A 57,671-nucleotide genomic window follows, 5' to 3' on the forward strand; every position below is an offset into this window, starting at 1 on the left:
CATCACCGCAGTCATCACCGCAGTCATCACCGCAGTCATCACCGCAGTCATCACCGCAGTCATCACCGCAGTCATCACCGCAGTCATCACCGCAGTCATCACCGCAGCCGTCGCCTCCGTCTTCACTGTCCCGCATCCGGATCGGTTCGGCTCCCGACTCCTGGGGCGTCTGGTTCCCCGACGACTCCCGGCAAGTCCCCTGGCAGCGCTTCCTCGACGAGGTCTCCGCGTCGGGATACGAGTGGATCGAACTGGGCCCGTACGGCTATCTGCCCACCGATCCCGCCGTCCTCAAGGCGGAGACCGCGCGGCGCGGGCTCACCGTCTCGGCCGGCACGGTCTTCACGGGCCTGCACCGGGGGCCGGAGGTGTGGGAGTCCACCTGGGCGCACGTCTCGGACATCGCGGCGCTCACCCAGGCGATGGGCGCCGAACACCTCGTCGTCATCCCGGCCTTCTGGCGCGACGACAAGACGGGCGCGGTGCTCGAGGACAGCACACTGACGCCGACGCAGTGGCGCAATCTCACCGCCCAGACCGAGCGGCTCGCCCATGAGGTGCGCGAGCGCTACGGGCTGCGCATCGTCGTCCACCCGCACGCCGACACGCACATCGACAGCGAGGAGAACGTCACGCGTTTCCTCGACGCGACCGACTCGTCGCTGGTGTCGCTCTGCCTCGACACCGGCCACTACGCGTACTGCGGCGGCGACAGCGTCAAGCTCATCGAGACGTACGGCGAGCGCATCGGCTACCTCCACCTCAAGCAGGTGGACCCGCTGATCCTCGCCGAGGTCCGCGCCGACGAACTCCCGTTCGGGCCCGCCGTGGCCCGTGGCGTGATGTGCGAACCGCCCTCCGGCGTACCGGCCCTCGAACCCGTCCTCGCCGCCGCCCAACACCTCGACGTCGACCTCTTCGCCATTGTCGAGCAGGACATGTACCCGTGCCCACCGGACAAGCCACTGCCGATCGCCCAGCGAACTCGGGCATTCCTGAGGTCCTGCGGGGCCTAGCCACCGTGCGGGCCCGCCGGGAGCCCGGGTACGGCGGGCCTTTCGGCGCCGGTGTGGCGCGTTGCACCATGGGGGGTTTCCCAGGTGTGGGCGGCGGCGGGAGGGGCGGATGGCGACGGGAATCGTCTCGCGGGCGGGGCATGGGCCCGGCGGCTCCTGGGAGACCGCCCTCGCGCTGCCCCATCCGCGGCTGCGGCCTGTGGTGATCAGCTACCGCGGGATCCGGCTCGCCCTCGACGGGCCCCGGCGCCGTCTTGAGACACCGATCGGCGCGGCGACGCTGCTCCTCGGCTTCGAACAGCCCGTACGCATCTCCCGCCTCGGCCGACCTCCCGTCACCCTCGTGTCGGTGTTCTCCGGGCCGACGACCACCGCGGCCGTCGGCGAGCACGCCGGACGGCTGTCGGGCATCGAGGTGCTGCTCGCGCCCTGGGCCGCGTTCACGCTCTTCAGCACACCGCAGTACGAACTCGCCGACCGGACCGTGGACCCCGACGAGTTGCCGCATCTCCCGTGCCGACCGCGACGGCTGGAAAAGCATCGGCGAACTCTCCGCCGCGCTGGCCGCGTTGCCGGCCTGGCCGGAGCGGTTCGGGCTGCTCGACGACGTGCTCACGCGCTGGGCCGGGGAGGGAACGCCGAGTTCGGGGCGGGTGGTGCGGGCCTGGGCCCACCTCCAGCGGACCTGGGGTGCGATACCGGTGCCGCGGCTCGCCGCCGAAGTGGGGTGGAGCGTACGGCAGTTGGAGGTTTCCGGGAGCAGATCGGGCTCGGGCCGAAGGCCGCGGCGCGGGTGCTGCGGTTGCAGCGGGCGCGGCGGCTGCTCGCGGCGGGGCGGTCGCAGGCCGAGACGGCGGCGGTCTGCGGGTACTACGACCAGGCGCATCTCAGCGGGGAGTTCAAGGCGATGACGGGATGCACGCCGCGAGAGTTCACGGCGGCGCGGGGGACCGAGTCGGTATCGCCGCCCGGCCCTCCGGGGGACAGCCGTTTGGCGGGTGAAGCCACGAGTCTGGTGCTCTTGGGCGACCGGAGTGGGCGGAGTGCGATTTTTTCCAAGACCGGCGGGACGCGCTGACGACACGCTGTGCCTCCGGCCACTGATCCGGGGGGATGCGGGGAGCCGGTGGGCCGGGCCCGGCGCAGCGGGTCCGGCCCACCCTTGGCTGGCGGGGGCGCCTTGGGCGGACCTGACTTGACCCCAATTGCAGTGCACCCGGAGTGCAGGCTTCTTGCCGGAACCGGGGGCTGGAGCGTCCTGGGCGGCACCCGGCACTGTCGGCTGTGCCCGCCCTCCCCCACTCTCGGCTTCGCTCGAGGGGGGACCCCCATCGCCCTGCGGGACGATTGCCCACAGCGGTAGCGGCGACAGCGCGCCCGCGTCGGGCGGTCGCCAGCGGTTACGGCCTCTTGTCGCCAGCGGTTACGGCCTCTTATTGCGTCACTCGTGTCACAAAAAACACATCCCTGTCACGCATGTCCCATGTATGCGGGTCTTGGGTCACACCTGGTCTACAGGGGCTTGCCTGCGCTCACGCGATGTCGTTCACGGGGCACAGGCTTTGTGATCGCCAGCGCAGCGCCCGGCTCCCCCGACGGCCGCCCCCGGCCGCCGCCGCGGTGCGCGCAGGGAGGTGCACTCATGACCGACCGTCGGCTTTGGTCGTACAAGGAGATCGCGGCGCACATCAAGGTGCAGCCGGACACCGTGCGGTCCTATCGCAAGCACGGGCTGCTGCCTCCTCCTGACCATGTGGAGGGCGGAAAGCCCTACTGGTACGCGGATACCGTCCGCGCCTGGGTCGCCTCCCGCCCAGGAAACCGCGGCCGCAGATACGACTGACCCGCCCCGCCCCTGTGCCCCACTTGCGGGTGGGGCACAGACTTTCGGCCGTCCATGATCATGAGTGGGCCGGACATCGCGGGCACCCCGTCAGCTCCACGGCTCGATGACGGTCACGCCCGCCCCCGGTGCCGTGCCCATTTCCGCCAGCGCCACGGGCGCCGCGGCGAGCGGGATCGTCGACGTCACCAGGAGGTCGGGGCGGAGCGCGCCCGCGCGGACCAGTTGCAGCAGTGCCGGGTAGGCGTGTGCCGGCATGCCGTGGCTGCCGAGGATTTCGAGTTCGAGGCCGATGACGCGGGACATCGGGACCGGGGTGGCGCCGGTGGGTGAGGGGAGGAGGCCGACCTGGACATGGCGGCCCCGGCGGCGCAGGCCGTTCACCGAGGCAGCGCAGGTGACCGGGGAGCCCAGCGCGTCCAGCGACACGTGCGCGCCGCCGCCGGTCAGTTCGCGGACCGCCTCCGCCGTGTCCTGGACCCCGGACGCGTCCACGCACTCCGCCGCCCCGAACTTCCGCGCCAGGTCCAGCGCCGCCGGTGACACGTCGACGGCCACGACCCGCGCTCCCGACGCCGCCGCGATCATCACCGCCGACAGGCCCACACCTCCGCACCCGTGCACGGCCACCCATTCCCCCGCGGCCGCCCTCCCCTGCGCGACCACCGCACGGAACGCCGTGGCGAACCGGCACCCCAGCGAGGCCGCCGTCGCGAAGGACAACTCGTCCGGCACCGCGACCAGGTTCACGTCGGCGTGGTCGAGTGCCACGTACTGCGCGAAGGAGCCCCAGTGGGTGAACCCCGGCTGGGTCTGCCGTTCGCACACCTGCTGGTCGCCCGCCGCGCACGCGGGACAGCTTCCGCAGGCGCAGACGAACGGGACGGTGACACGGTCGCCGGGGTGCCAGCCCGTCACCCGGGCCCCCACCGCCTCGACCGTCCCCGCGAGTTCGTGCCCCGGCACATGCGGCAGCGTGATGTCCGGGTCGTGCCCCATCCACCCGTGCCAGTCGCTCCGGCACAGCCCCGTGGCCTCGACCCGCACCACGACTCCGTGCTCCGCGGGCGCCGGGTCCGCCACCTCGCGTACCTCGGCCGGCTCGCCGTACCGCTCGAACACCACTGCCCTCATCCGTCTCGCCCTCCGCCCGGAGATCACCTTCCGGGGTGCACGCTAGGGCCTGTCCGGCGGATCAGGTCGCAGGGAGGCAACGGTCCTTCGGATCGGCGCCGGTGAGCGGGGTCTGGTGCGTCCAGCCGCAAGGCCGAGGAGGGCGGCGACGCGGAGCGTCGACAACCGACGACCACGCCGATGGGGCCGCTCGCGAGCGAAGCCGAGCGTGGGGGAGGGCGCGCCAGACCCGGAGGGCGTGCCAGACCCCGCGTCCGCGGCATGATCCTCCGGCCACGCCCTAGCCGCGCGCCTCGACCTTGTCCCGGTCCCGATCACCCTCCGCCGATGCCTCCGGGGCATCGGCGGCCCGCGCCTCCCCTTCGCTGAGCCCGAACCGGTCGTGGAATCGCCGCAGCGGCCCGGGCGCCCACCAGGTGGCGCGGCCCGAGAGGCGCATGACCGCCGGAACCAGCAGGCCCCGGACGATCATGGCGTCCATCAGCACGGCGAGCGCGATGCCCAGGCCGAGCATCTTGGTGTTGGCCACGCGTGAGGTGCCTATGGCGACCATCACCACCGCGAGGATGACCGCGGCCGCGGTGATCAGTCCGCCGGTGCGCTGGAGACCGAAGCGGACCGCCTCCCGGTGGTCGCCGGTGTGGTCGTACTCCTCCTTTATTCGGGACAGCAGGAAGACTCCGTAGTCCATGGAGAGGCCGAAGGCCACGCAGAACATCAGGACCGGGAGGGTCGTCTCGATCGAGCCCGAGCTGGTGAAGTCGAGCGGCCCCGAGAGATGACCGTCCTGGAAGACCCAGACCACCGCCCCGAACATCGCCGTCAGGCTGAGCGCGTTGAGCAGCACCGCCTGGATCGGGATCAGCACACTGCCGGTGAGGAGGAAGACGAGGAGCAGGGTGACGATCGCGATGAACGCCGCCGCCCAGGGGAGCCGGTCGGCTATGGCGTGCTTGGAGTCGACGAGGACCGCCGCCGTGCCGGTCACCGCCGTGTCGAACGGCGCGTGCGTCGCGCGCAGTTCACCCACCAGGCGCTGGGCGTCCGCGTCCACGGCCTCGCCCTTCGGCAGCACCGTGAAGTACGCCGAGTCGCCCTTCACCAGCGGCCCGTCCACCCGCAGCACCTCGGGCAGCGCGGCGACCCGGTCCTTGTACCGCGCGTACTGCGTCTCGGTGGCCGGCCCCTCGGCGAGTACCTCCAGGCCGCCGCCGGGGCTTCCCGGGAAGCCGTCCCGTATGTGCTGCTGAACGACGTGGGACTCGGCGCCCGAGGGCAGCTGGCGGTCGTCCGCCGTGCCGAACTTCACGCCCAGGAAGGGCAGTCCGAGGACGATGAGCCCGACCGTGGTGGCCACCGCGAAGAGCGGTGCTCTGCGCATGACGAGGGAGGCCAGACGCCCCCAGGCGGCTCCGCCGCCCGTCGCCCGCGGCTCTCCGCGCCGGAACAGGCGCCGCACGTCGAGGGAGTTCACCCGGTCCCCGAGCAGCACCAGCGCCGCCGGGAGCAGGATCAGCGCGGCGCCCGCGGCCAGCAGCACCACGGCGATGCCCGAGTAAGCGAAGGACCGCAGGAAGTACTGCGGGAAGAGCAGCATCGCCGCCAGGGACACGGCGACCGTGAGGGAGGAGAAGAGGACCGTGCGGCCCGCGGTGCGCAAGGTCGTGCCGACGGCGGTGAGCGGCTCGGCGCCGGTGGCCAGCTCCTCGCGGAACCTGCGGACGATGAACAGGGCGTAGTCGATGGCCAGGCCGAGTCCCAGGGCCGTGGTGAGGTTCATCGCGAAGACCGAGACGTCCGTGAACTCGGTGAGGCCCCTCAGCACCGCGTTGGTGCCGAGGATCGCGATGATGCCGACGCCGAGCGGCAGCAGGGCCGCGACCGCGCTGCCGAAGACCATCACCAGCAGCACCAGGGTGACCGGCAGGGCGATCAGCTCGGCCCGGGTCAGGTCCTCACGGATCGTCGTCTGCATCTCGTGCCGTACGGCCACGGGGCCGCCGACCTTGACCTCGACCGGGCCGTGCTTGCCCCGGTAGGAGGGCGCGAGTCGGTCCAGGGTCTCGGCCGCGGTCTTCTCATCGCCCGTTATCCGCGCGGCGAGCAGCGCTTCGTGCCCGTCCTTCGCCTTCAGCGCCGGTGAGCCGGACTGCCAGTAGGAACCGACGCCCGTCACGCCCCGCTCGGTGGCCAGCCGGGCCGCGAGCCGCTTCGCCTCGGCGGCGACCGAGGGATCGTCGACCGAGGCTCCGCCCGAGTCGAGGAGGAGCAGCAGATTGGGCTGCGAGGCGGGGAACTCCCGCTCCAGCGCCTTGGTCGCGTACGTCGACTGGGCGGTCGGATCCTCCCAGCCGCCGCTGCCCAGCCGGTCGGCCACCCCGCTGCCGGCGACCACGGCGAGCGCGGTGAGCACCAGGGCGACGAGCAGCGAAAGCCGTGGCCGCGCGGTCACGAAACGCGTCCACCCGCCAATCCGCATCCCGCCGCCCCCACCGGCTCTCCGGCGATCGCCCGCGCCCGCCCCCCGGCCCGTGCCCCCACCGGCTCCCCGGCCGCCACCCTTATTCATCCCCCGGCCGTCACCCGTATTCATCCCACGGCCCTCGCTCCCACCGGCTCCCCGGCCGTCACCCGCACCCATGCCCCGCCCGTCTCCTTCATCCATTTCATCCGTCCCCCGACCCTCGCCCGTCCCCGTCCCCGTCCCAGTCCCCGTCCCGCGACCGCCGCCCGCGCCCGTCCCCGGGCCCTCGCCGCCGCCCCTCCCTGGGCCCCCGCCGCCCCTCCCCGGGCTGTGACCTGCGCTATTGACTTCGGTCATCGTGCGGTGTCCCCTTCACCGTGATCCCCGCCCGCGTGTGAACGGGCGGCATGGATCGACCATTGCCATAGACTGGCAAACACGAGAGATCGCTCGCGTTTCACCAGAATGCGAGCGACCGCTCGTGTTTGTCAATCGCGTTCGGAGAGCTGGGGATAACTCGTGCCCGAGATGCCCGAGAAGCAGCGGGCCGCCGACGAACGGCCCCGCCGTCGGCAGGCCCGCGGCGAGCGCCGTATCGCCCAACTTCTGGAGGCCGCCGCCTCCGTCTTCTGCACGACCGGCTACACCGCCGCCAGCACCAACGCCATCGCCCGTGAGGCGGGCGTCTCGCCGGGCACGCTGTACCAGTTCTTCCCGAACAAGGAAGCGATCGCGATAGAGCTGGGCGACCGGCTCATGCACGAGATGCGCGAGACCTACGGCGAGGCGCTCGCGCCGGTCGACCCCGCGACCCCGCTGGAGCAGGCCATCGGCGCCGCCGTCGACCGCTTCATCGACTTCAACTGCGAACACCCGGTGTTCTTCGCGCTGATGCACGGTCCGGACATCCCTGGCCGCATCGCGGAGCAGCACGACGTCCTGCACATGACCCTGGTCTCCCGGGTCGAAGCACTGCTCTCCTCGTTCCTGCCCGACGCGCCCGCCGCCGACGTCACGCGCACCGCGCACGTGTGCCTGGGTATCTACAAGGCCGGCCTGGAGCTGGTCCTCGCCCACGAGGGAGCCGAGCAGGAGGCGTACGTCCAGGAGCTGAAGAACGTCCTCATCCGCTACCTCCAGCCCCTGGTCGGCGACCGGACGCTCACCTAGGAGAACCTCACGACGACTCCGACACCCTGACCGGCTCCCCTGCCCCCACCCCCTCGCCCCGCGACCTGGCCGACATGGGGCGGCGGCGCTGGCGGGGGCCGCCGGTGTCCGTACTCGTGTTTCCGCTGCCGGCGCCGAGTCGTCGCGGATCTTGTCGCACTCGATCTCATGTCCGGCCAGGACGATGAGCGTCGTGAGGCCGAGGTTCGAGAGCGTGTCGATGACCTGGCCCTCACCGACCCAGCCCAACGCGTCTGGGCCGACCAGGATGCCGAGCGGGTTCTCGAAGAGGACCAGCGGCACCGGCGGTCAGCGGCTGATCCCGTACCCCGGCAGCGGGACGAGCACCACGATGGACATGATCAGGATGAGCGCCCCGGCCTGCGACATAGGGGGTATTTACCATAAGGTTCGGGCAAATCGATCCACGATTCGTCTACGTCGCCCGTCCATCGGTTCGTCTTCGGCGGTCCATCAAATACGCCTGCGTCGATCCATCGATAGGTCGATATGTCGGATCAGCCCGTCCGAGCCCGAGGGATAAAGGGACAAGCCGTGACCCAGAATCAGCCGCCCGGCGCACCCCGGGCTCGCATTCCCGGACCCCAGCAGCCCCCGCCCTCCTACCCCCGGGTCCGCGTCGGACTGTGGAGGCGCTGTTTCGGGATCGGGCTCGCGCTCTGGGTGCTGACCGCGATGATCACGTACGCGACGAAGAACACCACGCTGCTGCCGACCCTGATCATGCTCGGCAGCTTCCTGGTCCCCGTCACCTTCGCGCTCTGGGCGTACGAGCGGCACGGCCGTGACCTGGGCGTGCATCTGATCCTCGGCTGTTTCCTGACCGGCGGCGCCCTCGGCGTGCTCGGCGCGTCGGCGACGAAGGGCCACCTGCTCCACCCCTCGCTGGGGATGTACGTCGGTGTCGGGCTGATCGGGGAAGCGGCGAAGCTCGCCGCGCTGGTGTTCGTGCTGCGCCGGCACACCCGCGTCCGCGGACTGCGAGCCGGCCTCGTGCTCGGTGCGAGTGTCGGACTCGGCTTCGCAGCCCTGGAGAGCGCGGGCTACGCGTTCAACGCCGCCGTCTCGCTCCATGGCGTCGATCTGCGCGCGCTCCTGGAGACCGAGATCCTTCGCGGGGTGCTCGCCGCCTTCGGACACGGCCTGTGGACCGCGATCGCGGGTGCGGTCCTGCTGTCGTACCGCCACCCGAACGGGCGCTACGAGCTCGTCTCCCCGGTGCTCGGCACCTACCTCGGCGTCTCCCTGCTGCACACCCTGTGGGACTCGACGCACGGCATCGCGCTCTGGCTGGTGGCCCGGTTGAGCGGCACGGGGCTCGACCGGACGCTGTTCGGGCAGGGCTATATGCCGCGGCCCTCCGGGGAGCAGGAACATCTCTTCACGCTGTTCTCGGTCGGCGGACTGATCATGGTCTCGCTCATCGGCATCGCCTGGATGCGTTCACTGGCGCGCCGCGACTCCGCTTGGAGAAATACCCCCTAGGGGTATAGTGTGGGTCTCCCAAGCCCCACACGCCTCGACGAGGAGTAACGTCATGACCGCGCAGACCGACACCTCGGGTTCCGTCACCACCGTCTACCAGGTGAGCGGGATGAGCTGCGGGCACTGTGAAGGCTCCGTGTCCGGTGAGATCTCCCGGCTCGCCGGTGTCACCTCGGTGAAGGCCGTCGCCTCGACGGGTGAGGTCACCGTCGTCTCCGACGCCCCGCTCGACGAGGACGCGGTCCGCGCCGCCGTGGACGAGGCGGGCTTCGAGCTCGTCGGCAAGGCCTGAAACGTATCTCTCCCCCACCGGGCTGTACCGACCAGCTGATACTGGCTCCGTACGGCCCGGTCTGCTCCCTGGAGTACGGACGTGACCACCACCATCGCTGAGACAGCCATAGGCACGACCTCCGAGGTCGAACTCACCATCGGCGGAATGACCTGCGCCTCCTGCGCGGCCCGCGTCGAGAAGAAGCTCAACCGCATGGACGGCGTCAGCGCCACCGTCAATTTCGCGACGGAGAAGGCGAAGGTCTCCTACCCGGAGGGGGTAGGGATCGCCGATCTGATCGCCACCGTGGTGAGGACGGGATACACGGCCGAGGAGCCCCCTCCGCCGCGGAGCGAGACGCCGGAACCCGGTGTCGAGGAAGACCCCGAACTGGCCTCTCTGCGCAGGCGGCTGACCGTCTCCGCCCTGCTGGCCCTTCCCGTCGTCCTGCTGGCGATGATCCCGGCCCTCCAGTTCGACAACTGGCAGTGGCTCTCGCTGACGCTCACCGCGCCCGTCGTCGTCTGGGGCGGACTGCCCTTCCACCAGGCCGCGTGGACGAACGCCCGACACGGCGCCGCCACCATGGACACGCTGGTCTCGGTCGGCACGCTCGCCGCGTTCGGCTGGTCCCTGTGGGCGCTGTTTCTCGGCGACGCCGGGATGCCGGGCATGCGGCACGGCTTCGATTTCACCGTCTCGCGCACGGACGGGGCGTCGACGCTGTATCTCGAGGTCGCCGCCGGTGTCGTCGCGTTCATCCTGCTCGGCCGTTATCTGGAGGCCCGCTCCAAGCGGCGCGCGGGGGCGGCGCTGCGGGCGCTGATGGAGCTGGGCGCGAAGGACGTCGCGGTGCTACGGGACGGTCGTGAGGTCCGTATCCCCGTCTCGCAACTCACCACGGGCGACCGTTTCGTCGTACGGCCCGGCGAGAAGATCGCCACCGACGGCACGGTGGTGGAGGGATCGTCGGCCGTCGACGCCGCGCTGCTGACGGGCGAGTCCGTACCGGTGGACGTGACGGTCGGATCCTCCGTCACCGGCGCGACCGTGAACGCCGGCGGCCGGCTCGTCGTCGAGGCGACCCGGATCGGCGCGGACACCCAACTCGCCCGGATGGCACGGCTCGTCGAGGACGCGCAGAACGGCAAGGCCGAGGTGCAGCGCCTCGCCGACCGGATCTCCGGGGTCTTCGTGCCGGTGGTGCTGCTGATCGCGCTCGGCACCTTCGGGGTGTGGCTCACGGTCACGGGTGACACGGTCGCCGCCTTCACCGCGGCCGTCGCGGTGCTGATCATCGCCTGCCCGTGCGCGTTGGGCCTGGCCACCCCGACCGCCCTGATGGTCGGCACCGGGCGCGGCGCCCAGCTCGGCATCCTCATCAAGGGTCCCGAAGTCCTGGAGTCCACCCGCCGCGTCGACACCGTCGTCCTGGACAAGACCGGGACGGTCACGACGGGACGCATGAAACTTCAAGAGGTGTACGTCGCCGGTGACACCGCCGAGAAAGAGGTTCTACGCCTCGCCGGAGCCCTGGAACACGCCTCCGAGCATCCGATTGCCCAGGCCATCGCGGCAGGCGCTCAGGAGCGCGCTGGGGACTTTCCGCCGCTGGAGCACTTCGAGAACGTGCCCGGGCGGGGCGTCCGCGGGCTCGTGGGCGGTCACGAGGTCACGGTGGGGCGGTTCCTGGAGGTGCTCCCGGACGAGCTGGCCCGCGCCAAGAGCGCGGCGGAGGCCGAGGGACGTACGGCCGTCGTGGTCACCCGGGACGGCGCGGCACTCGGTGTCCTGACCGTCGCCGACGCGATCAAGGAGACCAGCGCCGAGGCCGTACGCGCGCTGCGCGCCCTGGGGCTCACGCCGGTCCTGCTCACCGGTGACAACCGGGCGGTCGCCGAGGCCGTGGCGCGTGCCGTCGGCATCGACTCCGGGCAGGTGATCGCCGAGGTGCTGCCCGAGGACAAGGTCGACGTGGTCAAGCGGCTGCAGAGCGAGGGCCGGACCGTGGCGATGGTCGGCGACGGCGTCAACGACGCGGCGGCACTCGCCACCGCCGACCTGGGGCTCGCGATGGGCACGGGCACGGACGCGGCGATCGAGGCGAGCGATCTGACGCTCGTGCGCGGCGATCTGCGGGTGGCCGCGGACGCGATCCGGCTGGCGCGCAGGACGCTGTCCACGATCAAGGGAAATCTGATCTGGGCCTTCGGATACAACGTGGCGGCGCTGCCCCTGGCCGCCGCCGGGCTGCTGAACCCCATGATTGCCGGGGCGGCGATGGCCTTCTCGTCGGTGTTCGTGGTCACGAACAGCCTTCGGCTCAGGGCATTCTCATGACGACGGAGTAAGAGTCCCCCTAGAGTCCAACGGCAGGCTCACATAAGCTCTTCACAAGGCTCGCGCATCTTCCTTACGCTTGGGCTCCGATTCCCGTATCGGGCCTCTTGCGTATCTTCAGGACATATGCAAGAGACGCAGATCACAGTGATGTGAACGTAACCATCGAAGGGGTTCGTGAGTCTAAGTTGGCGATGTCAGAAGCGTCTTGGGGGGCGTGACTGACATCTGGGGATGTCTTGGGGGACGTTCCCGGAAATTGCGTCGCCGGGGCACGTACACCGGGGAGCTTTGAGCGGCCCTCCCGACCCGTACGCGTCCCGGCAGATCGCACCGCAGTGCAGAGAGTTTTGCTCGTTTTGCTCACCGTCGGCCCCGTGCCGGCTCACAGCGATTCAGGCGCTGTCCCACAGACGCCCGGCCGGATCCCGTGGGGGGAATCCGCACCGGGACAAGGAAAGCGCCCTGACTCCGGCCCGTGGGGGGACCGGCAGCAGGGCGCTTTCCGTTTTTTTGTGGCTCGGTTCGCCTCCGGGGCGCAGAAGCCCCTTCGGCTCACTCGCCGCAGGGCACCATGGGTGACCCGGGCCTAGCGGGCCTCGACCGGCACGAAGTCGCGCTCCACGACGCCCGTGTAGATCTGGCGCGGGCGGCCGATGCGGGAGCCGGGCTCCTTGATCATCTCGTGCCACTGGGCGATCCAGCCCGGGAGGCGGCCGAGGGCGAACAGGACCGTGAACATCTCGGTCGGGAAGCCCATGGCGCGGTAGATCAGGCCGGTGTAGAAGTCCACGTTCGGGTAGAGGCTGCGCGAGACGAAGTAGTCGTCGGAGAGCGCGTGCTCCTCCAGCTTGAGCGCGATGTCCAGCAGCTCGTCGGACTTGCCGAGCGCCGAGAGAACGTCGTGCGCCGCCGCCTTGATGATCTTCGCCCGGGGGTCGAAGTTCTTGTAGACGCGGTGGCCGAAGCCCATCAGACGGACGCCGTCCTCCTTGTTCTTCACCTTGCGGATGAAGGAGTCGACGTCGCCGCCGGAGGCCTGGATGCCCTCGAGCATCTCCAGGACGGACTGGTTGGCGCCACCGTGCAGCGGACCCCAGAGCGCGGAGATACCGGCGGAGATCGAGGCGAACATATTCGCCTGCGACGAGCCCACCAGACGCACGGTGGAGGTCGAACAGTTCTGCTCGTGGTCCGCGTGCAGGATCAGCAGCTTGTCGAGCGCGGAGACGACGACCGGGTCAAGGTCGTACTCCTGCGCGGGGACCGAGAAGGTCATGCGCAGGAAGTTCTCGACGTACCCGAGGTCGTTGCGCGGGTAGACGAAGGGGTGACCGATCGACTTCTTGTACGCGTACGCGGCGATCGTCGGAAGCTTGGCGAGCAGGCGGATCGTGGAGAGGTTGCGCTGCTTCTCGTCGAACGGGTTGTGGCTGTCCTGGTAGAACGTGGACAGCGCGGAGACCACCGAGGACAGCATGGCCATCGGGTGGGCGTCGCGCGGGAAGCCCTTGTAGAAGTTCTTGACGTCCTCGTGCAGCAGGGTGTGCTGCGTGATCTCGTTCCTGAAGGTGGAGAGCTCGTCGATGTTCGGCAGCTCACCGTTGATCAGCAGGTAGGCCACCTCCAGGAACGTGGAGCGCTCGGCCAGCTGCTCGATCGGGTAGCCGCGGTACCGGAGGATGCCCTGCTCACCGTCGAGATAGGTGATCGCGGATTTATAGGCGGCGGTGTTGCCATATCCGCTGTCCAGAGTCACCAGCCCGGTCTGGGCGCGGAGCTTCCCGATGTCGAAGCCCTTGTCGCCGACGGTGCTGTCGATCACCGGGTAGGTGTACTCGCCATCGCCGTACCGCAGTACTACAGAGTTGTCGCTCACGTCATCCCTCACCGACGTTGTGCCTCTTCTTCGAGGTGCCCTGACTGTCTCTACCATCCCCCATTTGGCCCTGGAGAGTGCACTCGGGGTCGACCATTGGGCCTATTGGCGGCACTCAGTGCCGCCAACCTGCTCATCCTGCCCCGTTGGTTCCGCATCTGGAAGTGCTCTGTGACCTTCGCGACTCATTTGATCGATCATTTTTTGCGATGCCTGCCCCGGCAGGCCTCCGAGCCGTCGAGTCAGCCCTCCAGGGGGCGAGGTGAGAGCCGGAAATCCAGGGCCGTGCAGCGGCGTCCCGCGGACACCGTGCGGACCGCCTGGCCTATCGCCTTGCGGGAGCCGACGAGGACGACAAGCTTCTTGGCCCGGGTGACCGCCGTGTAGAGCAGATTGCGCTGGAGCATCATCCACGCGCCCGTGGTGACCGGGATGACCACGGCCGGGTACTCACTGCCCTGGGAGCGGTGGATGGTCACCGCGTACGCGTGGGCCAGCTCGTCGAGTTCGTCGAAGTCGTACGGCACCTCCTCGTCCTCGTCGGTCAGCACCGTCAGACGCTGTTCGACCGGATCGAGCGAGGTGACGACGCCCACGGTGCCGTTGAAGACACCGTTCTTTCCCTTGTCGTAATTGTTGCGGATCTGGGTGACCTTGTCGCCGACACGGAAGAGCCTGCCGCCGAACCGCTTCTCGGCGAGGTCGGGGCGGCCGGGCGTGATGGCCTGCTGGAGCAGGCCGTTCAGGTTGCCCGCGCCCGCCGGGCCCCGGTGCATGGGCGCGAGGACCTGCACATCCCGGCGCGGGTCAAGCCCGAACTTGGCCGGAATCCGCCGCGCCGCCACGTCCACCGTGAGCCGTCCCACCTCCTCCGTGTCGTCCTCGACGAAGAGGAAGAAGTCCTTCATGCCGTCGGTGACCGGGTGCTGCCCGGAGTTGATCCGGTGCGCGTTGGTCACCACCCCGGACTGCTGGGCCTGCCGGAAGACCCGGGTGAGGCGGACTGCGGGAACCGGGCTGCCCTCGGCGAGCAGATCGCGCAGCACCTCGCCGGCGCCGACGCTGGGCAGCTGGTCGACATCCCCCACGAAGAGCAGGTGAGCGCCCGGAGGCACCGCCTTGACGAGCTTGTTGGCGAGGAGGAGGTCGAGCATGGAGGCCTCGTCGACGACCACCAGGTCGGCGTCCAGCGGGCGGTCCTTGTCGTACGCCGCGTCACCGCCCGGCTTGAGCTCCAGGAGCCGGTGCACCGTGGAGGCCTCGGCTTCGGTGAGCTCGGCGAGGCGCTTGGCGGCGCGGCCCGTCGGGGCGGCCAGCACGACCTTCGCCCGCTTGGCGCGCGCCAGTTCGACGATCGAGCGGACCGTGAACGACTTGCCGCAGCCGGGCCCTCCGGTGAGCACGGCGACCTTCTTGGTGAGCGCGAGCCGGACGGCCGCCTCCTGCTCGGGGGCCAGCTCCGCGCCCGTGCGCCCTTTCAGCCAGGCCAGCGCCTTGTCCCACGCCACGTCGTGGAAGCCGGGCATCCGGTCCTGGTCGGTGCGCAGGAGGCGCGACAGCTGGGCGGAGAGGGAGAGTTCGGCACGGTGGAAGGGGACGAGATAGATGGCGGTGACGGGCGCACCGCCGTCCGGGCCGGGCACCTTCTCCCGTACGACACCTGGGTCCTCGCCCTCCTCGGGCGGCGCGGCCAGCTCGGCCAGGCACTCGATGACCAGCCCCGTGTCCACCTGGAGCAACTTCACCGCGTCGGCGATCAGTTGTTCCTCGGGGAGATAGCAGTGGCCCTGGTCGGTGGACTGCGAAAGGGCGTACTGGAGGCCGGCTTTGACGCGCTCGGGGCTGTCGTGCGGGATGCCGACGGACTGGGCGATCTTGTCGGCGGTGAGGAAGCCGATGCCCCAGACGTCGGACGCGAGGCGGTAGGGCTGGTTCTTGACGACCGAGATGGACGCGTCGCCGTACTTCTTGTAGATGCGGACCGCGATGGACGTGGACACCTCGACGGTCTGGAGGAAGAGCATGACCTCCTTGATCGCCTTCTGCTCCTCCCAGGCGTCGGCGATCTTCTTGGTCCGCTTGGGACCGAGGCCCGGCACCTCGATCAGCCGCTTCGGCTCCTCCTCGATGATCTGGAGGGTGTCCAGGCCGAAGTGCTGGGTGATGCGGTCGGCGAACACCGGGCCGATCCCCTTGACCAGGCCGGAGCCGAGATAGCGGCGGATGCCCTGGACGGTGGCGGGCAGGACCGTCGTGTAGTTCTCCACCGTGAACTGCTTGCCGTACTGGGGGTGGGAGCCCCAGCGGCCCTCCATGCGCAGGGACTCGCCGACCTGGGCACCGAGGAGCGAGCCCACGACCGTGAGCAGGTCGGCGGCGCCGCGGCCGGTGTCCACTCGGGCGACCGTGTATCCGTTCTCCTCGTTCGCGTACGTGATCCGCTCGAGTACGCCCTCGACAACCGCCAGGCTCACCTGCCGGTTCCCCGCCTGATTGGACATGATCCGACGCTACCGCCCGCCTCTGACAACCCGGACCAGGTTCGTCACGATCCGGTATCGGGGTCTTGTCAACGCCCGTGTAATCGATTCCAATCCTCCGTGTAATCGATTCCACGAGGAGGTGGAGCGGCGATGGCGAGCATCAAGGACGTTGCCGCCGAGGCAGGCGTGTCCGTCGCCACTGTCTCGCGCGTCCTGAACGACCATCCGTCGGTCAGCGAGGACGCGCGCACGCGCGTGCTGGCCGCCGTGCAGAGCCTGGGCTACCGCCCGAACGCCGTCGCCCGCTCTCTGCGCACCGACCAGACCCGCACCCTCGGCCTGGTCATCAGCGACGTACTCAACCCGTACTTCACCGAACTGGCCCGCTCCGTCGAGGGGGAGGCCCGCGCCCTCGGCTACAGCGTCATCATCGGCAACGCCGACGAGCGGCCCGACCTCCAGGACCACCACGTACGGACCCTGCTGGACCGGCGCATCGACGGACTGCTGGTCTCCCCCACCGACGGCGGCTCCCCGGGAATGCTGGACGCCGCGCGCGCGGGAACCCCGATGGTCTTCGTGGACCGCTGGATCCCGGGCATCGAGGTGCCCGTCGTACGGGCGGACGGACGCGCGGCCGTACGCGACCTGGTCGCCCATCTGCACGGCCTCGGTCACCGCAGGCTCGCCATCATCGCGGGCCCGGCGGCGACCACGACCGGCAGTGAGCGCGTGGAGGCCTTCCGGCAGGCGCTCGGCGAGTACGGCATCGCGTTGCCCGACGCCTACATAGGGCAGGGCGACTTCCAGGCGGAGAGCGGGCGCAGGGCCACCGAGCGGTTCCTCGGCCTGGCCGAGCCGCCCGAGGTCGTCTTCGCCGCCGACAACCTGATGGCGCTCGGCGCGCTGGACGCGATCCGCGCGCGCGGGATGCGGGTTCCGGACGACATCGCGCTCGCCGCGTTCGACGACATCCCGTGGTTCGTGCACACCGATCCGCCGATCACCGCGATCGCCCAGCCGACGGGCGAACTGGGCCGGGCCGCCGTACGCGCCCTGGTCGACCGCATCGAGGGACGGCCTCCGCAGTCCGTCACCCTCCCCGCCCGTCTCGTCGTACGCCGCTCGTGCGGCGAGTCCCCCGCAACGAACAGGAGCAACCCGTGAGCAACCCGGACGAGTTGCTGCGTATCGAAGGGATACGCAAGACCTTCCCCGGCGTGGTCGCGCTCGACAGCGTGAACTTCGATCTGCGCCGCGGTGAGGTGCATGTGCTGCTCGGTGAGAACGGCGCGGGCAAGAGCACGCTGATCAAGATGCTCTCCGGCGCCTACCATCCCGACGCCGGACGCGTGGTCGTCGACGGCGAGGCGGTTCGTATCCAGGGGGCGCAGGACTCCGAGCGCCTCGGGATCGCGACCATCTACCAGGAGTTCAACCTGGTCCCCGATCTGACGGTCGCCGAGAACATCTTCCTGGGCCGGCAGCCGCGCCGCTTCGGGCTGATCGACCGCAAGAAGATGGAGGCGGACGCCGCCGAGCTGCTCGAACGGGTCGGCGTGCACGTGTCCCCCCGCGCGCGGGTGCGTGAACTGGGAATCGCACGCCTTCAGATGGTCGAGATCGCGAAGGCGCTGAGCCTGAACGCACGCGTGCTGATCATGGACGAGCCGACCGCGGTGCTCACCTCCGAAGAGGTCGAAAAACTCTTCACCATCGTGCGCAAGCTGCGCGAGGACGGCGTCGGCATCGTCTTCATCACGCACCACCTCGAGGAAATCGCCGCCCTGGGGGACCGGGTCACGGTCATCCGCGACGGCAGGAGCGTCGGCCAGGTGCCCGCGTCCACCCCCGAGGACGAACTCGTACGCCTCATGGTGGGCCGGTCCATCGCGCAGCAGTATCCGCGGGAACGGGCCGACGCCGGCACGGCGTTGCTGACCGTCGAGGGGCTCACCAGGGACGGCGTCTTCCATGATGTGAGCTTCGAGGTGCGGGCCGGTGAGGTCGTCGGCATCGCGGGCCTCGTGGGCGCCGGGCGTACGGAGGTCGTACGGGCCGTCTTCGGCGCCGATCCCTACGACAAGGGGTCGGTGCGAGTCGCCGGCGACCGGCTGCCCCGGCATGACGTCAACGCGGCGATGACCGCGGGGATCGGGCTCGTCCCCGAGGACCGCAAGGGCCAGGGCCTCGTCCTGGACGCCTCCGTCGAGGAGAACCTCGGCCTGGTCACCCTGCGCGCCGCCACCCACGGCGGGTTCGTCGACCTCAAGGGCCAGCGGGAGGCCGCCGCACGGATCGCCGAGCAGCTCGGCGTGCGGATGGCGGGCCTCGGCCAGCAGGTGCGCACCCTCTCCGGTGGCAACCAGCAAAAGGTCGTCATCGGCAAGTGGCTCCTCGCCGACACCAAGGTCCTCATCCTCGACGAGCCGACCCGGGGCATCGACGTCGGCGCCAAGGTCGAGATCTACCAGCTCGTCAACGAACTGACGGCCGCCGGTGCCGCCGTCCTGATGATCTCCAGCGATCTGCCCGAGGTGCTCGGCATGAGCGACCGGGTCCTGGTGATGGCCCAGGGCCGGATCGCGGGCGAACTGTCGGCGGACGAGGCCACACAGGACTCCGTGATGGCGCTCGCCGTCAGCACGAACACTGAAAGGGAGGCCCTCCGTGGCCACTGACACGCATCTGAGCGCCCCGGGCGCGAGTGGCGCCTCGGCGGTCCGCCGCCTCCTGCTCGACAACGGCGCGCTCACCGCGCTCATCGTCCTCGTCGTCGCGATGTCGGCCCTGTCCGGCGACTTCCTGACGACGGACAACCTGCTCAACATCGGTGTCCAGGCGGCCGTGACCGCCATCCTCGCCTTCGGCGTCACCTTCGTGATCGTCTCGGCGGGCATCGACCTGTCGGTCGGCTCGGTCGCCGCGCTGTCGGCCACCGTCCTCGCCTGGATGGCCACTTCAGAAGGCGTCCCGGCCTGGATCGCGGTGATCCTCGCGGTCGCCACCGGCATAGCGTGCGGCCTGGTCAACGGCGTCCTGATCTCGTACGGGAAACTGCCGCCGCTCATCGCGACGCTCGCCATGCTCTCGGTGGGCCGCGGTCTGTCCCTGGTGATCTCGCAGGGCAGCCCGATCGCGTTCCCCGACTCGGTCTCGCACCTCGGTGACACGCTGGGCGGCTGGCTGCCGGTCCCGGTCCTCGTGATGGTCGTGATGGGCCTGATCACGGCCGTGATCCTGGGCCGTACGTACATCGGCCGCTCCATGTACGCGATCGGCGGCAACGAGGAGGCCGCGCGCCTGTCCGGTCTACGGGTGAAGAAGCAGAAGCTGGCGATCTACGCCCTCTCCGGGCTCTTCGCCGCCGCCGCGGGCATCGTGCTCGCCTCCCGGCTCTCCTCCGCGCAGCCGCAGGCCGCGCAGGGCTACGAACTCGACGCGATCGCCGCGGTCGTCATCGGCGGCGCCTCCCTCGCGGGCGGCACCGGCAAGGCGTCCGGCACGCTGATCGGCGCGCTGATCCTGGCGGTGCTGCGCAACGGCCTCAACCTCCTCTCGGTGTCCGCCTTCTGGCAGCAGGTCGTCATCGGTGTCGTCATCGCGCTGGCGGTGCTGCTGGACACGGTGCGGCGCAAGGCCGGGGCCACTCCGGTGGCCGCCGGGGCCGGTACGCCGGGCGGCAAGGGCAAGCAGGCGGCGACGTATGTCATCGCGGCCGTGGTCGCGGCGGCGGTCGTCGGCGCGATGTCCTTCCTGCACGGCGGCTCGTCCGCCTCGACGACGCAGAGGGTGGGCCTGTCCCTCTCCACCCTGAACAACCCCTTCTTCGTCCAGATCAAGGCGGGTGCGCAGGAGGAGGCGAAGAAGCTCGGCGCGGACCTGACCGTGACGGACGCGCAGAACGACGCCTCTCAGCAGGCCAACCAGCTGCAGAACTTCACCAGTTCGGGCATCGGTTCGATCATCGTCAACCCGGTGGACTCGGACGCGGCGGCCCCGGCGGTCCGCTCGGCGAACAAGGCCGGCATCCCTGTCGTCGGCGTCGACCGGGGTGTGAACAAGGCCGACACCGCAGCGCTCGTGGCGTCCGACAACATCGCGGGCGGCAAGCTGGGCGCCAAGGCGCTGGCCGAGAAGCTGGGCGGCAAGGGCAAGATCGTGATCCTGCAGGGTCTGGCCGGTACGTCGGCGAGCCGCGAGCGCGGCGCCGGGTTCGCGGAGGGCCTGAAGGCCTACCCCGGTATCAAGGTCGTCGCCGAACAGCCCGCGGACTTCGACCGCACCAAGGGCCTCGACGTGATGACCAACCTGCTCCAGGCTCACCCCGACATCCAGGGCGTCTTCGCCGAGAACGACGAGATGGCGCTCGGAGCGCTCAAGGCGCTCGGCTCCAAGGCGGGCAAGTCGGTCTCGGTCATCGGCTTCGACGGCACCCCCGACGGCCTGACGGCGGTCAAGGCGGGCACGCTGTACGCGTCCGTCGCCCAGCAGCCGAAGGAGCTCGGCCGGATCGCGGTCGACAACGCGCTGAAGGCCGCCGAGGGCAAGAAGGTCCAGAAGACGGTGAAGGTGCCGGTGAAGGTCGTCACGAAGGAGAACGTGGCGGGCTTCACCGGATGACCGGCCCGCATCGCTTCGACTGACCACGGTCGGGCCGGGTTCGCGGTACGTCACCGCGAACCCGGCCCCCATCGACGTACGGAAAGAGTGTGCTGATGTACGACTACGACCTTCTGGTCGTGGGATCGGCCAACGCCGACCTGGTGATCGCGGTCGAGCGGCGGCCCGCGGCCGGCGAGACGGTGCTCGGCACCGACCTCGTCGTCCATCCCGGCGGCAAGGGCGCCAACCAGGCGGTCGCCGCCGCCCGCCTCGGAGCCCGTACGGTCCTGCTGGCCCGGGTCGGCGACGACGCGTACGGCCGGCTGCTGCTCGACTCGCAGCGGGAGGCCGGCGTCGACACCGTGGGCGTGCTGGTCGGCGGGGCGCCCACCGGGGTCGCGCTGATCACGGTGGACCCGTCCGGGGACAACAGCATCGTGGTCTCGCCGGGGGCCAACGGCCGGCTCGCACCGGAGGACGTGCGGGCCGCCGGAAGCCTCTTCCAGGCCTCCCGGGTGGTCTCGGCGCAGCTGGAGATCCCGTTGGAGACGGTCGTGGAGGTCGTACGGAATCTCGCCGCCGACAGCCGCTTCGTACTGAACCCCTCGCCGCCACGCCCGCTGCCCGCCGAGGTGCTGGCGGCCTGTGACCCGCTGATCGTGAACGAGCACGAGGCACGGGTGATCGCCGGTACGGCCGCTCTCGGGGACTCCCCCGAGAGCTGGGCGAAGTCGCTGCTGGCGCTCGGCCCGCGTTCGGTGGTCATCACCCTGGGGGCGGAGGGCGCGCTGGTGGCCGAGCGCGCGGGCGTCCGCGTCAGGGTGCCGTCGGTGCGGGTCGACGCCGTGGACACCACGGGGGCGGGCGACGCGTTCACCGCCGCGCTGGCCTGGCGGCTCGGGCGCGGCGAGCCCCTCGCCGAGGCCGCCGCGTACGCGGCCCGGGTCGGGGCGGCCGCCGTCACCCGGCCGGGAGCGCAGGAGTCCTTCCCGACTGCCGAGGAGGTGGCATACCTGTGAAGAAGGCCGGAATCCTGAACCGCCATCTCGCGGGCGCGCTCGCCGAACTGGGCCACGGCGACGGAGTCCTGGTCTGCGACGCGGGTATGCCCATCCCGGCCGGACCGCGCGTCGTCGACCTGGCGTTCCGCGCCGGGGTGCCGTCCTTCGGCCAGGTGCTGGACGGCCTGCTGGCCGAGCTGGTGATCGAGGGCGCGACTGCCGCGCACGAGATCCGCGGGGCGAACCCGGCGGCGACGGCCCTGCTGGAGTCCCACTTCCCCGACCTCGCCCTGGTCCCGCACGAGGAACTGAAGTCCCTCTCGGCCACCACGAAGCTGATCGTCCGCACCGGAGAGGCCCACCCGTACGCGAACGTGCTGCTGCGCTGCGGCGTGTTCTTCTGACGAATGACGAAGCCACGGAGCGACTGACGAAGTCACAATCCACTGACGAAGCCACAGCCCACTGACGAAGTCACAGCGGCCAACGAGCCTCAGCGCCCAAAACTTCGAGGGGCCCGATCCGTCGACCGGGCCCCTCGGCTTTCCCCTCCGTATCAGAACCCCCGCGATCCCCCCAGATCCCCCCCCAGAAGTCCTGATGCCAAGTACGACCCTCGAGGTGCGGGAAGGGTTGCACGGACTTCTGAAGATTTTTTCGGCTAATCGGCGTACTCCACGAACCTCCCCGCCGTCTCCGCCAGTACCTCCCGTCCGTCCCGGGCCCACAGCCCGTCGTTGAACAGCTCGACCTCGATCGGGCCGGTGTAGCCGGCCGCCTCCACGTACGAGCGCCACTCGCGCATGTCGATCGAGCCGTCGCCGAGCTGGCCGCGGCCGTTCAGCACGCCCTGCGGCAGCGGGGTGGTCCAGTCGGCGAGCTGGAAGGTGTGGATGCGGCCGCTCGCGCCCGCTCGGGCGATCTGTTGCGGGGCCGTGTCGTCCCACCAGATGTGGTACGTGTCGACGGTGACGCCGACCTGGTCGGCGGGGAAGCGTTCCGCGAGATCGAGGGCCTGGGAGAGGGTGGAGACCACGCAGCGGTCCGCGGCGTACATCGGGTGGAGCGGCTCGATGGCCAGGCGTACGCCGCGGCCGGCGGCGTAGGGGCCGAGCTCGCCCAGCGCGTCCGCGATGCGCTCGCGGGCGGCGTGCAGGTCCTTGGAGCCGGCGGGCAGGCCGCCCGAGACGAGGACCAGGGTGTTCGTGCCGAGCGTGGCCGCCTCGTCGATCGCCCGGCGGTTGTCGACCAGTGCCGCCGCCCGCTCGTCCGGGTCGATGGCCGTGAGGAAGCCGCCGCGGCACAGGGTCGTCACCGTCAGGCCCGCGTCATGGATCAGCTTCGCCGTCGCCTCGACGCCGTAGGACTGCACGGGTTCGCGCCAGAGGCCGACGCCCGGGACGCCCAACTCCAGACAGCTGTCGACCAGTTCTGGCAGAGACAGTTGCTTGACCGTCATCTGGTTGATGCTGAAGCGCTCAAGAGCATTGCTCACTGGGTTACTCCGTACAGCGACAGCAGGTTCTTCATACGGGTCTGCGCCAGCTCCGGGTTCGGGAACAGGCCCAGTGTGTCGGCCAGTTCGTAGGCGCGTGCGAAGTGCGGAAGCGAGCGCGCGGACTGCAGGCCGCCGACCATGGTGAAGTGCGACTGGTGGCCGGCCAGCCATGCCAGGAACACCACCCCCGTCTTATAGAAGCGGGTGGGCGTCTGGAAGAGGTGGCGGGACAACTCCACCGTGGGATCGAGGAGTTCACGGAAGCCCTTGACGTCACCCGTGTCCAGGGCCCGTACCGCCTCCGCCGCCAACGGCCCCAGCGGGTCGAAGATGCCGAGCAGCGCGTGACTGAAGCCCTGCTCGTCGCCCGCGATCAGCTCGGGGTAGTTGAAGTCGTCGCCGGTGTAGCAGCGGACGCCGTCCGGGAGGCGGCGGCGCAGGTCGACCTCCCGCCGCGCGTCGAGGAGCGAGACCTTGATGCCGTCGACCTTGTCGGGGTGGGCCGCGATGACCTCCAGGAACACATCAGTCGCCGCGTCCAGGTCGGACGACCCCCAGTAGCCCTCAAGCGCCGGGTCGAACATCGGGCCAAGCCAGTGCAGGATCACCGGGTCGGAGGCCTGGCGGAGGAGGTGGCCATAGACGTCGAGGTAGTCCTCGGGGCCGGTGGCGACCGCCGCGAGCGCCCGCGACGCCATCAGGATCGCCTGGGCGCCCTCCCCCTCCACCAGGGCCAGCTGCTCCTCGTACGCGGCCCGGACCTCCGCGAGGCAAACGGAGCCCGCGATCTGGTCCGTGCCCACCCCGCACGCGATCCGGCCGCCCACGGCACGAGCTTCCGCCGCCGACCGGCGGACCAGTTCAGCGGCGCCCGCCCAGTCCAGGCCCATCCCCCGCTGCGCGGTGTCCATCGCCTCGGCGACGCCGAGCCCGTGCGACCACAGGTGGCGGCGGAAGGCGAGGGTCGCGTCCCAGTCGACGGCGGCGGGCGAGTCGGGCGAGACATCCGCGTAGGGGTCGGCGACGACGTGCGCGGCCGAGAAGACCGTACGGGAGGTGAAGGGCGCGCCGGCGGTGAGGGCGACGGGCTCGGGACGCGGCTCGTATGCCCTCAGCTGCCCTTTTTCGTCCGGGAGTTGGATGGTCACAGGGAAATCTCCGGTACGTCGAGACGGCGGCCCTCGGCCGAGGACTTCAGGCCCAGTTCGGCGAGCTGGACGCCGCGGGCGCCGGCGAGGAGGTCCCAGTGATAGGGCGCGTCGGCGTAGACGTGGCGGAGGAACAGCTCCCACTGGGCCTTGAAGCCGTTGTCGAACTCGGCGTTGTCGGGCACTTCCTGCCACTGGTCGCGGAAGGAGTAGGTGGCCGGGATGTCCGGGTTCCAGACCGGCTTGGGGGTCGAGCTGCGGTGCTGCACACGGCAGTTGCGCAGCCCGGCCACCGCCGAGCCCTCCGTCCCGTCGACCTGGAACTCGACCAGCTCGTCGCGGTTGACGCGTACGGCCCACGAGGAGTTGATCTGGGCGATCGCACCGCCCGCCAGCTCGAAGATGCCGTACGCGGCGTCGTCCGCCGTCGCGTCGTACGGCTTGTCCTGCTCGTCCCAGCGCTGCGGGATGTGGGTGGCGGTGAGCGCCTGTACGGAGGTGACACGGCCGAACAGCTCGTGCAGGACGTACTCCCAGTGCGGGAACATGTCGACGACGATGCCGCCGCCGTCCTCAGCGCGGTAGTTCCAGGAGGGGCGCTGGGCCTGCTGCCAGTCGCCCTCGAAGACCCAGTAGCCGAACTCGCCCCGGATGGACAGGATCCGCCCGAAGAAGCCGCCGTCGATCAGGCGCTTGAGCTTGAGCAGGCCCGGGAGGAACAGCTTGTCCTGGACGACGCCGTGCTTGATGCCTTTGTCATGGGCGAGGCGGGCCAGTTCCAGGGCACCGTCGAGGCCGGTCGCGGTGGGCTTCTCGGTGTAGATGTGCTTGCCCGCGGCGATGGCCTTCTTGATGGCCTCTTCGCGGGCGGAGGTGACCTGCGCGTCGAAGTAGAGGTCGACGGTCGGGTCGGCGAGGACCGCGTCCACGTCGGTCGACCAGTGCTCGAGGCCGTGCCGCTCGGCGAGCGCCTTCAGGGCGTGCTCGCGGCGGCCCACGAGGATGGGCTCGGGCCACAGCACGGTGCCGTCGCCCAGGTCGAGGCCGCCCTGGTCGCGCAGGGCGAGAATCGAGCGGACGAGGTGCTGGCGGTAGCCCATGCGTCCCGTCACGCCGTTCATGGCGATACGCACCGTCTTGCGTGTCACGTCATTCCCTTCGTACGCGGGGTCCGCGCCGCGAAACGCCCCACTGAGGAACTGGTGAGCGTGACAGCAAGCGCTTTCTATCTCCTCAGAAGCTAGCCTCTGTCCAGCTAATTGGACAAGACCACGCGGGTGACGAGATGTTCGATCCTCCGGACGGCTGGACGCGGGGGGCGTGCGCAAGGTCGGATGGACCCGCACGGGGAGGGGACGTGCGACCGCACGAACTGTGAGGTCGCATGGCTGTACGCCCTCGAGGACGACAACGAGTTGCGCTTACCGGAGGACGACGAGATGACCGTGACCCTGGCGGACGTGGCGGCGCGTGCGCAGGTCTCGCCCGCGACCGTGTCCCGGGTGCTGAACGGGAACTACCCCGTCGCGGCGTCCACGCGCGATCGGGTACTGCGCGCGGTGGACGAGCTGGACTACGTGCTGAACGGGCCAGCCAGCTCGCTGGCCGCGGCGACCTCCGACCTCGTCGGCATCCTCGTCAACGACATCGCCGATCCCTTCTTCGGGATCATGGCGGCAGCGATCCAGTCGGAGATCGGCGGCCCCGGGGGGCGCGCGGGAGGGGAACGGCTGGGGGTCGTGTGCAACACCGGCGGCTCCCCGGAGCGCGAGCTGACCTACCTCACGCTCCTTCAGCGCCAACGCGCCGCCGCGGTGGTCCTCACCGGCGGCGCCATCGAGGACTCCGCGCACGAGTCGGCGGTCGCCGCGAAGCTGCGCAGGCTGGCGGAGGCCGGCACCCGGGTCGTGCTGTGCGGTCGGCCGCCCTCGCCCGAGGCGCCCGAGGCGATCGCGCTCACCTTCGACAACCGCGGCGGCGGCCAGCAGCTCACCGAGCACCTGATCGGGCTCGGACACCGGCGGCTCGGCTACATCGCGGGCCCCGAGGAACGGACGACGACGCGACACCGGCTTGAGGGCCACCGGGCCGCGCTGGCCGCGCACGGCATCGAGGACGACCCCCGGCACACCGTCCACGGCCGCTACGACCGCCGTTCCGGCTACGAGGCGACGCTCGAACTCCTGCGCCGCGACCCGTCGTTGACGGCCGTCGTCGCGGCCAACGACACCGTGGCCCTCGGCGCCTGCGCCGCCCTGCGCGACTCCGGCCTCAGCATCCCCGACGACGTCTCCGTCGCGGGCTTCGACGACCTCCCCTTCAGCATCGACGCGGTGCCCGCCCTCACCACGGTGCGGCTGCCCCTCTCCGAGGCGGGCGCCCGCGCCGGGCGCATCGCCATGGGGCGCGAGGAGCCGCCGCCTGGCGGGATCGCCACGGTGCGGGGAGAGCTGATGGTGCGCGGGTCGACGGGGGTGCCGCGGGCCTGATCCCACGCCCGACGGCCCGCCGCTCGCAGGGTGCACAAGCCTCCGCGAGCTGCGAGGCCCGGGCCACCTTCCAGGCCGCCGTCGGGGCCCGTAAAAGGCGGGGCCCGGCCACGGCACCCCCATGGACGGCACCCACGAAGCGGTCGTACGCTCGCCGAAAAGGTATCTCTGACTGAGTCAACCATCCAGAGTCAACCATCCAGAGCCGACCATCCGGGGCCGATCATGACCGTCCAGGACATCCGCTCGTTCAACCGGTTCTACACGAACGTCATCGGCGCGCTGGACTACGGCCGCCATCTCTACGCGCCGTACACACTCACGGAATCCCGCGTGCTGTACGAGCTCGCGCACTCCCCGCGTACGGATGCCGCCGACCTGCGTGCCCAGCTCTCCCTGGACTCCGGGTATCTGAGCCGGATCCTCAACAAGTTCGAGCGGGACGGGCTGGTCGGGCGGGCCCCGTCCGAGAAGGACCCGCGCCGGCGCCGTATCACGCTCACCGCACGCGGCCGGGACGCCGCCGGCCTGCTCGACGAGCGGGCGCGGGAAACCGTCGGATCGCTGCTGGCGACCGTGGCACCCGCCGACCGGGCGCGGCTCGCGGAGGCGCTGCACACCGTGCGGACGATCCTGGGCGACGGCCGGGCCCCCGGCCGCGAGGACGTCGTGCTGCGCGAGCCAGGCCCCGGCGACCTCGGCTGGATCGTGCAGCGCAACGCCGCGCTGTACGCGGCCGAGTACGGCTGGAACACCGACTACGAGGGCCTGGTGGCGAGGATCGTCGCCGACTTCGCCGAGGACCACGATCCGCATCTGGAGCGGGTGTGGATCGCCGAGGTGGACGGGCGGCCCGTGGGGTGCGTGATGTGCGTACGGGACGATGCGCCCGGCACCGCCCGCCTCCGTCTCCTCCTCGTCGAGCCGGACGTGCGCGGACTCGGCATCGGCGACCGGCTCGTCGGCGCCGTCGTCGATTTCGCGCGCGGCGTCGGCTACCGCGAGCTCGTCCTGTGGACCAACGATGTCCTGGCCGCCGCCCGCCGCCTCTACCAGCGCCACGGCTTCGCCCTCGTCTCTGAGAGACCGCACCGCTCCTTCGGCGCGGACCTCCTCGGCCAGGACTGGCGGCTGGATCTGCACGGCGCTCGCGAGTGATCCCGGGCGGTCGGCGGGTAGGGTCCGCTCCATGAAGCTGGCCTTCTCCACCCTCGGTGTGCCCGGAGTCCCGATCCCCGACGTAGTACGACTCGCCGCCACGCACGGCTATCACGGCGTGGAACTGCGAGCGCATCCCGAGGAGCCCGTGCACCCGGGCATCGGTGCGGCCGAACGGGTGGATGTGGCGGCGGAGTTCAAGGGCGCCGGGGTGGAGATCCTCGGGCTCGCGGGGTACGCGCGGGTCGCGGCGCCGGGCGTCGACGCGCCCGTACTCGCCGAGATCCGCGAACTCCTGGACCTGGCAAGGGACTTGGGCGCTCCGTTCGTACGAGTCTTCCCGGGAGGCGACCCGGCGCAGCGCCCTGAGGAGGCGGACGCGACGGCCGCCCGGCGGCTTGGCACGGCGGCCGAGTACGCGGCCGACGCAGGCGTACGCATCCTGCTGGAGACCCACGACTCGCACCGCACCGGCGCCGCCGCGATCCGGATCCTGGGCCTGGTCGGCCACCGTCAGGTGGGGGCACTATGGGACGTCATGCACACCTGGCTCGGCGGCGAACAGCCCAGCTCGACGTACGCCGCCCTCGCCCCCCACCTCGGATACGTCCAGGTCAAGGACATCGCCTCCGCCGAAGACACCACCCCGCTCCCGCTCGGCGCGGGCGTCCTCCCCCTCACCGAGCTGGTGGAACTCCTCTCCCGCGAGGACTGGGACGGCTGGCTGTGCTGGGAGTACGAGAAGCGGTGGTACGAGGGCGCCGCGCCGCTTCCCGAACTGCTGAGCGCCGGACGTGACCACCTCGCTCGGCTGCTGGGCGAGTCGGCGTAGGCCCGTAGTACCGCACGGCGGGCTACACCGGGCGAGCCGTGAGCTTCGCGGTCCCGTCGAGGCACCAGTCCAGTACGGCGGGCCAGGAGCCGTACCCCGCGTCGAGGTCCAGGTGGGCGGCTCCGGGGATGATCTCTGTCGGTACGCCCAAGGGGTCGCCGTAGACCGTGTCGGCGCCCTCGGGGCAGTACGGGTCGTCGTCGCCCGCGACCAGCCGCGTGGGACTGGTCAGCGTGAAGTCCAGGGTGGGCGGGGCGAACTCGGCGACAGTCGGCCTCAGCCGAGGACCCGGGCCCATAGTGCCTTGCCCAACTCCTGGTCCCGGACCTCCCAGGCGTCCGAGAGGGCCTCCACCAGCAGCAGGCCCCGCCCCGAAGTGGCGTCCGGATCAAAGGACTTCACGACCGGGTGGCGCGGGGACGCGTCGGACACCTCGATCTCGACCGTCTTCCCGCCGTCGTACGTCATCGCCACGTCGAAGCAGCGGCCGGGCACGCGGGCGTGCCGGACCGCGTTCGTGGCCAGCTCCGACACGATCAGGGCGATCGTCTCGGACGCGTCCTCCGAAACCGCCCAGGAGGCCAGGACCAGCCGCGCGCCGCGTCGGGCCTCGGGAACGTTTTCGGCCACCGGCAGGAAGCTCCGTCGCCACGAGCGGGCTTGGAGGTTTACGCCGTCACTTTCCGTGTTCATGAGACCACTGTCGGCCCTGATCGCTACCGTCACCAGTGACCGAGCGTCGACAATCCCGGGTGACAACTGGCGTCACACGCAGGTTGATTGGCGTTGAGCCGTGTTGAGGGAGTGTCTGCGATGGGGCAGTCCAAGAAGAACGCGTCCTCGCCCGCCGCACAGTACTTCGCGGAGGTACTGCGCGTACTGCGCACCAAGGCGGGGCTCTCGCAGAACGAGTTGGGCCAGCTGATGGGGTACACGGGGGCGGCGGTGAGCGCCGTCGAGACGTGCGCCAAGCCTGCGACCGATGAGTTCATCGAGGGGGCGGAGAAGGCGTTGGAGGCGGGGGGGCTTGTTTCGGCGGCGGCTAAGTATTTGCGGTTGGAGCGGTATCCGGAGTACTTCCAGGGGTTCGTGCAGCTGGAGCAGGACGCGCTCAGCGTGTCCTCGTACAGCACTCAGCTGATGCACGGGCTTCTGCAGACCGAGGCGTACACCCGGGCGCTGCTCAAGTGCGACTTCCCGCCCCTGGAAGAGCAGGAGATCGAGCAATTGACGCTGGCCCGGGTGGAGCGCAAGGCGCTCTTCGAACGAAGGCCGGTGTGTGTCATCAACGTGATCCTCGAAGAAGAGGCACTGAGGAGGCAGATGGGTAGCAAGGACGTCATGCGCAGCCAGTACGAGTACCTGATCGAATGCGCCGAGCGCTCCAACGTCGTCCTTCAGGTGATGCCTTCACGCCTCGGTGCCCATGCGGGGCTGCGCGGCCCGATGACAGTCATCGAGACTCCGGAGCAGAGCACCCTCGTCTACACGGAAGCCCTGGGAAAGAGCCTGCTGGTATCCAAGCCCGCTGAGGTAGGTGTCCTTGCTCGCCGCTATGCGATGATCAGAAGTCAGGCCCTCCGACCGGAGGAATCCGTAGTTCTGATCGGGCAGTTGGCGGGTGAGCTATGAGTGGGCTGAAGTGGTTCAAGAGCAGCTACAGCGACTCGGGCGGCGGCGAATGCGTCGAAGCCGCCTACACCTGGCGCAAGAGCAGCTACAGCGACAGCAGCGGCGGTGAATGCGTCGAGATAGCCACCACCTCCGCCATCCACATCCGCGACTCCAAGGCCCCCACCCACCCCCACCTCACCGTCTCCCCCACCACGTGGACGACGTTCCTCACGTACGCCGTGAAGTGACCGCCGGGGCCGTCCGGCCCACGAACCCAGAGACCCGTTCCTCCAAGCGCACCTCGCACTCCGGCCACTCCTCCGCCGTGACCGAGAAGATCGCAGAGTCACGGAGCCGCCCCTGCTCTCCCGGTGCCCAGGAGCGGGACCAGTTCCTCAGCACGCCCTCGAAGCGGGCGCCCGCGCTCTGGATCGCGGCGCGGGAGCGGCTGTTGCGGGCGTCCGTTTTCAGGTCGATGCGTGCCACGCCCCACTCCTCGAAAGCGTGCCGGAAGAGGAGCAACTTGGCTTCGGCGTTCAGTCCCGTCCCCTGCGCGGAGGACGCGAGCCAGGTGAAGCCGACCTCGACGGCGTCGAGTTGGTCGTCGGTGAGCCAGGAGCGCGGCTCCCAGAACGAGGTGGCGCCGACCGCTCGCCCGGAGGAGACGGACACCTGGGCGTACGGTGCCAGCCGTCCCGTCGCCGCGCGGCCGAGCTGCGCGTCGATGTAGTCGCCGACCTCGTCGGCCCTGGGCACCCATGTGAACTCGTACGAGCCCCGGTCCTCCTCGGCCGCCACGGCGAGGTCGGCCGCGTGACGATGCTCCAACGGCTCCAGTCGCACGAGCGCACCCTCAAGAACCGGCGCCACCATCTGGAATCCCAATGCCTGCCACCCTCCGCGTCCCGTTCCGCGAACTCCTCACGAAAGCCCGGCGAAGTCTTCCGTACGCACCCGGCACCGTCGAACGAAATTCCCGGCGGCGGTCAGACTCATGAGCTCTCGCGTACGCCCCTACGCGGACGCGCCCTCCGCTGGAGCGTCCGCCAAGTGGACCTTCCTTTGGGCCGCCGCCCACGGAACCGTCGCATGCCTGTGCCCCGGCCTTGGGGCTCGGGTCAGGGCGGGTTGCGCCAGCCGGCGCTGACAAGTGCCGCTCTCTTTGGGACGGGGGCCGCTCCTAGCGGCACGTCTACCCGCAGTTACGCGGTGGGACGCCGCCTCCGCGGCACGATTGCCCGCCGGTACCGAGTCCCAGCACCCCCCTCCAGCACCCCCCGTCCCAACTTCCGGCGTTCCCCGAAACCCGGGAACCCGCTCCCCCTCCCCTTCGTCCAACCCGCATGCTGTCGGGTGAGTCTCCGCAGTGCGGTGTCGGCCTCGCTGCTGGCTGCGAAAGCTGACCACCCTCTCCGCCGCCTGCGGCCGGCAGCACGCCGTCACCGGCGCGCCCCCCTCCAACTGCGCCGGTGGCGGCCCCTCCCCGGTTACTGTGCACACCCTTGACTGGAAGAAACTTCCCGGATATTCGTGACTCCTCGGAAGTTTCCTTCATGAGGGAAGGAGCGCACGTGCGCGACTCCAGCACGGGAAGCACCGCCAGACCGTCCAGACCGCTGCGGCCGTCCAGACGTACCGTTCTCGCCGCCAGCGCCGGCGTCAGCGCCGCTCTCGCCGCCGGAACCAGCTCGTATGCCGCCGACGGGCGGCCCGATGACAAGGAACTGCGCGCCCTGATCTCCGGTATGACACTGGAGGAGAAGGTCGGCCAGCTCTTCGTGATGCGGGTGTACGGCCATTCGGCCACCGCGCCCGACCAGGCGGACATCGACGCCAACCTCAAGGAGATCGGCGTCCGTACGGCCGCCGAGCTGATCGCCAAGTATCGCGTCGGCGGGATCATCTACTTCGCCTGGGCGCACAACACCCGCGATCCGCATCAGATCGCGGCTCTGTCGAACGGGATTCAGAAGGCTTCGCTGGAGCAGCCCCGCGGGCTGCCCGTTCTTGTCTCCACCGACCAGGAGCACGGGATAGTGGCACGCGTGGGCAAGCCCGCGACGCTGTTCCCGGGCGCGATGGCCCTGGGGGCCGGGGGGTCGCGGGCCGACGCCCGCACGGTGGGCCGGATCGGCGGTGCCGAGCTGCGCGCGATCGGCATCCGCCAGGACTACTCCCCGGTCGCCGACGTGAACGTCAACCCGGCCAACCCGGTCATCGGCGTACGCTCCTTCGGCGCCGACCCGGACGCGGTGGCCGGACTGGTCGCCGCGGAGGTGAAGGGGTATCAGAGTTCGGGCGTCGCGGCCACCGCCAAGCACTTCCCGGGCCACGGCGACACCGCCGTCGACAGTCACTTCGGCTTCCCCGTCATCACCCACAGCCGTGAGGTGTGGGAGGGGCTGGACGCCGTGCCGTTCCGGGCGGCCATCCGCGCCGGCATCGACTCCATCATGACCGCCCACATCATGGTCCCGGCGCTCGACCCGGCCGGCGACCCCGCCACCCTCTCGCATCCCATCCTCACCGGAATCCTGCGCGAGGAACTCGGCTACGACGGGCTCGTGGTGACGGACGCGCTCGGCATGCAGGGCGTCCGGACGAAGTACGGTGACGACCGCGTACCCGTCCTCGCACTGAAGGCCGGTGTCGATCAGCTCCTCAACCCGCCGAACCTGGACGTGGCGTGGAACGCGGTGCTGAACGCCGTGCGCGGCGGCGAGCTGACCGAGTCGCGCCTCGACGAGTCGATCCTGCGCGTCCTGCGGCTGAAGTCGAAGCTGGGCCTGCTGTCCGACCCGTACGTCACCGACGGCGGCGTCGACCGGACAGCCGGCACCCCGGCGCACCTCAGGGCGGCCGACCGGATCGCCGAGCGCACGACCACTCTCCTGGTCAACAAGGAGCGTCTGCTGCCGCTGTCGCGCCGCCGCACCCCGAAGGTGCTGGTCGTGGGCGCCGACCCCGCTTCTCCCTCCCTGTCCGACGGGCCGCCCACCACCGTCCTGGCCGCCGCCCTCACCGAGCTGGGGTTCACGGCGACGGCCCTGTCCACCGGTACCGCGCCGTCGGCGGCGACGATCGCCAAGGCGGTCGCGGCGGCGGGGGACGCGGAGGCGGTGGTCGTCGGGACGTACAACGTGACGGCGACCAGTTCTCAGAAGACCCTCGTCGAACGGCTCGTCGCCACCGGCGTCCCGGTGATCGCCGTCGCCATCCGCAATCCGTACGACGTGGCCCAACTCCCGGGCGTAGGCGCCTACTTGGCGTCATACTCCTGGACCGACGTCGAACTGCGCGCCGCGGCCCGGGTGATCGCGGGCATGGTCGGCCCGCGAGGCAGGCTGCCGGTGCCGGTGCAGCGGGCGGACGACCCCGCGCAGGTGCTGTATCCGATCGGGTACGGCTTGACGTATTAGGCGTACGCCGTATACCCGGCGCACCACCCCCAAGTGGCGCAAAGGACCCCACACGTCTGGCGTGTACCCGCTGTCGCGGGTCACGCTGGGCGGGGGTATCGGGGGGAAGCCATGCGAGCCAGGGCGTTGTGTCGGCGTTCCGTAGGGCTGGTGTGCGCGCTGCTGCTGGCGATGGCCGCCCTGGCGGGATGTGCCCGTTGGTCCGGCTCGGGGGGCGCCGAACCCAGCCCGGCGCCGGCCTCGACGCGGCCCTCCGGGTACGGGGCGGTGTTCCTCGCCCGCGGCGAGTGCAGCTCCTTCGGGGCGACCAGCTTCACGGAGGTTCCCTGCGGCAGTGAACGGGCCGCCGCGCGGGTGATCGCCCGCTACGACGGCAAGGTGGCCGACGGGCCGTCGTGCCCGCCGACCACGGACTTCGTCCTGCACATCAGCGAGACCCGGCCCGCCTCCGACGAGGACGGCGACGGCGTGGTGCCGCGGGGCTACGCCTGCATGCGCAAGCTGGAGCCGCCGCACCCCGGCGATCCGGGGGGCGGCGGAGGGCCCCGCACCATCGTCGGCGACTGCGTCTACAGCGCGGGCAGCGGGCAGGTCCGCGAGACGGCCTGTGACGGCACGGACAAGAAGTCCCCTGAGTACCGGGTCACGTCCGCGGTCACAGCCCGCTCCAAGTGCCCCGGGTCCACGGAGCTGTACGTCCAGCTGGGCGGGAGTAAGCCAGTTGGCTGCGCTCGGCCGGTGTAAGGGGCGGTTTTCGCCCCCTCCGCCCCTGCCCGATGACGGGATCTGGGGGCGGAGCCCCCAGATCCCGTCATCGCGCTTCGCGCTCGTCCTCAAACCGGGCTAGATCCGGCGTTTCTCCGGATCGCGGCGGTCGAGCTTCGCGTCGAACTTCGCCAGCGGCTTCGCCGCCTGCGGGTTCGACCGGACCGCGGCGGAGGCGACGCCCGCCCACTGAAGGATGCGGGCCGTGGCGAGAGCCTTCTCGTCGGCCGCGAGGCCGGCGACGTTGGCCCCGTGGTTCAGGCCCGGCGCTGTGAAGACGTACGAGTCGCGCGCGCCCGAGCCGAGGCGGAAGCGCTCGGCGCCCCAGGGGTCGTTCTGGCCGTAGACGAAGAGCATGTGCTGGGCGTTGTGGCGGACCCAGGAGTCCACGTCCCGCATCGCCCACGGCTGGAACTTCATGGAGATGTCGCGCGGCACGAAGTTCCGCGGCGGCTGGTAGCCGTAGCGGATGTACTTCTTCTCGATGTACGGGAAGTGGATCGTGGGAGCGCCGAGCTGGGTGCCCGCCTGGTAGTAGTACGGGGTGTACGTCTCCAGGCCCTGGTCGGTGTAGGCGGAGAACCCGGAGATGGTGTCGACCGAGTCCCAGATCGCGTCGTCGCTCGCGTGCGCCGCGTCCGCCGGGATCGAGTCGCAGTCGGACAGCAGGCTGTACTGCCAAAAGCCCCACACGTAGTCGAGCACGACCGCCTCGTACGCCTTGTCGAGGTCCCCGATGGTGGTGAAGGTGAAGCCGTTGTCGGCGGCGTACGCCTCGTACTTCTTCTCCAGCGGCTCCCGGCGCACCAGCGCCTCGCGCTGCACGGCGTCCAGCTTGTCGCGGCACTCCTTGGTGCCGACGTTCGTGAAGAAGCGGTCGTAGGCGGAGTCCTCGTCGTTCACCACGTCGTTGGGGGCGACGTACGCGACGACGCCGTCCATGTCGCGCGGGTAGAAGCGCTCGTAATACGTGGCGGTCATGCCGCCCTTCGAGCCGCCCGTGGAGATCCACTTCTGGTCGTAGATCGGCTTGAGGGCCTCGAAGATACGGTGCTGGTCGCTGGCCGCCTGCCAGATGTCGAGCTTGGACCAGTCGGCCGGGTCGGGCCGGGACGGGGTGAAGAAGCGGTACTCCATGGAGACCTGGTTGCCGTCCACTATCTGGGTCGGCTCGCGGCGGCTCGGGTTGGTGGAGACGTTGTAGCCGCCGGTGTAGAAGACCGTCGGGCGCGAGGTGTCCTTGTGCAGCAGGGTGATCCGCTGCTGGAACGTGCCCTTGGACGGGTGCCGGTGGTCGACCGGCTGGGTGTAGTTGAGGACGAAGAACCGGTATCCGGTGTACGGCTTCTCCTGAATCAGGCTCATGCCCGGTATCGCGAGGAGCCGGTCCTTTATGTCCGTGTCGGTGGAGGCCGACGTACTCGTGGCCTCCGGCTGGGCAGCGGTGGCCGCCCCGGCCGTGCTCAACGTGCCTATGAGCACCGTGAGCGCCAGCAGCCATCTGAGCGCCTTGCGCATGCACCCTCCCCTGGGAATACGCAGATGTCCGCCGGAACCTAGCGGAGCAACTGCCGTGACACCAGGGGCGATTGAGCGAACCTTGTGGGTATGCGGTGATTCGGCTGAGAAAGCGCGGGGCCGAATTCGGACGCTCGCCCCGCGGCGCGACTCAGCAGAGGATCCAGCCCGAGTCCACCGATGCCGAGCCGACCGAGCCCTTGATCCGGACGCAGCGGTGGCCCACGTGCACGGTCACCGGTCCCGCGTGATGCGCGAAATGCCCCGAGTCGACCACGGGCCGGCCCCCGCGCGCCTGCACGCTGACGGACATCGGCTTGCGGGAGCCCTGCTGCTTGGGGAAGGTCACGGCGCAGACGTAGCCGCTGCTCTTGTAGACCTGCACGGATCCGGTCGAGAAGGGCAGGGTGCGGACCTTGCGCCCCGAGCAGTACGAGGTGGCCGCCTGCGCGCTGTCCGGGCTCGCGAGCGCGAGCAGCCCGGAGGCGGTCAGCACGGCCACGCCGAGCGCCAACCGTCGGCGTATCGCACCACTGTCCACTGTTGTCCCTCCCGCAGCAATCAGCGTACTGGTGTACGGACGCACGACGTACGTCGGATGGTTGCGTTCCGCCGAGCCCACCCGGAGAGTCCGCGGAGTTTTCTGCAGGTTTGGGGCAACCGTGCCCGTTTACCCGGTGTCCAACTGGTCAGAAAACGAAAGGCGGTAGTCCATGTCCGGCATGAATCCCTCTCGTACGACCAGCCGTGCACTCGTCGCGGCGGCGCTCCTCATCACGGCCGGTGCCTCCGTACCGGCAGTCGCCAGCTCCACCAGCCCGCCGCCCGTCCGCAGCGGAGCCAACGGTCCCGCCTACGACCGCGTGGCCGACTTCTACGGCGCGTACATCGACGCGGTGAACGACTCGGGATCCGGTCATCTCGACACCCAGCTGCGCACCTTCTACCTGACCCCGGGCCTCCGCTCGCGCCTGGCCACGTGGGAGAGCCGCGAGCACGCCGACGGTGTGCTGCGCGCGCAGGACGTGCCGCGGGCCTGGAAGGTGACGCCCGGCGACAGCGGCATGGGACACACCTGGTCGACCGTCCGGCTGACGTGGGGATCCGCCCAGCATCCGACGTACACCTATCTGGCGGTGCAGTCGGACCTCGCGACGAAGAAGATCTCCGACATCAAGCAGAAGAGCTGACGGGCTCGGGCTCTCCCGGTTCGGCGGCTCCGACGAAGGTGTGCCACAACTCGGCGTACTGACCGTCGAGTTGGAGCAGTTCGTCGTGCGTGCCGTCCTCCACGACCCGGCCGTGGTCCATGACCACGACCCGGTCGGCGCGGGCCGCCGTCGTCAGCCGGTGGGCGACCACCAGGGTGGTACGGCGTCCGGCGAGGCGGTCGGTGGCCTGGTTGACCAGGGCCTCCGTCGCCAGGTCCAGGGCGGCGGTGGCCTCGTCGAGGAGCAGGATGTCCGGGTCGACGAGTTCGGCGCGGGCCAGGGCGATCAACTGGCGCTGGCCCGCGGAGAGGTTGCGGCCGCGCTCGGCGACCTCGTGGAGGTAGCCGCCGTCCAGCGTGGCGATCATCTCGTGGGCGCCGACCGCGCGGGCGGCGGCCTCCACCTCGGCATCGGTCGCGTCGGGACGGCCGTAGGCGATGGCGTCCCTGACCGTGCCCTGGAAGAGGTACGCCTCCTGGGGGACGACCCCGAGCCGGTGGCGGTAGGAGGTGAGGTCGAGGGCGCGCAGATCCTCGCCGTCTGCCGTCACCCGCCCGCCCGTGGGGTCGTAGAACCGGGCGACCAGCTTCACCAGCGTCGACTTGCCCGCGCCGGTCTCCCCGACGAAGGCGACGGTCTGCCCGGCGGGGATGCGCAACGACACCTGGCTCAGGGCCTCTTCGTCGTCGCCGTACGCGAAGTCGACGTCTTCGAAGGCGATTTCACCTCGCAGCGACAGCACCTCGAGCGGCTCGTCGGCGGCCTTCGTGGACGTGGGCTCCTGGAGCAGTTCCTGGATGCGCCCGAGCGAGACGGTCGCCTGCTGGTAGCCGTCGAAGACCTGCGAGAGCTGCTGCACGGGCGCGAAGAAGAGGTCTATGTAGAGGAGGTAGGCGACGAGCGCGCCGGTCGTGAGGGTGCCGGCGTCGACCCGGTGGGCGCCCACGATCAGTACCGCCGCAGCGGCCACCGACGACAGCAGCTGCACGAAGGGGAAGTACACCGATATCAGCCACTGCCCGCGGATCCGCGCCCTGCGATAGCTGTCGCTGCCCTCCGCGAACCGCCGTCCGCCGGAGCCCTCGCGCCGGAAGGCCTGCAGGATCCGCAGACCGGACACCGACTCCTGAAGGTCGGCGTTGACCACCGAGACGCGCTCGCGGGCGAGTTCGTACGCCTTCACGCTCGCCCGGCGGAAGAAGAACGTGCCGATGATCAGCGGCGGCAGCGTGACGAAGACGACGAGCGCGAGCTGCACGTCGATCACCAGCAGAGCGACCATGATGCCGAAGAAGGTGACGACGGAGACGAAGGCGGTGACCAGGCCCGTCTGGAGGAACGTGGACAGCGCGTCCACGTCCGTCGTCATCCGGGTCATGATCCGACCCGTCAACTCCCGCTCGTAGTAGTCCAGTCCGAGGCGCTGGAGCTGCGCGAAGATCTTCAGGCGGAGTGCGTACAGGACCCGCTCGCCCGTCCGTCCCGTCATCCGGGTCTCGCCGATCTGCGCCGCCCACTGGACGAGCACGGTGACCAGCCCGAACGCCGCCGCCGCCCACACCGCGCCAAGCGCCAGCCGGGTGACGCCTTGGTCGATGCCGTGTCGGATCAGCACGGGCAGCAGCAGGCTCATGACCGCGTCGACGGCCACCAGCGCGAGGCTGACGAGCAGCGGGGCGCCGAAGCCGCGCAGCAGCCGCCGCAGTCCGTACGACTCCTCGGGTGTGACCGCACGGGCCTCGTCGATGCCGGGGGTTTCGGTGGCCGGGGGCAACGCCTCGACCTGGGCGAGGAGGTCGGGGGTGGCGGGCATCCCCGCGAGCGCGTTGTCCTTCGGCTCGCGATCGCCGGTCCACAGGTGGGGGGTCACACCGCGCTCGGCGTCGAACTCGGCGTCCAGCTCATCCCGTACGGAGGTGTCCTCCCGCGGGTAGGAGGGCTGGGCGTGTCCGGGCGAGACGCCGCCCAGCTCGTCCGGGTCGGTGAGCAGCCGCCGGTACAGCGGGGAGCGCTCCTGGAGTTCCTCGTGAGTGCCGATGTCGGCGAGCCGGCCCGCGTCGAGGACGGCGATGCGGTCGGCGAGGTTGAGGGTGGAGCGGCGGTGCGCGATCAGCAGAGTCGTGCGGCCCTCCATGACGTGCTTCAGGGCCTCGTGGATCTCGTGCTCGACGCGGGCGTCCACGGCGGAGGTGGCGTCGTCGAGAACCAGCAGGCGCGGGTCGGTGAGGAGGGCGCGGGCGAGCGCGACGCGCTGGCGCTGACCGCCGGAGAGGGTGAGGCCGTGCTCGCCGACCTTGGTGGCGTATCCCTCGGGCAGCTCGGCGATGAACCGGTCGGCCTGGGCGGCGCGTGCGGCGGTCTCGATCTCCTCGTCGCTCGCGTCCGGGCGGCCGTAGGCGATGTTGGCGCGGACGGTGTCGGAGAAGAGGAAGGAGTCCTCGGGGACGAGTCCGATCGCGGCGCGCAGCGACTCGGTCGTCAGCTCGCGGACATCGTGGCCGCCGACGAGGACGGCGCCGTGCGTGACGTCGTAGAAGCGCGGCAGCAGGAGGGAGACGGTCGACTTTCCGGAGCCGGACGAACCGACGACGGCGAGGGTCTCGCCCGGCCGGATCTCGAAGCTCAGCCCGTCCAGGACCGGCCGCCCCTCCTCGTATCCGAACGACACGTCGTCGAACTCGACGGTCGCGGGCGCGTCGGCCGGCAGCGTCTTCGTGCCGTCCTGGATCGACGGCTTCGTGTCGATGAGTTCGAGGACCCGCTCGGCGCCGGCCCGGGCCTGCTGCCCGACGGTGAGGACGACGGCGAGCATCCGCACGGGTCCGACGAGCTGGGCGAGGTAGGAGGAGAACGCCACGAACGTACCGAGCGTGATCTGCCCGCGTACGGCGAGCCAGCCGCCCAGCGCGAGCATCGCGACCTGCCCGAGGGCGGGCACGGCCTGGAGGGCCGGGGTGTACTTGGCGTTCAGCCGGATGGTCCGCAGGCGCCCCGCGAAGAGCCGCCGCCCGACCTCCCTCAGCTTCCCGGTCTCCTGGTCCTCCTGCCCGAAGCCCTTCACCACGCGTACGCCGCTGACGGCGCCGTCGACCACACCGGCGACGGCGGCGGCCTGCGCCTGCGCGTACCAGGTGGCGGGGTGCAGCTTGGAGCGGCTGCGCTTGGCGACGAACCAGAGGGCGGGGGCGACGGCCAGCGCGACCAGGGTGAGCGGCAGGGACAGCGCGGCCATGATCCCGAGCGATATCAGGAAGAGGAGTACGTTCCCGATGGTCATCGGGAGCATGAAGAGGAGGCCCTGGATCAGCTGGAGGTCGCTGGTCGCCCGCCCGACGACCTGCCCGGTGGACAGCTCGTCCTGACGCCGCCCGTCGAGCCGGGTGATCGTCCGGTACATGTCCGTGCGCAGGTCGTGCTGGACGTCGAGGGCGAGACGGCCGCCGTAGTAGCGGCGGATGTAGGTGAGGGCGTAGACGACGGCGGCGGCGGCGATCAGGGCGCCCGCCCAGGGGCCCATACGGCGGCTGTGGTCGCCGACGACGTCGTCGATGATCACCTTGGTGATCAGCGGGACCACCGCCATGACGGCCATGCCGCCCAGCGAAGCGCCGAGCGCGAGCACCACGTCCTTCGGGTACCGCCACGCGTACCCGGCGAGTCGCCGTGCCCATCCCCGCTGCGTTGCCACGCCGGTGCCTTCCGTAGATCGTCACTCCGCCGGAAGGCACCAACACCGAACGAGGCGGATTTCATCCCTCCGCAACAAAAGGAAGCCGTACGCGCAGGGAGTAGAAGCGGGTGATCTGCACCGGGTTCTGGTTGTCGTCGCTGACCAGGAGCAGGTTCAGCCGACCGTGGGCGCGTCCGGTGACGGCGAGCCCCTCGATGTTGTCGAGGAGGGGATTGGGCTGCGGCTGCTTGGCCTGTGCGCCCAGCGAAGGGCAGTTCACGAGATCGGCGAGATCAGTTCACGAGATCGGCGAGAAGGGTCTTGCGGGCGAGGCGCACGCCGTACTGGGCGGAGAGCCGGAAGCCGCTCTGCGAGCGCTCCCACGTCTGGAAGCGGACGATGCCCCCGGTGTCGCCCCTGAGGGAGCCCTCCATCGCGGCGAGCAGGGTGTGCCCGCCGGGCAGCAGGGTCAGACCCTCGAAAGTCTGGTTCGAAGTGGCACGGCCGGCGGGGGCCACCTTGAGCGCGTCCGGTACAGGGAGGCTGCCGGCCAGGGTGCCGTCCGGCTCGTAGCGGCGGACGGACGGCTCGGTCTCGGAGGTGACGAGACGGGTGCCGATGGGGCTCCCCCCGCTCGAGCGAAGCCGAGAGTCGGGGACGTCGACGGCCAGGCCCTCGGAGTCGAGCGCGGCACCCTTCTCGTCGGCGAGCGGCACGACGCTCCTGGGCTGAAGGGTGGTGCGGTCCAGGGTGAAGAGCCAGGAGCGGTCGGAGACGGCGGCGATCTGTCCGTCGCGGTCCACGGCGAGCGCGGAGAGGTTGCCGACGAAGGTGCCGTGGTACGTCGTCTTGTCGAGCGCGTCGGAGAAGCTCTCGAGGGAGACCGAGGGCGAACAGGCCTTGTCCCACCGGGCGTTGGCGGCGGGCCCGGCGGCGGTCACGCAGGTGGCCGCCGCCAGACCGGCGGTGACGGTGGCGAGTACGGATCTCAGGCGCATGCGGTCACGGTAGGACGCGCTGATGGCCCGGGGGCGGGCTCGCCGTGAATCAGGGGCGGTTCCGCCGACGGCCCGGGGGCGGACTCGCCGTAAATCACGGGCGGTTCCGCCGACGGCCCGGGGGCGGACTCGCCGTAAATCACGGGCGGTTCAGCTGCTCGGAACCGCCGGGAACGCCTCGCTCGGGTGGCTCGTCGGCGTGTACAGCTGCGTGCTCGTGGTGACCGGCACGAGGTCCTTGTGGATGACCCTGGCCACGCCCTGGATGGTGGCGACGCCGTAGTCCATGGTGCTGTTGCCGTGGGTGAGCACGGAGATCATGTAGTCGTGCCCCGCGCCGTTGAAGGTGCCGATGCTGTGCACCCGCCAGCCGTGCGTGGAACGGGACAGCCAGCCGTTCTTGACGTGCACGGAGACCGAGGAGGGCGCACCGGCGGGCGTACCCCAGCGCTGCGAGGAGATGACCTGCCCCATCAGCTTCAGGATGTAGGCGCGCGAATTGTCGCTGAGCACGGTGTTCTTCGCGGTGACGAGGGCGAGCAGCTTCTGCTCGTCGCGGACGGTGATCTGGGTCAGGCCCCAGTATCCGTTGGCGCCCGGCACGGTCTGGGTCATCCCGGCGGCGGTGAGGAAGCCCTTGACCTTCGTCACACCCAACTGCCGCCACAGGGTGGTGGTCGCGTCGTTGTCCGACTTGGTGATCATGGCGGTGGCGAGCTGGGTCTCGCGGTCCGTGAGATACCGGTTGTGCTTCTTGGCGTCCCACAACAGCGTGGCGAGCACGGTCGCTTTCACGACGCTGGCGGAGTCGAAGGCGCTGCTGGCGCGCAGGCTGCACTTCGTGTTGGTGGTGCGGTCGTAGAGGCCGACCGCGATCGTGCCGTTGCGGTTCGCCAGCGCCGCGGTGATGTCCTTCTGCAACTTGGCGGCCAGGCCCGCCTTGTCCGACGTACAGCTGACCGTCGGTGCCGGATCGGCGGCCGCGGGCGCGGCGGCCACGGCGAACGGCACGATCACCCCGGCACCGAGGCTCGCTGCGAGCACACGGGCACCCCGGGATATTCGGTGAGTCATGGAGGCTTCCCATCCCCTTGAACCGATACGAGCGCGCCCCCGGCGCGCTCACCTCTCTTGACTCGTAGGGATGGCCGAAAGTTGTACGGGCGTTCCCCTGAACGGGGTTCGGGTCTTTCTGGCGTGCGGGCTGGAGTCACCGATGCCGTAGGACTCTTGACCGATGCCGTTGGACTCGCGGCCGACGCCGTTGGACTCTTACCGGGATCTCATCCAGCCACAGCTCGTCCCCAGGCGGACCACAGCTCGCGCCCATCCGGCGTATGCATGGTGCACTGGTGACATCTGCCACCGACCCACTGTCCCCGGCCCCCGGCCACTCCGTGGCCCCCGGCGCCCCGACCGCCGAGCCGCCCAAGGGGCCGTCCCCCACACCCACCGCACCGCGCTGGTCGCTCCCCGCGCTGCTCGCCGTTCTGGTCCTGGCCGCGGTGCTGTACTCCTGGAACCTGTCGTCCTCCGGTCTGAACAGCTTCTACAGCGCCGCGGTGCTCAGCGGCACGCAGAGCTGGAAGGCGTGGTTCTTCGGCTCGCTCGACGCGGGCAACTTCATCACGGTCGACAAGCCGCCGTTCGCGCTCATGATCATGAGCTTGTCCTGCCGGGTCTTCGGCTTCGGCACCTGGCAGATGATGGCGCCCATGATCGCCGCCGCGCTCGGCACGATCTGGATCCTGCACTCCTCCGTGAAGCGGGTCTTCGGGCACGCGGCGGCCACCGTCGCCGCGCTCGTCCTCGCGCTCACCCCGATCACCGTCGCCATCAACCGTGACAACAACCCGGACACCCTGCTCGTGCTGCTGATGGTCTCGGGCGCCGCCCTGGGCCTGCGAGCCACCCGCGACAGCAGGCTGCTGCCACTGCTCGGCTCGGCGGTCTGCTTCGGATTCGCCTTCAACACCAAGATGCTCCAGGGCTACATCGCCCTGCCCGCCGTCTTCGCCGTCTACCTGTACGCGTCGAATCTCGGCTGGGCGAAGAAGGTCCGCAACCTGCTGCTCGCGGCCGTGGCCCTGGCCGTTTCCAGCTTCTGGTGGGCGGCGGCCGTCTCGCTCGTACCCGCTGACGACCGCCCGTACATCGGCGGCTCCACGGACGGCAGCGCCTGGAACCTGATCATGGGCTACAACGGCCTGGGCCGGGTTCTTGGAGGCGAGGGCAACGGCGCCGGGGGCGGTGGAGGCGGCGGCACCTTCGCCGGTACCGCCGGTCTCGGCCGTATGTTCAACGACATCCTCGGCGGCCAGATCTCCTGGCTGCTCCCCTTCGCGGGCATCGCCCTCGTGGGCGGCCTGGTGCTTCTCGGCCGTGCCCCGCGCACCGACCTCACGCGCGCCGCGCTGGTGCTGTGGGGCGGCTGGACCGTGCTGCACTACCTGACGTTCAGCATGGCCGAGGGCACGATGCACCCCTACTACACGACCGCGCTCGCCCCCGGCATCGCGGTCCTGTGCGGCGGGGGTGGCGTGATGCTGCTGCGTGCCTTCCGCGGCGATGACGTGCGTTGGTCGTGGGTCCTGCCCGCCGCTCTCGCGGTCACCGGGATCTGGGCGGTCGTACTGCTGCGCCGGGCCTCCGGCTGGAACAGCTGGCTGTGGCCGACCGTCGCGGTGGTGATGGTGCTGGGCATCGTGGGGATGTTCGTGTTCCGGTCGGGCGCGGGCGCTCGGGCGGGCGCGGACGCGGACGCCGGGGCGGGATCGGACGCCGGGGCGGGCTCGGGCTCGCACGCCCGGATGGGCTCGGGCGCGGACGCCGAGGCGCGATCGGGCTCCTGGGGCTCCGAGGCTGGGGCGGGTTCCGGCTACGGCTCCGGTTCCTACCCCCGCTCGCATTCCGGCCCCGGCTCCGGCTCAAACCCCCGTAACCGGGCACGCCTGTTGACCGCATCCGTGGCCGCAGCGATCGTCGCGGCCCTGGCCGGCCCGACGGCGTACGCGGTCGCCGAACCCGCGAGTTCGGGCGGCGCGGGCGGCGGCATGGGCGGCACCAACCCCACCGCCGGACCCTCCACGGGCAGCGGCTTCGGTGGCGGCCGTCCCGGCGGCGGACGGGGCGGCTTCGGCGGCGGCAACGGCGCTCCGGGCGGCGGTGAGGCGCCCGGCGGCACCCAGCAGGGTGGTCGGGCGGGCGGCCAGGAAGGCGGCTTCCCGCGCGGCGGGATGACGCCCGGCGGCGGCACCGGCGAACTGCCCCAGGGCGGCGCCCGCGGCGGCCAGGAAGCCGGCGGGCAGGGAACCGGCGGGCAGGGCGGCACGCCCCCGAACGGCACCGGCGCTCAGCGCGGCGGCGCGGGCGGCTTCGGCGGCGGCCGCATGGGCGGCTCCGCCAGCAGCGAGCTGGCCTCGTACCTGGAAAAGCACCAGGACGGTGCCAAGTGGCTGGTGGCGGTGCCCAACTCGCAGGGCGCCTCGCAGCTGATCGTGAGCACCGGAAAGCCCGTCATCTCCATGTGGGGCTTCACCGGCACCGACAAGGCCATGACGCTGGCCAAGCTCAAAGAGCTGGTGAAGAAGGGCGAGTTGCACTACATCCAGCTCGGCGGTGGCGGCGGTATGGGCGGCAACAGCACCCTCAGTACGCAGATCACCGCTTGGGTGAAGAAGAACGGCACCGCGGTGAAGGAGAGCGCGTACAGCAGCGGTTCGACGTCCGGCACGGCGTCGGGGTCGGGTTCGAAGTCCGGATCGGGGTCGGGTTCGAAGTCCGGGTCGGAGTCCGGGTCGGACTCCGCGTCCCAGACCAACCAGTCGACGCTGTACCGACTGGAGCCCGCGGACGCCGGCTGATGTAGGCCGAACTTCCGCCCCCACTGCGGCCCCTGACCGGCTTCTGCCCGTCAGGGGCCGCAGTGGTATGCCAAAAACGCGCGTAGAACAGGCGACTTGCCGGGATCCGACACGTGACCGACACGCCCCGTTCATTCCCTGAAACGCATGTCCATGCCACGCTCCCCCTTGCCCCGCTCAATCAACACGCGTAGAACGGACGCCCCCATGCCCGCCACGCACATACGCCGCTGGAAAACACTGGCACTGACCACCTCCGCCGTCCTGGTCGGCCTCACCCTCCCCACGGTGACCGCCACTCCCGCGAGTGCCACGACGACCGCGTACGACAGCACGTACTACAAGAACGCGGTCGGCAAGACGGGTACGACCCTGAAGTCCTCGCTGCACACGATCATCAGCAGCCAGACGAAGATCTCGTACTCGGCGGTCTGGGACGCGCTCAAGGTCACCGACCAGGACCCGAACAACAGCAGCAATGTGATCCTGCTGTACAGCGGCAGCTCGCGCGCGAAGTCCCTCAACGGCGGTGACACCGGCGACTGGAACCGCGAGCACGTGTGGGCCAAGTCCCACGGTGACTTCGGCGAGGTGACCGGTCCCGGCACGGACCTGCACCACCTGCGCCCCGCGGACGTCCAGGTCAACAGCATCCGTGGCAACAAAGACTTCGACGAGGGCGGCAGCACGGTCAGCGGCGGGGGCGGCAGCCTCACCGACTCCGACTCCTTCGAGCCCCGCGACGCCGACAAGGGCGACGTGGCCCGCATGATCCTCTACATGGCCGTGCGCTACGACGGCGGCGACGGCTTCGCCGACCTGGAGCCCAACGAGAAGGTCAACAACGGCAGCAACCCGTACATCGGCAAGCTCACCGTCCTCAAGCAGTGGAGCGACGAGGACCCGCCGAGCGCCTTCGAGGAGAAGCGCAACCAGGTCATCTACGACACCTACCAGCACAACCGCAACCCGTTCATCGACCACCCGGAGTGGGTGGACGCGATCTGGTAGTCCGGCCTGAGGGTTGAACTCCCCTCTTGCGAAGGGGAGTTCAACCAGCTCGCTGCTGCGATTTCAGTCCAGGTGCGTCGATGCGAACATCCGCAGCACGGCCGGGAGTACGACCACCGAAGGGCCGGGGGAAGCGAGGGCCTTGGACAGGTCCTCCTCCAGGGTCTCGGGGGTCGTGCGGACGCCGGGGACGCCGAAGGACTCCGCCAGGGCCACGTAGTCGGGGCGGGTCAGCTCCGTCGCCGTGGGCTCGCCGAAGGCGTCGGTCATGTACTCGCGGAGGATGCCGTAGCCGCCGTCGTCGACGATGAGCCAGGTGACGTTGAGGTCGTATTGCCTGGCCGTGGCCAGTTCGGCGATGGAGTAGAGGGCGCCGCCGTCGCCGGAGACCGCGAGGACGGGATGGTCGGGGTCGGCCGCCGCCGCGCCGAGTGCCGCCGGGAAGCCGTAGCCGAGACCGCCCGCGCCCTGGGCGGAGTGCATGGTGTTCGCGCCGCGCGGGTCGAAGGCCGACCAGGCCCAGTAGGCGAGGATCGTCATGTCCCAGAAGGACGGGGCGGAGGACGGGAGCGCTCGGCGGACCGACGCCAACACATCCTGCTCCAGGGTGAGTTCCTGAGCCGCGATGCGGTCGGAGACTCGCGACAGCAGCGCTCGTACGCGCTCCGGAGCCGTCGGGTCGGTGCGCTCCTCCACCGTCTCCAGCAGCGCCTGCAGCGCGAGGCGGGCGTCCGCGTGGATGCCCAGCGCCGGGTGGTTGGACTCCAGTTTGCCGAGGTCGGCCTCGATCTGGATGACCCGGCCGCGCGGCTTGAACGTGTGGTAGTTGGAGGAGAGTTCACCGAGGCCCGAGCCCACCACCAGCAGGACGTCCGCGTCCTCCAGGAAGTCGGTCGTGTGGCGGTCCTCCAGCCAGGACTGGAGGGAGAGCGGGTGTTCCCAGGGGAAGGCGCCCTTGCCGCCGAAGGTGGTGACCACGGGCGCGGACAGCCGTTCGGCGAGCTGCCGCAGCTTGCCGGACGCGTCCGCTCGTACGACACCACCGCCCGCGATGATCGCCGGGCGCTGCGCGGAAGACAGCAAGTGAGCCGCCACCGCGGTGAGTTCGGGGCGCGGGACCACGTCCTGCGGTGTCGCGTCCATCGCCGTCACCACCGGCAGCCGCGTCTCGGCCAACAGCACGTCCTGCGGGATCTCCACCCACACCGGGCCGTGCGGAGCCGTCAGCGCCGACTCCCAGGCCGCCGCGATGGCGGAGGGGATCTGGGAGTGGCTGCGGACCGTGTGGACCGACTTCACCACTCCCCTGAACGACGCCTGCTGGTCGGGGAGTTCGTGCAGATAGCCGTGGCGTCCGCCGCCCAGCCCGGGGCTGGGGACCTGGCTGCTGATCGCGAGGACGGGGGCGGAGGCCGCCGCCGCCTCCTGGAGCGCGGCGAGTGAAGTCAGCGCACCCGGCCCCGTCGACAGCAGCAGCGGCGCCGCCTCACCGGTGATACGGCCGTACGCGTCCGCCGCGAACCCCGCGTTGTTCTCGACGCGCAGTCCGACGTACCGCAGGCAGGAGCGGCGCAGCGCGTCGAACATGCCCAGCGCATGCTGGCCCGGCAGGCCGAAGACGGTCGTCGCGCCGAGACCGGCGAGGGTCTCCACGACCAGGTCTCCGCCGTTGCGGCCGGGGGGCGGGTTGAGCGCGGCCTCCGTCTGCGCCACCGACGGACGGAGAACCAGGTCGTGGTCGTGGGTCACTTCGCGCGAGCCTCAGCAATCTGACGGGACATGATCGTGGTCAGTTCGTACGCCGTGTGAGACGCGGCGACGGCCGTGATCTCGGCGTGGTCGTACGCGGGCGCCACCTCGACGACGTCGGCCGAGACCAGGTTGCAGGACGCCAGCCCGCGCAGGATCTCCAGGAGTTCGCGGGAGGTCATGCCGCCCGCCTCGGGGGTGCCGGTGCCGGGCGCGTGCGCCGGGTCGAGGCAGTCGATGTCGATGGAGATGTACAGCGGGCGGTCGCCGATGCGCTGGCGCAGCTGGTCGGCGACCTCGTCGGCGCCGCGGCGGTAGATGTCCGCCGAGGTGACGATGCCGAAGCCCATCTTCTCGTCGTCGGTGAGGTCCTGCTTGCCGTACAGCGGGCCGCGGGTGCCGACGTGGGAGAGGGCGGAGGTGTCGAGGATGCCCTCCTCGACGGCGCGGCGGAACGGGGTGCCGTGCGTGTACTCGGCGCCGAAATACGTGTCCCAGGTGTCGAGGTGCGCGTCGAAGTGGAGCAGCGCGACCGGGCCGTGCTTCTTGGCGACGGAGCGCAGGAGCGGGAGGGCGATGGTGTGGTCGCCGCCCAGCGTCATCAGGCGGGCACCCGTGCCGAGGAGCTCGTCGGCGGCGGCCTCCACCGTCTCCACGGCCTCGTTGATGTTGAACGGGTTCGCCGCGATGTCACCGGCGTCCGCGACCTGCGCGAGGGCGAAGGGGGAGGCGTCCTGCGCCGGGTTGTAGGGGCGCAGCAGCCGGGACGCCTCGCGGATCGCGTTGCCGCCGAAGCGGGCGCCCGGCCGGTACGAGACGCCGGAGTCGAACGGCACACCGACCACGGCGACATCGGCGGTGCCGACCTCGTCGAGGCGCGGCAGCCGGGCGAAGGTGGCGGGGCCCGCGTACCGCGGGATACGGGAGGAGTCGACGGGCCCGCGGGGCGTCTCGTTGCTGCTCATGATGGATTGCCTTCTTTCCTACGCTCCGTCGCGTATGTACGACTGAGTCGCGTATGTACGACTGATACGACTCTACTGGGGAGCCGGGACCGGCTCGGACAAGGGTTCGGGGGCACGGCCCGCGAGGCGCTCGCGCCAGGCGGCCAGTACGACGGCGTCGGTCGCGGGCGTGGCCAGGGAGACGGCCACGTAGACGACCAGCGAGGCGAGCAGCCCGTAGTAGACGGGCTCGTTGGCGAGGATGCCGTACGTGGCCATCAGGCCGATCACCGCGAGGCCGCCGACGACGACGGAGGCGAGCGCCCCGTGCGCCGTGCCGCGCTTCCACAGCAGTCCGCCGAGGATCGGCACGAGCAGTCCGCCGACGAGCAGGTTGTAGGCGACGGTCAGCGCCTCGACGACGTTGTTGAGCGCGATCGCGGTACAGATCACCGCGACGCCCATGATCAGGATGAAGGCACGGTTGCCCTTGACCTCGTCATGCTCCTCGCCGTCCCGCCGTACGGCCCCGCGCAGCTTCGACCAGATGTCGTTGTTGGCGACGGTGGCGCAGGCGATGAGGGCGCCGGAGGACGTGGACATCACGGCCGCGAGGGCGGCGGCGAGCACCAACCCCCGTACACCGACCGGGAGTTCGTCCTTGACGATGGTCGCGAAGGCGGTGTCGGCGCTGGGCAGCTTCGGGTAGAGGACCTTGGCCGCCGTGCCGATGACGGCGCCGGCGAGGGCGTACACCAGGCAGTACGTGCCCGCGACCGTGCCGCCCCACTTCGCCGTGGTGTCGCTGCGCGCGGTGAACACGCGCTGCCAGATGTCCTGGCCGATGAGCATGCCGAACGTGTAGATCAGCACATACGTGAAGATCGTCTCGCCGCCGATGCCCAGCGGGTCGAAGTACGCGGTGGGCAGCTTGGCCTTCATCGCGCCGAACCCGCCGGCCTTGACGACGGCGATGGGGAGCAGGAGCAGCAGCACACCGACGGTCTTCACGACGAACTGCACCATGTCGGTGAGCGTGATCGACCACATGCCGCCGAGCGTGGAGTACACGACGACGATCGAGCCGCCGAGGATGATCGCGAGCGTCCGGTTCATGTCGAAGAGGACGTCGAAGATCGTGGCGTACGCGATGGTGGAGGTCACCGCGAGCATGAGGGTGTACGCCCACATGACGACGCCGGAGATGACACCGGCCCGGCCGCCGTAGCGCAGGTCCAGCATCTCGGAGACGGTGTAGACCTTCAGGCGGGCGATGCGGGCGGAGAAGAAGACGCTGAGGGCCAGCAGCCCCAGGCCGATGGTGAAGACCATCCAGGCCCCGGAGAGGCCGTACTGGTAGCCGAGACCGACGCCGCCGATGGTGGACGCGCCGCCGAGGACGATCGCTGCCATGGTGCCGGAGTACATGGCGGGCCCGAGGCGCCGCCCCGCGACCAGGAACTCGCTCTTGGACTTGGCGCGGCGCATGCCCCACCAGCCCATGGCCAGCATGCCGGCCAGATAGACGACGATCACTGTGTAGTCGACGGCCATGTGGGGCCCTCCTTCGCGCACTCTCGGTGGCGTGTCGTGCAACTGGGATGTCCGGTGGCTCATCGCGGGGACATACGCCCGTACCCGCGGCTGCCGGTGGCACTGACCCTAGGTGGCCGGAAAGCGACTCTGAAGTGTACGTTTCATCCACTGTCGCTGAACCGGATGGAGGGAACGTCCACCATGCCGGACACATCCGCCCCGCCTGTCCCACCCACCCCACCGGTACCGCTCGCCGCTCTGCTGGCCCGGGAGGACCTGGGCCTGCGGCAGATCGCGGGCCCCGCCGATCCGGACACGGTGATCCACTGGGCGCACACCTCGGAGATGGCGGACCCGTACCCGTATCTGCTGGGCGGTGAGCTGCTCCTGACGGCCGGGGTCCACATCCCGGAGGCGGCGGGCTCGGGCACCTACTTCGACGACTACGTCTCCCGCATCGTCGCCGCGGGCGGCGCCGCCCTCGGCTTCGGCCTCGCCCCGGTCCACGACACGGTCCCGCGCGCGCTGGTCGCGGCCTGCGACACCTACGGCCTCCCGCTGCTGGAGGTCCCGCCCCAGACCACGTTCTCGGGCGTGGCACGCGCGGTGTGGCAACTCATGGCCCAGGCTCGCCTCGCCGAACTCCGCCGGGTCACCGAGGCCCAGCAGAGCCTGGCGGCGGCCGCCGCCCGCCCGGACCCGGTACCCGCCGTGCTGCGACAACTGGCCCAGCGGGTGGGCGGCTGGGCGGTGCTGTACGGGCCGGACGGAGCGGAACTGGCGGGGGCGGGGCGCGTGCCGGTGGACGCCCCGGGACGCGGCGCACTCACCGCGGGGGCTGGCCGGACGCCGGGCGAGCCGGTGCCGGCCGGGCAGGCGACCCCGGCCGAGCCCCCGGGACGCGGCGCACTCGCCGCAGGGGCTGGCCGGACGCCGGGCGGACCAGTACCAGCCGGGGCCGACGCCCCGGGACGCGGCGCACTCGCCGCCGGGGCTGGCCGGACGCCGGGCGGACCAGTACCAGCCGGGCAGGCGACCCCGGGCGAGCCGGTCCCGGACCGGCAGAGGGCGGGCGGTGCGGTCCCGGCCGGTCCCGGACCGGCCGGCCAGGCGTCCATCGCGCGGTCACTCGCCGAGCTGGCCGGGGTGGTGCGGCCCCGGGAGGGGCAGGGCGCGGTGCCCTCGTCCGCCACGGACACCGTGGGCGGGGTGCGTCTTGCCGCGTACGCCCTCGGGGCCGGGCGGGGCTTCGTACTCGGGGTGGGGGCGCCGCGCCGGGAGGCCGGGGATCACACCATCGCCTCCGTCGCGGCGGTGCTGCTCTCGCTGCTCACCGGCGAACACCAGAGCGGAAGCGGGGCGGCGCGGTCGGCGGCGCTGGTGCGGCTTCTGCTCGGGGCCGCACCGGCGGACGTGGCGCCGCTGCTCGGTGCCGAGCGATGGGTCGTGGTGCACGCGCGCCCCGCCGGAGACGGCCCCGCGCCGGACGCCGTAGCCGCGTCCGCGCTGGGCGCGGCGCTGGGCTCCGCACTGGTCGAGGCGGCGGGCGACGTCGTACGCGTCCTCGTCCCCGGCGACCGCGAGCCCACCGCGCAGGAGGGCTGGACGTGCGGGGTCAGCGCGCCGGTCGGCCCGCACGAGTGGGCGGCGGCCGACACGCAGGCCGCCCGCGCGCTGGCCCGCGCCCGCGCGACCCGTTCCGCGCTGGTGCGTCACGGAGAGCGCCCCGCCCTGGCGGACCTCGTCCCCCCGGCCGACGCCAAGGCCCACTCCCGGGCCCTCCTCGCTCCCATCGCCGCGACCCCCGCCCTCACCGAGACCCTCCGCACCTGGCTTTCGCTGCACGGCAGTTGGGACCGCACGGCGGTGGCCCTCTCCGTCCACCGCAACACGGTCCGCCAACGCATCGCGCGGTGCGCGGTGTTGCTCGAGGCGGACCTCGACGATCCCGACGTACGCATGGAGTTGTGGTTCGCGCTGCGGGAGAGCTGAGCACCGCGCTCCTCGGCCCGGGCCGTTGTCACAGCCGGGTGATATGCAGGCCGCACGAACGAGTGACCCCCGTCCCAGCGCTCGGGACACCCGCCCCCGGAGCGAAACGCACCGGCACAATAGAAGACATGCCGATACCCGGGACTCCCAGCCGCGCCGAGCTCGTCGACCATCTCGTACGGACCCGTATCGCGGGTGATGTCGCCACGCCCCGCGAGAACAACCTCTCCCATTACCGCAAGCTGGCCAACGGCGACCGCAACTTCTGGCTCGGGCTGGAACTCGGTGACCGGTGGACCGACGAGCAGGACGTGCTCGCGGTGATGGCGGAGCGGTGCGGGGTGAGCGACGACCCGGAGCATCGGTACGGGCAGGACACCATCGACCCCGAGCTGACGGTGGACGCCCTGGAGCGGGCGGCGGCGCGGCTGCGCAAGGCGGCGGACGGCGAGCAGCGGGTGCTGTTCGCGACCGGCCACCCCGGCGGGCTGCTCGATGTGCACCGCGCCACGGCCGCGGCCCTGCGCGCCGCCGGCTGCGAGATCGTCGTCATCCCGGAGGGACTGCAGACGGACGAGGGGTATGTCTTCCAGTTCGCGGACGTCGCGGTGCTCGAGCACGGCGCGACGCTGTGGCACACCCACTCGGGCGAGCCGATGCGCGCCATCCTCGGCGGGCTGGAGAGGGAGGGACGGCCGCTGCCCGATCTGGTCGTCGCCGACCACGGCTGGGCGGGCTGCGCCGGGCAACTCGGCATCGACTCCATCGGATACGCCGACTGCAACGACCCCGCGCTCTTCCTCGCCGAGGCCGAGGGCACCCTTCAGGTGACGATCCCGCTGGACGATCACGTCACCAGCCCCCGGCACTACGACCCGATGACCGCCTATCTCCTCTCCGAGGCGGGTCTTGCCTAGAGCCCCGCGATCGACCCGGGGGCGCGCTCGGCGCGGGCCAGCCCCCGGATGACGTTCACCGTCCCGTGGCGCCGGACCGCGAGCCGCGTCAGCAGGTCGACCACCGGCGCGGTCACCCGTTCCGGGAAGTCAGGGGTCGGCAGGTCCACGCTGCAGGCCAAGTCGTCGGCGTGGACGACCATTTCGAGCAGCCGGGTGAGCAGGAAGTCGTCCAGTTCGAGGGACCAGTCGCCCCAGGAGCCCATCCGGATCGGCCGCAGGGCGGGCACCTCGGGCAGCCCGTCTTTCAGCTGCCCGACCGCGTCCCGTACGCGCGCCACGAGCACCTCGTGCCCGTCCGCCGCCTTGGCCTCGCCGCCCTTGCGGATCCGCACGTTGACCGCGCCGTCGACACCGGCGTCCAGCCAGGTCACCCGGTTCAGGTAGTACTCCCGCAGGGACACCAGCGGCTCCGTGGGCTCCGGCTGCCCGAGCAGCTCCGGCAGGGCGAGTTCCTGCCAGGCGGTGTGCCCGGCGAGGCCTCCGACGGTGAAGTCGCGCAGCGCGCTGGGCTTGTCCCAGGCGGCGGCGACAGCGGGTTGTGCGAGCAGTTCGGCGACGGTCCCGGCGGCTTCCAGGAAGACCTCCCGGATCCGTCCCCCACGCCAGTTCCACGTCTCTTCCGTGACTGTCATGGAGTCATCCAATCCCGGCGCTCGGACCACATCAACCGGATTGGGTCCTTTGGCCGGGATCGCTGCGGACCGGCGGGGGCAGCCTCGCGGGTAACCGTCACCGAGGAACGCGGACCACGCCTTCCTGGATCACCGAAATGGCCAGCCGGCCGTCCTGGGTGTAGATGCGGGCCTGGCCCAGGCCCCGGCCGCCCGACGCGGACGGCGACTCCTGGTCGTACAGCAGCCATTCGTCGGCGCGGAAGGGGCGGTGGAACCACATCGCGTGGTCGAGGGAGGCTCCTACGACATCTCCGGTGACCCAGCCGCCGCGCCCGTGCGCGAGCAGGATGGAGTCGAGGAGCGTCATGTCGGAGACGTACGTGGCGAGGACGACGTGCAGCAGCGGATCGTCCGCGAGCTTGCCGTTGGTGCGGAACCACACCTGGGAGCGCGGCTCGCGGACCTCACCGACCGTGCCGTACGGGGGCGCGTCGACATAGCGCAGGTCGACGGACTCGCGGGCCTCCAGGAGGCGTTCCGCAATGGCCGGGTCGGCGAAGACGTCGGCGTACAGCGGCAGCAGTTCGGCGGCCGTGGGCAGCGTCTCCGGATCCGGCGCGGGCGGCATCGCGGCCTGGTGCTCCATGCCCTCCTCGTACGTCTGGAAGGACGCGGAGAGATGGAAGATCGGCTGCCCGTGCTGGACGGCGACGACCCGGCGGGTGGTGAAGGAGCGGCCGTCGCGGATGCGGTCCACCAAGTACACGATGGGCGCGCCGGGGTCTCCCGCACGCAGGAAGTACGCGTGCAGGGAGTGGGCGTGACGGTCCTCAGGGACCGTGCGCCCCGCGGCGACCAGTGCCTGCGCCGCCACCTGTCCGCCGAAGACTCGGGGGACGACGGCGGAGCGGGACTGGCCGCGGAAGATGTCCTGCTCGATCCGCTCGAGGTCGAGAAGATCGAGCAGGGACTCAAGTGCCTGACTCATACGTCAGTTGTATCGTGAACTTTTTTCGCGGACCTTACAGGCCCATGTCCTTGGCGATGATCGACTTCATGATCTCGCTGGTGCCGCCGTAGATGCGGTTGACGCGGTTGTCCGCGTACAGGCGGGCGATCGGGTACTCGTTCATGAAGCCGTAGCCGCCGTGCAGCTGGAGGCAGCGGTCGATGACGCGGTGCGCGACCTCGGTGCAGAACAGCTTGGCGCTCGCGGCCTCGGCCGGGGACAGCTCGCCGGCGTCGAGGGCCTCCAGGGCGCGGTCGGCCACGGCCTGCGCGGCGTCCACCTCGGCCTGGCAGGCGGCCAGCTCGAACTTTGTGTTCTGGAAGTGCGAGACCGGCTTGCCGAAGACGGTGCGCTCCTGCACGTACTCCTTGGCGAACCGGACGGCGGCGGCGGCCTGCGCGTAGGCGCCGAAGGCGATGCCCCAGCGCTCGGAGGGCAGGTTGCCGCCGAGGTAATAGAAGCCCTTGTTCTCCTCGCCGAGCAGGTCCTCGACCGGCACCTTCACGTCGACGAACGCCAGCTCGGCGGTGTCGGAGGTCTTCAGGCCGAGCTTGTCGAGCTTGCGGCCGACGGAGTAGCCCTCGGCCTTGGTGTCGACGGCGAAGAGGGATATGCCGAAGCGGCGGTCCTCGGCGGTCGGGGCGGAGGTGCGGGCGCAGACGATCACGCGGTCGGCGTGGACGCCACCGGTGATGAAGGTCTTGGCGCCGTTGAGGACGTAGTGCGTGCCGTCCTCGGAGAGCTTCGCGGTGGTCTTCATGCCCGCGAGGTCGGAGCCGGTGCCCGGCTCGGTCATCGCGAGGGCCCACATCTCCTCGCCGGAGACGAACTTCGGCAGGAACCGCTTCTTCTGCTCGTCGGTGGCGAGCGCCTTGATGTAGGGCAGACCGAGCAGCACGTGCACACCGGAGCCGCCGAAGGAGACACCCGCGCGGGCGGTCTCCTCGTACATCACGGCCTCGAACTTGTACGAGTCGATGCCGGCGCCGCCGAACTCCTCGTCCACGCGGATGCCGAAGACGCCCAGCTCGGCGAGCTTGTAGTAGAAGTCGCGCGGCGCCTGGCCGGCTGCGAACCACTCGTCGTAGACGGGCACGACCTCGGCCTCGATGAAGGCCCGGAGGGTCTTCCGGAACGCCTCGTGGTCCTCGTTGAACACAGTACGGCGCACCGCCGCCACCTCCACTGGGGTTTCTATCTAAGCGCTTGCTCAGACCTCAGGTTACCCGCCGGTCACGACGGTCGTCCAGAGCAACTACCCCATGACGCTCATCACGCCCCGGCGGCCTGGAAGGCACCCCGCGCCATCCGGTGCAGCAGTGCGGCGGTGCCCGCGCGCCCCGGCAGCGCGCCCGGGCGCCCCAGGTGCGGCGTGGAGTTCAGCAGTCCGAAGACCGAGTGCACGGCGGACCGGGCGGTGGGCTCGGTCAGCCCCGGATACACCTCGCGCACGACCTCCACCCACAGCTCGACGTACTGGCGCTGGAGCTGGCGTACGAGCTTGCGGTCGCTGTCCCGGAGGCGGTCGAGCTCACGGTCGTGCAGGGTGATCAGGGGGCGGTCGTCGAGCGCGAAGTCGATGTGCCCCTCGATGAGCGAGTCGAGGATCGCCTCCGCGTCGCCGTCGGCCTCCGCCACACGGCGCTTGCCCCCCGTGAGCAGCTGACCGCTGATCCCCACCAGCAGCTCGGCGAGCATCGCGTCCTTGCCGGCGAAGTGCCGGTACAAGCCCGGGCCGCTGATGCCGACGGCCGCTCCTATCTCGTCCACTCCGACGCCGTGGAAGCCGCGCTCGGCGAAGAGCCGGGCAGCCTCCTTGAGGATCTGCTCGCGGCGGGTGGGGGTGTCGGTTCTCGTGGCCATGAAAGTAATTCTAGACAGGGAGGTTAGCGCTCGTTAACCTGAAGGAAATGCGTTAACGCTCATTAACTGGTGGACCACTGGTGAGGGGACCGCGGG

44 protein-coding genes and 2 pseudogenes are annotated in these 57,671 nt (G+C 70.5%); 24 read left to right on the top strand and 22 right to left on the bottom strand.

All coding sequences use genetic code 11. From position 1 onward, the window contains the following. The first annotated feature begins 125 nt into the window (after positions 1–125). The 3 genes from AB0D27_RS20010 to AB0D27_RS20020 all read left to right on the top strand — a co-directional run bounded on the left by AB0D27_RS20010 (position 126) and on the right by AB0D27_RS20020 (position 2,859). Positions 126–1,016 carry a sugar phosphate isomerase/epimerase gene (locus AB0D27_RS20010; RefSeq protein WP_362510359.1) on the top strand — a complete coding sequence of 297 codons (891 nt, stop codon included), beginning with the start codon at positions 126–128 and terminating at the stop codon, positions 1,014–1,016. A gap of 109 nt (positions 1,017–1,125) precedes the next feature. Then, the gene (locus tag AB0D27_RS20015) at positions 1,126–2,094 is read left to right on the top strand and encodes a helix-turn-helix domain-containing protein (protein WP_362510199.1); all 969 of its coding nucleotides are present in this window, start codon (positions 1,126–1,128) and stop codon (positions 2,092–2,094) included. A 564-nt stretch (positions 2,095–2,658) separates the two neighbouring features. Beyond that, the gene (locus AB0D27_RS20020) at positions 2,659–2,859 is read left to right on the top strand and encodes a MerR family transcriptional regulator (RefSeq protein ID WP_362510202.1); all 201 of its coding nucleotides are present in this window, start codon (positions 2,659–2,661) and stop codon (positions 2,857–2,859) included. A 90-nt stretch (positions 2,860–2,949) separates the two neighbouring features. On the opposite strand, the gene AB0D27_RS20025 is transcribed toward AB0D27_RS20020, so the two are convergent. Further along, on the bottom strand, positions 2,950–3,993 hold the full coding sequence (locus AB0D27_RS20025) for a zinc-dependent alcohol dehydrogenase family protein (protein ID WP_362510205.1): 1,044 nt from the start codon (positions 3,991–3,993) through the stop codon (positions 2,950–2,952). A 280-nt stretch (positions 3,994–4,273) separates the two neighbouring features. Further along, a complete protein-coding gene (locus tag AB0D27_RS20030) occupies positions 4,274–6,472 on the bottom strand; it encodes an MMPL family transporter (protein WP_362510208.1) in 2,199 nt (732 codons plus the stop codon). A gap of 513 nt (positions 6,473–6,985) precedes the next feature. On the opposite strand from AB0D27_RS20030, the gene AB0D27_RS20035 reads away from it, so the two are divergent. The 4 genes from AB0D27_RS20035 to AB0D27_RS20050 all read left to right on the top strand — a co-directional run bounded on the left by AB0D27_RS20035 (position 6,986) and on the right by AB0D27_RS20050 (position 11,747). Continuing rightward, on the top strand, positions 6,986–7,627 hold the full coding sequence (locus AB0D27_RS20035) for a TetR family transcriptional regulator (RefSeq protein WP_362510362.1): 642 nt from the start codon (positions 6,986–6,988) through the stop codon (positions 7,625–7,627). Between the two features lie 555 nt (positions 7,628–8,182). Next, complete coding sequence (locus tag AB0D27_RS20040) at positions 8,183–9,133, top strand: PrsW family intramembrane metalloprotease (RefSeq protein WP_362510212.1); 951 nt, start codon at positions 8,183–8,185, stop codon at positions 9,131–9,133. Positions 9,134–9,185: 52 nt separating this feature from the next. Further along, positions 9,186–9,425 carry a heavy-metal-associated domain-containing protein gene (locus AB0D27_RS20045; RefSeq protein WP_362510215.1) on the top strand — a complete coding sequence of 80 codons (240 nt, stop codon included), beginning with the start codon at positions 9,186–9,188 and terminating at the stop codon, positions 9,423–9,425. Positions 9,426–9,506: 81 nt separating this feature from the next. Further along, positions 9,507–11,747 (top strand): heavy metal translocating P-type ATPase, encoded by a 2,241-nt coding sequence (locus tag AB0D27_RS20050; protein ID WP_362510218.1) that lies wholly within the window; start codon positions 9,507–9,509, stop codon positions 11,745–11,747. 589 nt (positions 11,748–12,336) lie between these two features. On the opposite strand, the gene AB0D27_RS20055 is transcribed toward AB0D27_RS20050, so the two are convergent. After that, on the bottom strand, positions 12,337–13,626 hold the full coding sequence (locus AB0D27_RS20055; protein WP_362510221.1) for a citrate synthase: 1,290 nt from the start codon (positions 13,624–13,626) through the stop codon (positions 12,337–12,339). A gap of 242 nt (positions 13,627–13,868) precedes the next feature. Further along, positions 13,869–16,127 (bottom strand): ATP-dependent RecD-like DNA helicase, encoded by a 2,259-nt coding sequence (locus AB0D27_RS20060; RefSeq protein ID WP_362510224.1) that lies wholly within the window; start codon positions 16,125–16,127, stop codon positions 13,869–13,871. A 132-nt stretch (positions 16,128–16,259) separates the two neighbouring features. On the opposite strand from AB0D27_RS20060, the gene AB0D27_RS20065 reads away from it, so the two are divergent. The 5 genes from AB0D27_RS20065 (at position 16,260) to rbsD (ending at position 22,119) form a co-directional block, all read left to right on the top strand. Then, positions 16,260–17,276 carry a LacI family DNA-binding transcriptional regulator gene (locus AB0D27_RS20065; protein ID WP_362510227.1) on the top strand — a complete coding sequence of 339 codons (1,017 nt, stop codon included), beginning with the start codon at positions 16,260–16,262 and terminating at the stop codon, positions 17,274–17,276. Further along, entirely contained in the window at positions 17,273–18,790 is a 1,518-nt protein-coding gene (locus AB0D27_RS20070) for a sugar ABC transporter ATP-binding protein (protein WP_362510230.1), read from the top strand. Before AB0D27_RS20065 ends, AB0D27_RS20070 begins: the two co-directional genes overlap by 4 nt. Further along, positions 18,780–20,732, top strand: coding sequence for a substrate-binding domain-containing protein (locus AB0D27_RS20075; RefSeq protein WP_362510233.1), 1,953 nt, complete (start codon positions 18,780–18,782; stop codon positions 20,730–20,732). The genes AB0D27_RS20070 and AB0D27_RS20075 overlap by 11 nt, the downstream gene beginning before the upstream one ends. Before the next feature lie 95 nt (positions 20,733–20,827). Then, positions 20,828–21,733, top strand: a complete 906-nt coding sequence (locus AB0D27_RS20080; protein WP_362510236.1) for a ribokinase — start codon at positions 20,828–20,830, stop codon at positions 21,731–21,733. Continuing rightward, a complete protein-coding gene (gene rbsD, locus AB0D27_RS20085; protein WP_362510239.1) occupies positions 21,730–22,119 on the top strand; it encodes a D-ribose pyranase in 390 nt (129 codons plus the stop codon). The genes AB0D27_RS20080 and rbsD overlap by 4 nt, the downstream gene beginning before the upstream one ends. A gap of 257 nt (positions 22,120–22,376) precedes the next feature. On the opposite strand, the gene AB0D27_RS20090 is transcribed toward rbsD, so the two are convergent. Genes AB0D27_RS20090 through AB0D27_RS20100 form a run of 3 tightly spaced genes read right to left on the bottom strand, consistent with a single transcriptional unit; the run spans position 22,377 to position 25,509 of the window. Continuing rightward, entirely contained in the window at positions 22,377–23,174 is a 798-nt protein-coding gene (locus AB0D27_RS20090; RefSeq protein WP_362510364.1) for a sugar phosphate isomerase/epimerase family protein, read from the bottom strand. A 32-nt stretch (positions 23,175–23,206) separates the two neighbouring features. Further along, positions 23,207–24,361 carry a dihydrodipicolinate synthase family protein gene (locus tag AB0D27_RS20095; protein WP_362510242.1) on the bottom strand — a complete coding sequence of 385 codons (1,155 nt, stop codon included), beginning with the start codon at positions 24,359–24,361 and terminating at the stop codon, positions 23,207–23,209. Continuing rightward, positions 24,358–25,509: a Gfo/Idh/MocA family oxidoreductase gene (locus AB0D27_RS20100; RefSeq protein WP_362510245.1), complete on the bottom strand. Its 1,152-nt coding sequence runs from the start codon at positions 25,507–25,509 to the stop codon at positions 24,358–24,360. Before AB0D27_RS20100 ends, AB0D27_RS20095 begins: the two co-directional genes overlap by 4 nt. A 291-nt stretch (positions 25,510–25,800) precedes the next feature. Here AB0D27_RS20100 and AB0D27_RS20105 point away from each other — a divergent pair, with 291 nt between their 5' ends. The 3 genes from AB0D27_RS20105 (at position 25,801) to AB0D27_RS20115 (ending at position 28,840) form a co-directional block, all read left to right on the top strand. Further along, entirely contained in the window at positions 25,801–26,850 is a 1,050-nt protein-coding gene (locus tag AB0D27_RS20105) for a LacI family DNA-binding transcriptional regulator (protein ID WP_362510367.1), read from the top strand. Positions 26,851–27,075: 225 nt separating this feature from the next. After that, positions 27,076–28,008 (top strand): helix-turn-helix domain-containing GNAT family N-acetyltransferase, encoded by a 933-nt coding sequence (locus tag AB0D27_RS20110; protein WP_362510248.1) that lies wholly within the window; start codon positions 27,076–27,078, stop codon positions 28,006–28,008. A gap of 31 nt (positions 28,009–28,039) precedes the next feature. Beyond that, entirely contained in the window at positions 28,040–28,840 is an 801-nt protein-coding gene (locus AB0D27_RS20115) for a sugar phosphate isomerase/epimerase family protein (RefSeq protein WP_362510251.1), read from the top strand. A gap of 22 nt (positions 28,841–28,862) precedes the next feature. On the opposite strand, the pseudogene AB0D27_RS20120 reads toward AB0D27_RS20115, so the two are convergent. Both AB0D27_RS20120 and AB0D27_RS20125 read right to left on the bottom strand, forming a co-directional pair. Beyond that, a pseudogene (locus AB0D27_RS20120) lies at positions 28,863–29,114 on the bottom strand (alpha/beta hydrolase); the annotation flags it as partial. A 2-nt stretch (positions 29,115–29,116) separates the two neighbouring features. Further along, on the bottom strand, positions 29,117–29,533 hold the full coding sequence (locus tag AB0D27_RS20125; protein ID WP_362510254.1) for an ATP-binding protein: 417 nt from the start codon (positions 29,531–29,533) through the stop codon (positions 29,117–29,119). A gap of 120 nt (positions 29,534–29,653) precedes the next feature. On the opposite strand from AB0D27_RS20125, the gene AB0D27_RS20130 reads away from it, so the two are divergent. Both AB0D27_RS20130 and AB0D27_RS20135 read left to right on the top strand, forming a co-directional pair. Then, positions 29,654–30,472: a helix-turn-helix transcriptional regulator gene (locus AB0D27_RS20130; protein ID WP_362510256.1), complete on the top strand. Its 819-nt coding sequence runs from the start codon at positions 29,654–29,656 to the stop codon at positions 30,470–30,472. Further along, on the top strand, positions 30,469–30,702 hold the full coding sequence (locus AB0D27_RS20135; RefSeq protein ID WP_362510259.1) for a DUF397 domain-containing protein: 234 nt from the start codon (positions 30,469–30,471) through the stop codon (positions 30,700–30,702). Before AB0D27_RS20130 ends, AB0D27_RS20135 begins: the two co-directional genes overlap by 4 nt. Here AB0D27_RS20135 and AB0D27_RS20140 read toward each other — a convergent pair. Continuing rightward, positions 30,683–31,339 (bottom strand): GNAT family protein, encoded by a 657-nt coding sequence (locus AB0D27_RS20140; RefSeq protein WP_362510262.1) that lies wholly within the window; start codon positions 31,337–31,339, stop codon positions 30,683–30,685. The genes AB0D27_RS20135 and AB0D27_RS20140 overlap by 20 nt on opposite strands. Before the next feature lie 686 nt (positions 31,340–32,025). Between AB0D27_RS20140 and AB0D27_RS20145 the strand changes: the two genes are divergently transcribed. Further along, a complete protein-coding gene (locus AB0D27_RS20145) occupies positions 32,026–33,873 on the top strand; it encodes a glycoside hydrolase family 3 N-terminal domain-containing protein (RefSeq protein ID WP_362510265.1) in 1,848 nt (615 codons plus the stop codon). Between the two features lie 171 nt (positions 33,874–34,044). Then, positions 34,045–34,617, top strand: coding sequence for a hypothetical protein (locus tag AB0D27_RS20150; RefSeq protein ID WP_362510370.1), 573 nt, complete (start codon positions 34,045–34,047; stop codon positions 34,615–34,617). 99 nt (positions 34,618–34,716) lie between these two features. Here AB0D27_RS20150 and AB0D27_RS20155 read toward each other — a convergent pair whose 3' ends face one another. Together AB0D27_RS20155 and AB0D27_RS20160 are read right to left on the bottom strand one after the other, a co-directional pair. Continuing rightward, positions 34,717–36,156 (bottom strand): S28 family serine protease, encoded by a 1,440-nt coding sequence (locus AB0D27_RS20155; RefSeq protein ID WP_362510268.1) that lies wholly within the window; start codon positions 36,154–36,156, stop codon positions 34,717–34,719. A 151-nt stretch (positions 36,157–36,307) separates the two neighbouring features. Continuing rightward, positions 36,308–36,697 carry a hypothetical protein gene (locus AB0D27_RS20160; protein WP_362510271.1) on the bottom strand — a complete coding sequence of 130 codons (390 nt, stop codon included), beginning with the start codon at positions 36,695–36,697 and terminating at the stop codon, positions 36,308–36,310. Positions 36,698–36,869: 172 nt separating this feature from the next. Here AB0D27_RS20160 and AB0D27_RS20165 point away from each other — a divergent pair, with 172 nt between their 5' ends. Continuing rightward, positions 36,870–37,346: a hypothetical protein gene (locus AB0D27_RS20165; RefSeq protein ID WP_362510274.1), complete on the top strand. Its 477-nt coding sequence runs from the start codon at positions 36,870–36,872 to the stop codon at positions 37,344–37,346. Here the strand turns inward: AB0D27_RS20165 and AB0D27_RS20170 are convergent. The 3 genes and pseudogenes from AB0D27_RS20170 to AB0D27_RS20180 all read right to left on the bottom strand — a co-directional run bounded on the left by AB0D27_RS20170 (position 37,330) and on the right by AB0D27_RS20180 (position 43,109). Beyond that, a complete protein-coding gene (locus AB0D27_RS20170) occupies positions 37,330–41,055 on the bottom strand; it encodes an ABC transporter ATP-binding protein (protein ID WP_362510277.1) in 3,726 nt (1,241 codons plus the stop codon). The two genes, AB0D27_RS20165 and AB0D27_RS20170, sit on opposite strands and share 17 nt — an antisense overlap. A gap of 61 nt (positions 41,056–41,116) precedes the next feature. Then, a pseudogene (locus AB0D27_RS20175) lies at positions 41,117–42,035 on the bottom strand (esterase-like activity of phytase family protein). Between the two features lie 150 nt (positions 42,036–42,185). Next, on the bottom strand, positions 42,186–43,109 hold the full coding sequence (locus tag AB0D27_RS20180) for a serine hydrolase (RefSeq protein ID WP_362510280.1): 924 nt from the start codon (positions 43,107–43,109) through the stop codon (positions 42,186–42,188). Positions 43,110–43,387: 278 nt separating this feature from the next. Between AB0D27_RS20180 and AB0D27_RS20185 the strand changes: the two genes are divergently transcribed. Together AB0D27_RS20185 and AB0D27_RS20190 are read left to right on the top strand one after the other, a co-directional pair. Continuing rightward, entirely contained in the window at positions 43,388–45,898 is a 2,511-nt protein-coding gene (locus AB0D27_RS20185) for a glycosyltransferase family 39 protein (protein WP_362510283.1), read from the top strand. A 207-nt stretch (positions 45,899–46,105) separates the two neighbouring features. Beyond that, positions 46,106–46,909 carry an endonuclease gene (locus AB0D27_RS20190; protein ID WP_362510286.1) on the top strand — a complete coding sequence of 268 codons (804 nt, stop codon included), beginning with the start codon at positions 46,106–46,108 and terminating at the stop codon, positions 46,907–46,909. 63 nt (positions 46,910–46,972) lie between these two features. Here AB0D27_RS20190 and AB0D27_RS20195 read toward each other — a convergent pair whose 3' ends face one another. The 3 genes from AB0D27_RS20195 to AB0D27_RS20205 form a co-directional block, all read right to left on the bottom strand. Continuing rightward, positions 46,973–48,658, bottom strand: a complete 1,686-nt coding sequence (locus AB0D27_RS20195; protein ID WP_362510289.1) for a thiamine pyrophosphate-binding protein — start codon at positions 48,656–48,658, stop codon at positions 46,973–46,975. Continuing rightward, positions 48,655–49,623, bottom strand: a complete 969-nt coding sequence (gene speB, locus AB0D27_RS20200; protein ID WP_362510292.1) for an agmatinase — start codon at positions 49,621–49,623, stop codon at positions 48,655–48,657. Before speB ends, AB0D27_RS20195 begins: the two co-directional genes overlap by 4 nt. Positions 49,624–49,695: 72 nt before the next feature. After that, the gene (locus AB0D27_RS20205) at positions 49,696–51,156 is read right to left on the bottom strand and encodes a sodium:solute symporter (protein WP_362510295.1); all 1,461 of its coding nucleotides are present in this window, start codon (positions 51,154–51,156) and stop codon (positions 49,696–49,698) included. Between the two features lie 183 nt (positions 51,157–51,339). Here AB0D27_RS20205 and AB0D27_RS20210 point away from each other — a divergent pair, with 183 nt between their 5' ends. Both AB0D27_RS20210 and AB0D27_RS20215 read left to right on the top strand, forming a co-directional pair. Then, positions 51,340–53,130 (top strand): PucR family transcriptional regulator ligand-binding domain-containing protein, encoded by a 1,791-nt coding sequence (locus tag AB0D27_RS20210; RefSeq protein ID WP_362510298.1) that lies wholly within the window; start codon positions 51,340–51,342, stop codon positions 53,128–53,130. Between the two features lie 128 nt (positions 53,131–53,258). Continuing rightward, complete coding sequence (locus AB0D27_RS20215; RefSeq protein ID WP_362510301.1) at positions 53,259–54,047, top strand: phosphatase; 789 nt, start codon at positions 53,259–53,261, stop codon at positions 54,045–54,047. Here the strand turns inward: AB0D27_RS20215 and AB0D27_RS20220 are convergent. The 4 genes from AB0D27_RS20220 to AB0D27_RS20235 form a co-directional block, all read right to left on the bottom strand. After that, the gene (locus tag AB0D27_RS20220; protein WP_362510304.1) at positions 54,044–54,721 is read right to left on the bottom strand and encodes a maleylpyruvate isomerase N-terminal domain-containing protein; all 678 of its coding nucleotides are present in this window, start codon (positions 54,719–54,721) and stop codon (positions 54,044–54,046) included. The genes AB0D27_RS20215 and AB0D27_RS20220 overlap by 4 nt on opposite strands. Before the next feature lie 97 nt (positions 54,722–54,818). Continuing rightward, positions 54,819–55,691, bottom strand: coding sequence for an acyl-CoA thioesterase II (gene tesB, locus AB0D27_RS20225; RefSeq protein ID WP_362510307.1), 873 nt, complete (start codon positions 55,689–55,691; stop codon positions 54,819–54,821). Between the two features lie 34 nt (positions 55,692–55,725). Then, entirely contained in the window at positions 55,726–56,883 is a 1,158-nt protein-coding gene (locus AB0D27_RS20230; RefSeq protein WP_362510310.1) for an acyl-CoA dehydrogenase family protein, read from the bottom strand. A 101-nt stretch (positions 56,884–56,984) separates the two neighbouring features. Beyond that, a complete protein-coding gene (locus AB0D27_RS20235; RefSeq protein ID WP_362510311.1) occupies positions 56,985–57,575 on the bottom strand; it encodes a TetR/AcrR family transcriptional regulator in 591 nt (196 codons plus the stop codon). Between the last annotated feature and the right edge of the window lie 96 nt (positions 57,576–57,671).

The organism is Streptomyces sp. NPDC048415 (genome assembly GCF_040651675.1).
In the GTDB taxonomy this organism is placed as follows: Bacteria; Actinomycetota; Actinomycetes; order Streptomycetales; family Streptomycetaceae; genus Streptomyces.

Excerpts from the sequence above, each read along its gene's own strand:
- AB0D27_RS20015 (WP_362510199.1), top strand. The coding sequence starts at position 1,126 with ATGGCGACGGGAATCGTCTCGCGGGCGGGGCATGGGCCCGGCGGCTCC.
- AB0D27_RS20020 (WP_362510202.1), top strand. The coding sequence starts at position 2,659 with ATGACCGACCGTCGGCTTTGGTCGTACAAGGAGATCGCGGCGCACATC.
- AB0D27_RS20025 (WP_362510205.1), bottom strand. The coding sequence starts at position 3,993 with ATGAGGGCAGTGGTGTTCGAGCGGTACGGCGAGCCGGCCGAGGTACGC.
- AB0D27_RS20030 (WP_362510208.1), bottom strand. The coding sequence starts at position 6,472 with ATGCGGATTGGCGGGTGGACGCGTTTCGTGACCGCGCGGCCACGGCTT.
- AB0D27_RS20035 (WP_362510362.1), top strand. The coding sequence starts at position 6,986 with ATGCCCGAGAAGCAGCGGGCCGCCGACGAACGGCCCCGCCGTCGGCAG.
- AB0D27_RS20045 (WP_362510215.1), top strand. The coding sequence starts at position 9,186 with ATGACCGCGCAGACCGACACCTCGGGTTCCGTCACCACCGTCTACCAG.
- AB0D27_RS20060 (WP_362510224.1), bottom strand. The coding sequence starts at position 16,127 with ATGTCCAATCAGGCGGGGAACCGGCAGGTGAGCCTGGCGGTTGTCGAG.
- AB0D27_RS20065 (WP_362510227.1), top strand. The coding sequence starts at position 16,260 with ATGGCGAGCATCAAGGACGTTGCCGCCGAGGCAGGCGTGTCCGTCGCC.
- AB0D27_RS20080 (WP_362510236.1), top strand. The coding sequence starts at position 20,828 with ATGTACGACTACGACCTTCTGGTCGTGGGATCGGCCAACGCCGACCTG.
- AB0D27_RS20090 (WP_362510364.1), bottom strand. The coding sequence starts at position 23,174 with ATGACGGTCAAGCAACTGTCTCTGCCAGAACTGGTCGACAGCTGTCTG.
- AB0D27_RS20105 (WP_362510367.1), top strand. The coding sequence starts at position 25,801 with ATGACCGTGACCCTGGCGGACGTGGCGGCGCGTGCGCAGGTCTCGCCC.
- AB0D27_RS20110 (WP_362510248.1), top strand. The coding sequence starts at position 27,076 with ATGACCGTCCAGGACATCCGCTCGTTCAACCGGTTCTACACGAACGTC.
- AB0D27_RS20115 (WP_362510251.1), top strand. The coding sequence starts at position 28,040 with ATGAAGCTGGCCTTCTCCACCCTCGGTGTGCCCGGAGTCCCGATCCCC.
- AB0D27_RS20125 (WP_362510254.1), bottom strand. The coding sequence starts at position 29,533 with ATGAACACGGAAAGTGACGGCGTAAACCTCCAAGCCCGCTCGTGGCGA.
- AB0D27_RS20130 (WP_362510256.1), top strand. The coding sequence starts at position 29,654 with ATGGGGCAGTCCAAGAAGAACGCGTCCTCGCCCGCCGCACAGTACTTC.
- AB0D27_RS20135 (WP_362510259.1), top strand. The coding sequence starts at position 30,469 with ATGAGTGGGCTGAAGTGGTTCAAGAGCAGCTACAGCGACTCGGGCGGC.
- AB0D27_RS20150 (WP_362510370.1), top strand. The coding sequence starts at position 34,045 with ATGGCCGCCCTGGCGGGATGTGCCCGTTGGTCCGGCTCGGGGGGCGCC.
- AB0D27_RS20155 (WP_362510268.1), bottom strand. The coding sequence starts at position 36,156 with ATGCGCAAGGCGCTCAGATGGCTGCTGGCGCTCACGGTGCTCATAGGC.
- AB0D27_RS20165 (WP_362510274.1), top strand. The coding sequence starts at position 36,870 with ATGTCCGGCATGAATCCCTCTCGTACGACCAGCCGTGCACTCGTCGCG.
- AB0D27_RS20180 (WP_362510280.1), bottom strand. The coding sequence starts at position 43,109 with ATGACTCACCGAATATCCCGGGGTGCCCGTGTGCTCGCAGCGAGCCTC.
- AB0D27_RS20190 (WP_362510286.1), top strand. The coding sequence starts at position 46,106 with ATGCCCGCCACGCACATACGCCGCTGGAAAACACTGGCACTGACCACC.
- speB (WP_362510292.1), bottom strand. The coding sequence starts at position 49,623 with ATGAGCAGCAACGAGACGCCCCGCGGGCCCGTCGACTCCTCCCGTATC.
- AB0D27_RS20205 (WP_362510295.1), bottom strand. The coding sequence starts at position 51,156 with ATGGCCGTCGACTACACAGTGATCGTCGTCTATCTGGCCGGCATGCTG.
- AB0D27_RS20210 (WP_362510298.1), top strand. The coding sequence starts at position 51,340 with ATGCCGGACACATCCGCCCCGCCTGTCCCACCCACCCCACCGGTACCG.
- AB0D27_RS20215 (WP_362510301.1), top strand. The coding sequence starts at position 53,259 with ATGCCGATACCCGGGACTCCCAGCCGCGCCGAGCTCGTCGACCATCTC.
- AB0D27_RS20220 (WP_362510304.1), bottom strand. The coding sequence starts at position 54,721 with ATGACAGTCACGGAAGAGACGTGGAACTGGCGTGGGGGACGGATCCGG.
- tesB (WP_362510307.1), bottom strand. The coding sequence starts at position 55,691 with ATGAGTCAGGCACTTGAGTCCCTGCTCGATCTTCTCGACCTCGAGCGG.
- AB0D27_RS20235 (WP_362510311.1), bottom strand. The coding sequence starts at position 57,575 with ATGGCCACGAGAACCGACACCCCCACCCGCCGCGAGCAGATCCTCAAG.